At 70.4% G+C, this 54,234-nt stretch carries 58 protein-coding genes and 1 riboswitch (2 of these 59 only partly in view); of the genes, 38 read left to right on the top strand and 20 right to left on the bottom strand.

Annotation, left to right across the window (positions count from 1 at the left end; translation table 11 throughout):
• Positions 1-164, top strand: the final stretch of a protein-coding gene (locus tag F9C12_RS07435) for a GNAT family N-acetyltransferase (protein WP_409465298.1). Its footprint begins 775 nt before the window's first position; only the last 164 of its 939 coding nucleotides appear in the window; the start codon falls outside the window, past its left edge; its stop codon occupies positions 162-164.
• Here the strand turns inward: F9C12_RS07435 and F9C12_RS07430 are convergent.
• Positions 151-1,287: an FAD-dependent oxidoreductase gene (locus F9C12_RS07430; RefSeq protein WP_409465297.1), complete on the bottom strand. Its 1,137-nt coding sequence runs from the start codon at positions 1,285-1,287 to the stop codon at positions 151-153. The two genes, F9C12_RS07435 and F9C12_RS07430, sit on opposite strands and share 14 nt — an antisense overlap.
• 180 nt (positions 1,288-1,467) lie before the next feature.
• Here F9C12_RS07430 and F9C12_RS07425 point away from each other — a divergent pair, with 180 nt between their 5' ends.
• From F9C12_RS07425 to F9C12_RS07380, 10 genes are all read left to right on the top strand, one after another.
• Entirely contained in the window at positions 1,468-1,758 is a 291-nt protein-coding gene (locus F9C12_RS07425; protein WP_409465296.1) for an alkylmercury lyase, read from the top strand.
• A 105-nt stretch (positions 1,759-1,863) separates the two neighbouring features.
• A complete protein-coding gene (locus tag F9C12_RS07420; RefSeq protein WP_409181244.1) occupies positions 1,864-2,406 on the top strand; it encodes a TetR/AcrR family transcriptional regulator in 543 nt (180 codons plus the stop codon).
• 187 nt (positions 2,407-2,593) lie between these two features.
• Positions 2,594-4,033 carry an aldehyde dehydrogenase family protein gene (locus F9C12_RS07415; protein ID WP_409465295.1) on the top strand — a complete coding sequence of 480 codons (1,440 nt, stop codon included), beginning with the start codon at positions 2,594-2,596 and terminating at the stop codon, positions 4,031-4,033.
• A gap of 24 nt (positions 4,034-4,057) precedes the next feature.
• A complete protein-coding gene (locus F9C12_RS07410) occupies positions 4,058-5,335 on the top strand; it encodes an aspartate aminotransferase family protein (RefSeq protein WP_409465294.1) in 1,278 nt (425 codons plus the stop codon).
• 10 nt (positions 5,336-5,345) lie between these two features.
• On the top strand, positions 5,346-6,386 hold the full coding sequence (locus F9C12_RS07405) for an extracellular solute-binding protein (RefSeq protein WP_409465293.1): 1,041 nt from the start codon (positions 5,346-5,348) through the stop codon (positions 6,384-6,386).
• Positions 6,383-7,264: an ABC transporter permease gene (locus F9C12_RS07400; RefSeq protein ID WP_409187024.1), complete on the top strand. Its 882-nt coding sequence runs from the start codon at positions 6,383-6,385 to the stop codon at positions 7,262-7,264. The genes F9C12_RS07405 and F9C12_RS07400 overlap by 4 nt, the downstream gene beginning before the upstream one ends.
• Positions 7,257-8,069: an ABC transporter permease gene (locus F9C12_RS07395; protein WP_409465292.1), complete on the top strand. Its 813-nt coding sequence runs from the start codon at positions 7,257-7,259 to the stop codon at positions 8,067-8,069. Before F9C12_RS07400 ends, F9C12_RS07395 begins: the two co-directional genes overlap by 8 nt.
• Complete coding sequence (locus F9C12_RS07390) at positions 8,066-9,091, top strand: ABC transporter ATP-binding protein (protein ID WP_409181239.1); 1,026 nt, start codon at positions 8,066-8,068, stop codon at positions 9,089-9,091. The genes F9C12_RS07395 and F9C12_RS07390 overlap by 4 nt, the downstream gene beginning before the upstream one ends.
• The gene (locus tag F9C12_RS07385; protein ID WP_409465291.1) at positions 9,088-10,710 is read left to right on the top strand and encodes an amidohydrolase; all 1,623 of its coding nucleotides are present in this window, start codon (positions 9,088-9,090) and stop codon (positions 10,708-10,710) included. Before F9C12_RS07390 ends, F9C12_RS07385 begins: the two co-directional genes overlap by 4 nt.
• A gap of 6 nt (positions 10,711-10,716) precedes the next feature.
• Positions 10,717-11,346 (top strand): flavin reductase family protein, encoded by a 630-nt coding sequence (locus tag F9C12_RS07380; RefSeq protein WP_409465290.1) that lies wholly within the window; start codon positions 10,717-10,719, stop codon positions 11,344-11,346.
• A gap of 161 nt (positions 11,347-11,507) precedes the next feature.
• Here F9C12_RS07380 and F9C12_RS07375 read toward each other — a convergent pair whose 3' ends face one another.
• The gene (locus tag F9C12_RS07375) at positions 11,508-11,732 is read right to left on the bottom strand and encodes a hypothetical protein (protein ID WP_409465289.1); all 225 of its coding nucleotides are present in this window, start codon (positions 11,730-11,732) and stop codon (positions 11,508-11,510) included.
• An 85-nt stretch (positions 11,733-11,817) separates the two neighbouring features.
• Here F9C12_RS07375 and F9C12_RS07370 point away from each other — a divergent pair, with 85 nt between their 5' ends.
• The gene (locus F9C12_RS07370) at positions 11,818-12,483 is read left to right on the top strand and encodes a DNA alkylation repair protein (RefSeq protein WP_409465288.1); all 666 of its coding nucleotides are present in this window, start codon (positions 11,818-11,820) and stop codon (positions 12,481-12,483) included.
• Between the two features lie 309 nt (positions 12,484-12,792).
• Here the strand turns inward: F9C12_RS07370 and F9C12_RS07365 are convergent, their stop codons facing one another.
• Positions 12,793-13,266 carry a DUF5994 family protein gene (locus F9C12_RS07365; RefSeq protein WP_409465287.1) on the bottom strand — a complete coding sequence of 158 codons (474 nt, stop codon included), beginning with the start codon at positions 13,264-13,266 and terminating at the stop codon, positions 12,793-12,795.
• 970 nt (positions 13,267-14,236) lie between these two features.
• Here F9C12_RS07365 and F9C12_RS07360 point away from each other — a divergent pair.
• The 3 genes from F9C12_RS07360 to F9C12_RS07350 are packed head-to-tail and all read left to right on the top strand — an operon-like array spanning position 14,237 to position 16,135.
• The gene (locus F9C12_RS07360) at positions 14,237-15,295 is read left to right on the top strand and encodes a fatty acid desaturase family protein (protein ID WP_409465286.1); all 1,059 of its coding nucleotides are present in this window, start codon (positions 14,237-14,239) and stop codon (positions 15,293-15,295) included.
• Positions 15,292-15,726 carry a DUF5994 family protein gene (locus tag F9C12_RS07355; protein ID WP_409465285.1) on the top strand — a complete coding sequence of 145 codons (435 nt, stop codon included), beginning with the start codon at positions 15,292-15,294 and terminating at the stop codon, positions 15,724-15,726. Before F9C12_RS07360 ends, F9C12_RS07355 begins: the two co-directional genes overlap by 4 nt.
• A gap of 58 nt (positions 15,727-15,784) precedes the next feature.
• The gene (locus F9C12_RS07350; protein ID WP_409465284.1) at positions 15,785-16,135 is read left to right on the top strand and encodes an RGCVC family protein; all 351 of its coding nucleotides are present in this window, start codon (positions 15,785-15,787) and stop codon (positions 16,133-16,135) included.
• A gap of 904 nt (positions 16,136-17,039) precedes the next feature.
• On the opposite strand, the gene F9C12_RS07345 is transcribed toward F9C12_RS07350, so the two are convergent.
• Positions 17,040-17,618 (bottom strand): DUF305 domain-containing protein, encoded by a 579-nt coding sequence (locus F9C12_RS07345; protein ID WP_409465283.1) that lies wholly within the window; start codon positions 17,616-17,618, stop codon positions 17,040-17,042.
• A gap of 57 nt (positions 17,619-17,675) precedes the next feature.
• A complete protein-coding gene (locus F9C12_RS07340) occupies positions 17,676-18,047 on the bottom strand; it encodes a hypothetical protein (RefSeq protein ID WP_409465282.1) in 372 nt (123 codons plus the stop codon).
• Between the two features lie 213 nt (positions 18,048-18,260).
• On the opposite strand from F9C12_RS07340, the gene F9C12_RS07335 reads away from it, so the two are divergent.
• From F9C12_RS07335 to F9C12_RS07325, 3 genes are all read left to right on the top strand, one after another.
• Entirely contained in the window at positions 18,261-18,884 is a 624-nt protein-coding gene (locus F9C12_RS07335) for a superoxide dismutase (RefSeq protein ID WP_409465281.1), read from the top strand.
• A 390-nt stretch (positions 18,885-19,274) separates the two neighbouring features.
• Positions 19,275-20,207, top strand: coding sequence for a winged helix-turn-helix domain-containing protein (locus F9C12_RS07330; protein ID WP_409465280.1), 933 nt, complete (start codon positions 19,275-19,277; stop codon positions 20,205-20,207).
• Between the two features lie 226 nt (positions 20,208-20,433).
• Positions 20,434-20,913, top strand: coding sequence for a hypothetical protein (locus F9C12_RS07325; RefSeq protein WP_409465279.1), 480 nt, complete (start codon positions 20,434-20,436; stop codon positions 20,911-20,913).
• A 238-nt stretch (positions 20,914-21,151) separates the two neighbouring features.
• On the opposite strand, the gene F9C12_RS07320 is transcribed toward F9C12_RS07325, so the two are convergent.
• The 3 genes from F9C12_RS07320 to F9C12_RS07310 all read right to left on the bottom strand — a co-directional run bounded on the left by F9C12_RS07320 (position 21,152) and on the right by F9C12_RS07310 (position 22,887).
• Positions 21,152-21,433 (bottom strand): DUF3040 domain-containing protein, encoded by a 282-nt coding sequence (locus tag F9C12_RS07320; RefSeq protein WP_409181226.1) that lies wholly within the window; start codon positions 21,431-21,433, stop codon positions 21,152-21,154.
• A 154-nt stretch (positions 21,434-21,587) separates the two neighbouring features.
• The gene (locus F9C12_RS07315; protein ID WP_409181225.1) at positions 21,588-21,854 is read right to left on the bottom strand and encodes a GlsB/YeaQ/YmgE family stress response membrane protein; all 267 of its coding nucleotides are present in this window, start codon (positions 21,852-21,854) and stop codon (positions 21,588-21,590) included.
• 136 nt (positions 21,855-21,990) lie between these two features.
• Positions 21,991-22,887, bottom strand: coding sequence for an RNA polymerase sigma-70 factor (locus F9C12_RS07310; protein WP_409181224.1), 897 nt, complete (start codon positions 22,885-22,887; stop codon positions 21,991-21,993).
• Positions 22,888-23,029: 142 nt separating this feature from the next.
• On the opposite strand from F9C12_RS07310, the gene F9C12_RS07305 reads away from it, so the two are divergent.
• From F9C12_RS07305 to F9C12_RS07285, 5 genes are read left to right on the top strand one after another with little or no spacing between them, the layout of a single operon-like run.
• Positions 23,030-23,650: a class I SAM-dependent methyltransferase gene (locus F9C12_RS07305; protein WP_409465278.1), complete on the top strand. Its 621-nt coding sequence runs from the start codon at positions 23,030-23,032 to the stop codon at positions 23,648-23,650.
• Positions 23,651-23,694: 44 nt separating this feature from the next.
• Positions 23,695-23,889: a hypothetical protein gene (locus tag F9C12_RS07300; protein ID WP_409465277.1), complete on the top strand. Its 195-nt coding sequence runs from the start codon at positions 23,695-23,697 to the stop codon at positions 23,887-23,889.
• On the top strand, positions 23,886-24,401 hold the full coding sequence (locus tag F9C12_RS07295) for a TetR/AcrR family transcriptional regulator (RefSeq protein WP_409465276.1): 516 nt from the start codon (positions 23,886-23,888) through the stop codon (positions 24,399-24,401). Before F9C12_RS07300 ends, F9C12_RS07295 begins: the two co-directional genes overlap by 4 nt.
• 26 nt (positions 24,402-24,427) lie before the next feature.
• On the top strand, positions 24,428-24,958 hold the full coding sequence (locus tag F9C12_RS07290) for a Chromate resistance protein ChrB (protein WP_409181220.1): 531 nt from the start codon (positions 24,428-24,430) through the stop codon (positions 24,956-24,958).
• A gap of 45 nt (positions 24,959-25,003) precedes the next feature.
• On the top strand, positions 25,004-26,143 hold the full coding sequence (locus F9C12_RS07285) for an MFS transporter (RefSeq protein ID WP_409465275.1): 1,140 nt from the start codon (positions 25,004-25,006) through the stop codon (positions 26,141-26,143).
• Between the two features lie 173 nt (positions 26,144-26,316).
• Here F9C12_RS07285 and F9C12_RS07280 read toward each other — a convergent pair whose 3' ends face one another.
• Positions 26,317-28,380, bottom strand: coding sequence for a phosphocholine-specific phospholipase C (locus F9C12_RS07280; RefSeq protein WP_409465274.1), 2,064 nt, complete (start codon positions 28,378-28,380; stop codon positions 26,317-26,319).
• Between the two features lie 136 nt (positions 28,381-28,516).
• Entirely contained in the window at positions 28,517-29,482 is a 966-nt protein-coding gene (locus F9C12_RS07275; protein WP_409465273.1) for an Lrp/AsnC family transcriptional regulator, read from the bottom strand.
• 108 nt (positions 29,483-29,590) lie between these two features.
• Here F9C12_RS07275 and F9C12_RS07270 point away from each other — a divergent pair, with 108 nt between their 5' ends.
• Together F9C12_RS07270 and F9C12_RS07265 are read left to right on the top strand one after the other, a co-directional pair.
• Positions 29,591-30,988 (top strand): FAD-dependent monooxygenase, encoded by a 1,398-nt coding sequence (locus F9C12_RS07270; RefSeq protein ID WP_409465272.1) that lies wholly within the window; start codon positions 29,591-29,593, stop codon positions 30,986-30,988.
• 1 nt (position 30,989) lies between these two features.
• On the top strand, positions 30,990-31,631 hold the full coding sequence (locus F9C12_RS07265; protein WP_409465271.1) for a class I SAM-dependent methyltransferase: 642 nt from the start codon (positions 30,990-30,992) through the stop codon (positions 31,629-31,631).
• Between the two features lie 5 nt (positions 31,632-31,636).
• Here F9C12_RS07265 and F9C12_RS07260 read toward each other — a convergent pair whose 3' ends face one another.
• From F9C12_RS07260 to F9C12_RS07250, 3 genes are all read right to left on the bottom strand, one after another.
• Positions 31,637-32,041: an SRPBCC domain-containing protein gene (locus F9C12_RS07260; protein WP_409465270.1), complete on the bottom strand. Its 405-nt coding sequence runs from the start codon at positions 32,039-32,041 to the stop codon at positions 31,637-31,639.
• Positions 32,038-32,355 carry an ArsR/SmtB family transcription factor gene (locus F9C12_RS07255; protein ID WP_101439065.1) on the bottom strand — a complete coding sequence of 106 codons (318 nt, stop codon included), beginning with the start codon at positions 32,353-32,355 and terminating at the stop codon, positions 32,038-32,040. Before F9C12_RS07255 ends, F9C12_RS07260 begins: the two co-directional genes overlap by 4 nt.
• 88 nt (positions 32,356-32,443) lie before the next feature.
• The gene (locus F9C12_RS07250; RefSeq protein WP_409465269.1) at positions 32,444-33,532 is read right to left on the bottom strand and encodes an ROK family protein; all 1,089 of its coding nucleotides are present in this window, start codon (positions 33,530-33,532) and stop codon (positions 32,444-32,446) included.
• 100 nt (positions 33,533-33,632) lie between these two features.
• On the opposite strand from F9C12_RS07250, the gene F9C12_RS07245 reads away from it, so the two are divergent.
• Positions 33,633-33,824 (top strand): hypothetical protein, encoded by a 192-nt coding sequence (locus F9C12_RS07245; protein WP_409465268.1) that lies wholly within the window; start codon positions 33,633-33,635, stop codon positions 33,822-33,824.
• Between the two features lie 31 nt (positions 33,825-33,855).
• Here the strand turns inward: F9C12_RS07245 and F9C12_RS07240 are convergent, their stop codons facing one another.
• Entirely contained in the window at positions 33,856-34,350 is a 495-nt protein-coding gene (locus tag F9C12_RS07240) for a hypothetical protein (protein WP_409465267.1), read from the bottom strand.
• Positions 34,351-34,449: 99 nt separating this feature from the next.
• The gene (locus F9C12_RS07235) at positions 34,450-35,334 is read right to left on the bottom strand and encodes a hypothetical protein (protein WP_409465266.1); all 885 of its coding nucleotides are present in this window, start codon (positions 35,332-35,334) and stop codon (positions 34,450-34,452) included.
• 387 nt (positions 35,335-35,721) lie between these two features.
• Between F9C12_RS07235 and F9C12_RS07230 the strand changes: the two genes are divergently transcribed.
• The 6 genes from F9C12_RS07230 (at position 35,722) to F9C12_RS07205 (ending at position 39,964) form a co-directional block, all read left to right on the top strand.
• Positions 35,722-36,144 carry a hypothetical protein gene (locus F9C12_RS07230; RefSeq protein ID WP_409465265.1) on the top strand — a complete coding sequence of 141 codons (423 nt, stop codon included), beginning with the start codon at positions 35,722-35,724 and terminating at the stop codon, positions 36,142-36,144.
• Complete coding sequence (locus tag F9C12_RS07225) at positions 36,050-37,168, top strand: YbiU family protein (RefSeq protein WP_409465264.1); 1,119 nt, start codon at positions 36,050-36,052, stop codon at positions 37,166-37,168. Before F9C12_RS07230 ends, F9C12_RS07225 begins: the two co-directional genes overlap by 95 nt.
• A gap of 163 nt (positions 37,169-37,331) precedes the next feature.
• Positions 37,332-37,469 (top strand): lasso RiPP family leader peptide-containing protein, encoded by a 138-nt coding sequence (locus tag F9C12_RS07220; RefSeq protein ID WP_409181208.1) that lies wholly within the window; start codon positions 37,332-37,334, stop codon positions 37,467-37,469.
• A 20-nt stretch (positions 37,470-37,489) separates the two neighbouring features.
• Positions 37,490-39,295, top strand: coding sequence for an asparagine synthase-related protein (locus F9C12_RS07215; protein WP_409465263.1), 1,806 nt, complete (start codon positions 37,490-37,492; stop codon positions 39,293-39,295).
• Positions 39,279-39,530, top strand: coding sequence for a lasso peptide biosynthesis PqqD family chaperone (locus tag F9C12_RS07210; protein ID WP_409465262.1), 252 nt, complete (start codon positions 39,279-39,281; stop codon positions 39,528-39,530). Before F9C12_RS07215 ends, F9C12_RS07210 begins: the two co-directional genes overlap by 17 nt.
• Positions 39,527-39,964 carry a lasso peptide biosynthesis B2 protein gene (locus F9C12_RS07205; protein WP_409465261.1) on the top strand — a complete coding sequence of 146 codons (438 nt, stop codon included), beginning with the start codon at positions 39,527-39,529 and terminating at the stop codon, positions 39,962-39,964. The genes F9C12_RS07210 and F9C12_RS07205 overlap by 4 nt, the downstream gene beginning before the upstream one ends.
• On the opposite strand, the gene F9C12_RS07200 is transcribed toward F9C12_RS07205, so the two are convergent.
• The gene (locus tag F9C12_RS07200; protein WP_409181204.1) at positions 39,907-40,806 is read right to left on the bottom strand and encodes a LysR family transcriptional regulator; all 900 of its coding nucleotides are present in this window, start codon (positions 40,804-40,806) and stop codon (positions 39,907-39,909) included. The two genes, F9C12_RS07205 and F9C12_RS07200, sit on opposite strands and share 58 nt — an antisense overlap.
• A 71-nt stretch (positions 40,807-40,877) precedes the next feature.
• On the opposite strand from F9C12_RS07200, the gene F9C12_RS07195 reads away from it, so the two are divergent.
• Entirely contained in the window at positions 40,878-42,662 is a 1,785-nt protein-coding gene (locus F9C12_RS07195) for a gamma-glutamyltransferase family protein (protein ID WP_409465260.1), read from the top strand.
• A gap of 30 nt (positions 42,663-42,692) precedes the next feature.
• Here the strand turns inward: F9C12_RS07195 and F9C12_RS07190 are convergent, their stop codons facing one another.
• Positions 42,693-44,189, bottom strand: a complete 1,497-nt coding sequence (locus tag F9C12_RS07190) for an acyl-CoA synthetase (protein ID WP_409465259.1) — start codon at positions 44,187-44,189, stop codon at positions 42,693-42,695.
• Between the two features lie 83 nt (positions 44,190-44,272).
• Between F9C12_RS07190 and F9C12_RS07185 the strand changes: the two genes are divergently transcribed.
• A complete protein-coding gene (locus F9C12_RS07185; protein ID WP_409465258.1) occupies positions 44,273-44,935 on the top strand; it encodes a TetR/AcrR family transcriptional regulator in 663 nt (220 codons plus the stop codon).
• On the opposite strand, the gene F9C12_RS07180 is transcribed toward F9C12_RS07185, so the two are convergent.
• On the bottom strand, positions 44,922-46,496 hold the full coding sequence (locus tag F9C12_RS07180) for a succinic semialdehyde dehydrogenase (protein ID WP_409465257.1): 1,575 nt from the start codon (positions 46,494-46,496) through the stop codon (positions 44,922-44,924). The two genes, F9C12_RS07185 and F9C12_RS07180, sit on opposite strands and share 14 nt — an antisense overlap.
• Before the next feature lie 16 nt (positions 46,497-46,512).
• A complete protein-coding gene (locus F9C12_RS07175) occupies positions 46,513-48,141 on the bottom strand; it encodes a GMC family oxidoreductase (protein WP_409181199.1) in 1,629 nt (542 codons plus the stop codon).
• A 324-nt stretch (positions 48,142-48,465) separates the two neighbouring features.
• A riboswitch (cobalamin riboswitch) is annotated at positions 48,466-48,521 on the top strand.
• A gap of 56 nt (positions 48,522-48,577) precedes the next feature.
• Between F9C12_RS07175 and F9C12_RS07170 the strand changes: the two genes are divergently transcribed.
• The 4 genes from F9C12_RS07170 to F9C12_RS07155 all read left to right on the top strand — a co-directional run bounded on the left by F9C12_RS07170 (position 48,578) and on the right by F9C12_RS07155 (position 52,821).
• Entirely contained in the window at positions 48,578-48,787 is a 210-nt protein-coding gene (locus F9C12_RS07170; RefSeq protein WP_009077103.1) for a CbtB-domain containing protein, read from the top strand.
• A 27-nt stretch (positions 48,788-48,814) separates the two neighbouring features.
• Positions 48,815-49,654 carry a CbtA family protein gene (locus F9C12_RS07165; protein ID WP_409465256.1) on the top strand — a complete coding sequence of 280 codons (840 nt, stop codon included), beginning with the start codon at positions 48,815-48,817 and terminating at the stop codon, positions 49,652-49,654.
• Positions 49,651-50,316 carry a (2Fe-2S)-binding protein gene (locus F9C12_RS07160; protein WP_409465255.1) on the top strand — a complete coding sequence of 222 codons (666 nt, stop codon included), beginning with the start codon at positions 49,651-49,653 and terminating at the stop codon, positions 50,314-50,316. The genes F9C12_RS07165 and F9C12_RS07160 overlap by 4 nt, the downstream gene beginning before the upstream one ends.
• A gap of 132 nt (positions 50,317-50,448) precedes the next feature.
• Positions 50,449-52,821 carry an HAD-IC family P-type ATPase gene (locus F9C12_RS07155; protein ID WP_409465254.1) on the top strand — a complete coding sequence of 791 codons (2,373 nt, stop codon included), beginning with the start codon at positions 50,449-50,451 and terminating at the stop codon, positions 52,819-52,821.
• A gap of 1 nt (position 52,822) precedes the next feature.
• On the opposite strand, the gene F9C12_RS07150 is transcribed toward F9C12_RS07155, so the two are convergent.
• Positions 52,823-54,234: the 3' portion of a DUF4236 domain-containing protein gene (locus F9C12_RS07150; RefSeq protein ID WP_409465253.1), read on the bottom strand. The gene runs 430 nt beyond the window's last position; the window shows 1,412 of its 1,842 coding nt (coding positions 431-1,842); the start codon falls outside the window, past its right edge — the gene reads right to left on this strand; the stop codon is at positions 52,823-52,825.

The following is a 54,234-nucleotide window of genomic DNA, read 5'->3' as shown; positions in this document are numbered from 1 at the left end:
GCGCGATGCTGCTGCACGGCATGGACCGCGCGCGGGCGGCCGGAGCCACCCACGCGACGGTCGCTTGCCTCGGCGCGCCGGGACGTCCGGCGGCGCGCGGGTTGTACTACAGCGTCGGATTCCGGGAGATCTCGCGGGACGTGCCGCTGCTCAAGCCTGCGTGAGCGGCGGCTGGCCCATCCGCATCGCGCCGAACTTCGCGGACCTCCGGACCGCCTCGAAACCGTAGTCGATCATCGCTCGCTCGTACTCCCGCAGTGCCGGGAGCAGGTCGGCGCCAGGCTCGGTGAGTTTTCTGGTGAGCAGCTCGGCGTCCCGCAGCGCGATGTTCGCGCCGACGCCGACCGCGGGGCTCATCGCGTGGATCGCGTCGCCGAGCAGCGTCACCGGCGTCGTCGGCCACGGCTCGATCGGCACGCTGGTGCGCATGAAAATGGGGAACACCGTCCCGGGGTCCGCGAGGGCCAGCAGTTCGCTCGCCCGCGGATTCCACGTGCGGGCCAGCGAAACCGTCATCTCCCGCAACTCGAGCCCGGTGGCGGCGCGGAGTTCGTCGTCGGAGTACGGCAGCAGTTCGGTGCGGGCGGCGAGCAGGCACATCACGTAGTCGCCGGTGTCGGTCAGGCCCGGCAGCGAGGCCGGACGCCGGGAGTGGACCGGGGCGATGCCGATGTGCTGGTGGTCCGGGCCGAAGAGCCCGCGGTAGAGCCCGAACCATTCGTCGGGGATCAGCTCGGCGGTCTCGCGGGTGAGCGGAAAGCGGCCGTACAGGATGCGCACGCCGGTGTCGATCACGCGGGCGTGCGGGAGATAGTGCCGGCGTAGCACGGAATTCACGCCGTCGGCGGCGACCAGGACGTCGGCGGACGCGGCCGATCCGTCGGCGAAGGTCGCGGTGACGGCGCCGTCCAGGCGGTATCCGGTGCACTCGCGGCCGAACTGGACGACGTCGTCCAGGCCGTGCAGGAGGATCTCCCGCAGGGTGAGGCGGTTGATCGAGACATTGCGCTCGACGGGTTCCTCCGGCGGCGTCCCGGTGAGGTAGCTGGTACGCGACGGCGTCGAACTGGCATCCCAGATCGCCTGGCTGAGATGCGCGGGAAGCAGCCGGTCGAGGGCGTCGAGACCGTCGGGGTCGAGCCGCAGGCGATACCCCTGCCGCCGGCCGGCCGCTGAGATCTCCCGCTCGCAGACTGTCACGGCAACCCCGGCGCGGTGCAATCCCTGCGCGAGCGCGAGACCGCCGACGCCGGCTCCGATGATCAGGACGCGAAGTTTTCCGGGCACAGCGAATTCCCCTTCTGGATACGGGACACGGGGACGTGCTGGACGCACCGGAGAGGTGCGGGTACGAGCGCGACGCGCCGCCCGGACTACCCACCGGGCCGTGGCTTTCGACGTCCTGGGCCACCCTAGCTTTTTCCGGAAGCGGATTGTCAAGGACCGATTTCCGCATAGCCTGGAAGCATGTGCGCGACCGGTCCGGAGATCCGCGGGCCGCGGGTGGACCTGCTGACCGCCCCGGACTGCCCGAACGCCGAGGCGGCGCGGGCGCTGGTCGCCGAATGCCTCGCCGCGAGCGGCCTCGAGGCCGCGGTGGTCGAACGCGTCGGCCGGTACCGCTCTCCGACGATCCTGGTCGACGGGGTGGACGTGATGGGAACGGCCGAATCGGTCGCGGGAGCCGCGTGCCGGCTCGACGTGCCGACCCGGGAGCGGGTGCTCGCCGCGCTGTCCGCTGCCGCCGTGGAAGCCTGACCGGAAGCCGGCGCGGTCCGCGAGTTGTCTTCGCGGCACTCGTCGCTCTGGTCTACATTACAGATGTAATGTAGGGTCGGTACGACTTCGGCCGAGGAGGTGCGGATGAGCCGGTCCGGAACCCCGGACGACCCGGCCGGGACGAAGCTCGCCCTGCGCCGGGCGGCGGTCGGCGTGGTCGCTTCGGAAGGGCTGCGCGGTCTCACCTACCGGGCGGTCGCCCGGGCGGCGGGCTGCACCACCGGCGCGGTCCAGCACCATTTCTCCTCGATCGACGACCTCCTCCAGTCCTCTTTGGACCTGGTGCTGGAGGAAAGCGCGGAAAACGGCCTGATCGGCGCCCGCACCGGCGTCTACGCGGACGGTCCCGAGGTGCGCCAGCGGTTCCGGGACAGCGCGGACCTGCAAGTGTTCCAGTACCAGCTAGTCGTGGAGGCGGCGCGGCGGCCCGAATTGCGGCCGGTCGTGCGGCGGCTCTACGACGGCTATCTCGCCGCGGTCGGCAAGGAGCTGTCAGCCGGCGGCGGGCTGGCCCAGCTCGTGTTCTACGCCCTCGACGGAATGTTCCTGCACCAGGCGGCGGATCCGGACGTCGATCCGGGCCCGGCGCTCGAAGCCCTGCGCGGCCTGCTCGCGGCCGCGCGGTAACCGAACCTCGCCGCACCCCGGTCGCGCACGGCGCGGCCGGGGTCGAAGTGTTGCCGGATGCTGTTGCGCGGCAAGATCTTCCCACTGTCCTTTTCGGAATTTCCCGGCCGCTCAAGGTGTTGACTTAATCAACACCCGGGGGCACACTCGGCGCATCCCCGAACCCGCCGAACCGAAAGGCGCACCGATGCCCGACACCGCCGCCGCGACGTTGCTGATCGACGGCCGCTGGCAGTCCGCCCCGGCGACCTTCGACGTCGTCGACCCCGCGAGCCTCGCCGTCCTCGGCCAGGCCGCCGACGCGGGGCCCGGGCAGGCGCGGGACGCACTGGCCGCGGCCGCGCGCGCCGCCCGGGGCTGGGCGGACACCGATCCGGAGACCCGCAGCGGCCACCTGCGCGCCGCGGCCGCCGGAATCCGCGCGCGGCAAAGCGAACTGGCCGCGTTGCTGAGCCGCGAGAACGGGAAACCGCTCGCCGAGGCGAACGGCGAACTCGCCGGAGCCGCCCGGATGCTGGAGTGGGCGGCGGAGGAGGGCCGCCGCGCGTACGGGCGGGTCACCCCGGCGAACGCGGCCGGCCCGGGGCTCGTGCTGCGCGCGCCGGTCGGCCCGGTGCTCGCGATCACGCCGTGGAACTTCCCGGCCAGCATGCTGATCCGCAAGGTCGGCCTCGCGCTCGCGGCGGGCTGCCCGGTCCTCGCGAAACCGGCCGAGCAAACCCCGCTGATCGCCACCGCGCTGCTGGAAATCGTGCAGGACACCGGATTGCCGGACGGCGTGCTGCAGTCGCTGACCACCACGCGGCCCGCCGAACTCGTCGGGGAACTGCTGGCCGACCGGCGGCTGCGCAAGGTCAGTTTCACCGGTTCCACCGAGGTCGGGCTGGGCCTGCTGCGCCAGACCGGCGACATTCTCCGCCGCACGTCGCTCGAAATGGGCGGGCATTCCCCGGCGATCGTGTTCGAGGACGCCGATCTCGAAGCGGCCGCGGCGGGCGTCGTCGCCGGGAAGTTCTTCAACGCCGGGCAGAGCTGCACGGCGGTGAACCGGTTGTACGTTCACGAAAGCGTCCGCGACGACCTGCTTTCCTTGATCGAAAAGAAAACCGCCGCGCTGAAGGTCGGCCGGGGCGACTCCGAGGGCACCGATGTCGGGCCGTTGATCGACGAGGCCGGGCTGGCGAAGGTGGAGAACCAGGTCGCGGACGCGGTCGGCAAGGGCGCGCGCGTGCTCGTCGGCGGCCGCCGATGGTCGGATTCCGCGCTGCCGGGCCATTTCTTCGAGCCCACGGTGCTGGCCGACGTCACGCCGGACATGCTCATCAGCCATGAGGAAACGTTCGGCCCGGTGCTCGCGGTATCGGACTTCCGCACCGACGACGAAGCCGTCGAATTGGCCAATTCCACCGATTACGGCCTCGCCGCCTACGTGTTCGGCACCGATCTGCGCCGCATCTGGCGCACGCTCGACCGGCTCGATTTCGGCGTGTTCGGTGTCAACGACCCGGCACCCGTGCGTCCGGAACTTCCGTTCGGCGGCCAGAAGAACTCCGGCCAGGAACGCGAAGGCGGGGCCGAAGGCATCGAGGCCTACACCGAGACCAAAGCCGTCGCTCTGCGGTTCTGAACCGCTCCCCGAAAGGAATCCGCATTGACCACCGCCGAACTCGCCGCCGCCGACCGGCGCGCCCTCATCCATCCGCACACCGTCATCGGCGACCCGGCCGAACCACTCGTCCTCGACCGCGGCGAAGGCGCGCTGCTGTGGGACACCGACGGCAAGCAATACCTCGACGGCACCTGCGGCCTCTGGCAATGCCCGGTCGGCCACGGCCGCACCGAACTCGCCGAGGTCGCCGCCGAACAGATCCGCAAACTGGAGTTCTACTCGTCCTTCGGCGACTACTCCAACGCGCCGTCGATCCGCCTCGCCGAACGCCTGCTGTCGCTCGCCCCGGCCGGGCTGGAGCGCGTTTTCCTCACCAACGGCGGTTCGGAGGGCAACGAAACCGCGATCAAACTCGCCCGGCTCGCCTTCCACCACGCGGGCTCGCCGGAACGCACCGTGGTGCTGGCCCGGCACGGCGGCTACCACGGCATGGGAGGCGCGTCGCTGGCCGCGACCGGGATCGAGGGCCTGCGTGCCGGATACGGTCCGCTGCTGCCGGACGTCGAATGGCTCGGCAAACCGCACGGCCTCGAGCACGGTCCCAACGCGACCGAACTGCTGGTGGCAGAATTGGAAAAGCGCATCGAGGAGATCGGTCCACATCGGATCGCCGCGTTCATCGGGGAGCCGGTGCTCGGCGTCGGCGGAATGGTGCCGCCGCCCGAGGGTTACTGGCCACGCGTGCAGGAAGTGCTGCGCCGGTACGGGATTCTGCTCATCGTGGACGAGATCGTGACCGCGTTCGGCCGCACCGGGCATTGGTTCGGCAGCGAGCATTTCGGCGTCGAACCGGACATGATCGTCACCGCTAAGGGGCTCACCAGCGGGTACATTCCGATGGGTGCGGTCCTCATTGGACGGAGGGTGCTCGAACTCGCCGAAGGCGCGACGTTCCTGCACGGCTTCACCTACAACGGCCACCCGGTCGGCGCGGCGGTCGCGCTGGCGAATCTCGACCTGATCGAAAAGGAGAACCTGCTCGAACGCGCCACCGTCCTCGGCGCCCGGCTGCGCGCGCGGCTCGATCCGCTCGCCGAACTGCCGCACGTGCGCGAGGTCCGCGGCGTCGGCCTGATGCTCGGCATCGAGTTCGCGGACCGGCCCACCGCGCCGGTGCAGGCGGGCTGCCGCGCGGACGGCGTGGTGGTCCGCGCGTCCGGGACCAGCATCGTGCTGTCCCCGCCGCTGGTGATCACCGAGGACCAGATCGACACGCTGGCCGACGTGCTGGGCAAGCACGTCGCGGCCGCGGCGAGCTGACGGAGGAGCCATGAGACGCCGGATGCCGACGCTGTTGTCCGCCGCGCTTCTGCTCGCCACCGCCGGCTGCGCGATTTCCGAGGGCGGCCCGAACTCGCTCGTGTTCGTTTCCTACGGCCAAGGCGCGTACCAGGCGGGCCAGCGCGCGGCGTGGCTCGACCCGTACGAGCAGAGGACCGGGACCACGGTCACCCTCGACGGCCCGTCGAGCAACGCCAAGCTCAAGGCCATGGTCGAGGCGGGGAAGGTGACCTGGGACGTCGTCGACACCGACGCGTCCGCGGCCGCCGCGGTGTGCGGGAGCCTCCTGGAGCCCATCGACATGGGGGCGCAGGCCGCCGGGTTCCCGGAAGGCTCGCTCACCGACTGCGGAGTGCCGGACGCCTTCTTCGGCATGATGCTGATGTACGACTCCAAGGTCTACGGCCAGCATCCGCCGACGAAACTCGCGGATTTCTTCGACCCCGAGCAGTTCCCCGGCCGCCGCATCATCTACGGCGGCGATCCGAGCGTCGGCACCATCGAGGCCGCGCTGCTGGCCGACGGCGTGCCGCGAGACCGGCTGTATCCGCTGGACCTGCGCCGAGCGCTGCGGATGTACGACCGGATCCGGCCGCAGCTGTCCATCAGCAGCACGTACGGCGACCAGCAGCAGCGCATGGCCGGCGGGCAGGCGGATCTGGCGCTGATTGTCAGCGCCCGGGCGTTCTCGCTGCTCAAGGCGGGGGCGACGAACTGGAAGGTGGTGCCTGACATCCCAGTGCCAGTGACCTGGGATGTCTTGGTGGTGCCGAAGGGGACGGCACGCGCCGAGGAGGCGAAGAAACTCATCCGCTTCGCCTCGCAACCGGCGCAAGCGGCGGACTTCGCCGCGCGGGCGGGCGTCGGGCCGGCCAACACGGCCGCCCCCGCCGCCCGTTCGGAGATCGGCCGCCAGCTCGACATCTGGGGCGAGGGCAAGGAGGACTTGCGAGTGCTCAGCAACGTGCGTTATTGGGCGGCGAACCGGCCCGCGCTGGTGAAGGCGTGGTCGGATTGGACGACCGGATGACCGCCGCGGCGACGAGACCCCCGGCCGTGCCGCGGGCCGGGTCCGGAAAACGGCGGACCTCGTGGCTGCTGCTGCCCGCCGCGGCGGTGGTGCTGGTGTTCTTCTTCTACCCGCTGGCCGTGATCCTGTGGCGCAGCTTCACCGAACCGTCGTTCGGGATCGGCAACTACCTGGCGGTGCTGGGCGACGAGGTGCAGCTCCGGGTGCTGCTGCGGACGTTGCGGACCGCGCTGATCATCACCGCGGCCACGCTTGTCATCGGCTACCCCTACGCGTACGCGATGACGCTCGTCGGCCGCCGCGCGCGGTCGGTGCTGACGCTGCTGGTGCTGATGCCGTTCTGGACCAGCCTGATGGCACGCAACTTCGCCTGGTACGTGCTCGAACAGCGCGGTGGCGTCCTCGACAAGGCGCTGTCGGCGATCGGCTTCGACGGCGTGGTGCTGCTGGGTTCGGTAGCCGGCGTGACGGTCGCGATGGTGCAGGTGATGCTGCCGTTCATGGTGCTGCCGCTGCAAAGTTCGATGCTGAGCATCGACCGCAGCCTGCTGCACGCGGCGGGCAGTCTCGGCGCACGGCGGCCGGTGGCGTTCCTGCGGGTGTACCTGCCGCTGTCGATGCCGGGCGTGCTGGCCGGGGTGTCGGTGGTGTTCATCATGTCGCTGGGCTTCTACATCACCCCGGCGCTGCTCGGCACGCCGCAGCAGGCGCTGGTCGCGCAAGTGATCGGCACCCAGGTCAACGACCTGCTGGACTTCGCGGGCGCCGGTGCGCTCGGGACGATCCTGCTGGTCGTCACGCTCGTGGTGCTCGCCGTGCTCAGCCGCGTGGCCGCGCCGCTGGGCACCAGTGCGGCCGGAGGTGCCGGCCGTGGCTGACAAGCCGTCCATCAGCAGGGCCGCCGCGGTGCGGCAGCGCAGCCTCGGCTGGGGCTTGCGGGTGTGGGTCGTCCTCGTCGCGTTCGTGCTCGTCGCGCCGACGCTCGTGGTGATCCCGATGAGCTTCGGCGCGGGCTCGACGTTCGAGTTCCCGCCGAAGGACTGGTCGTGGCACTGGTACGCGGAGTTCTTCACCAGCAAGCAATGGCTGGCCGCGCTGGCGAATTCCGTGCAAGTCGGCCTGCTCGCGGCGGCGCTGGCGACGGTGCTCGGCGTGGCGGCCGCGCTGGCGCTCGACCGGATGCGCGGGGGCGTCGTGAGGCAGCTGCTGATGGCTCCGATGATCCTGCCCGGCATCGTGGTGGCGGTCGCGATCTACGGGGTTTTCCTGCGCTGGCAGCTGAACGGCACGATGCTCGGTTTCGTGCTGGCGCACGCGGTGCTGGGGCTGCCGTTCGTGCTCACGTCCGTGCGGACGAGCCTGGCCGGGTACGACCCGACCATGGAGAAAGCCGCGGCCAGCCTCGGCGCGCCCCGGCTCACGACGCTGCGCAAGGTCGTGCTCCCGATCATCGCGCCCGGCGTGCTGTCCGGATTCGTGTTCGCCTTCGCCACGTCGTTCGACGAGGTCGTGGTCGCGCTGTTCCTGCAGACGCCCGCGATCAAGACGCTGCCGGTGAAAATGTACGAATCGATCGTGCTGGAAATCGACCCGACGATCGCCGCCGCGTCGAGCCTGATCGTCGTGTTCACCACCCTTCTGCTGTTCGTCCCCGCTGTTCTGCGCCGAAAAGAGCACTCATGACTGACGGAATCGCGACCGCACACGTGACGAAGGCCTATCCCGGCGTCGACCGGCCCGCCGTGGACGACGTTTCGCTGCACATCGCCGACGGCGAGTTCATGACCTTCCTCGGCCCGTCCGGTTCGGGCAAGACGACCATGCTGTCGATGATCGCCGGGTTCACCCCGCTCACGTCCGGATCGATCACTGTGGACGGTCAGGAGATCTCCCGGCTCAAACCGCACCGGCGGAATCTCGGCGTGGTTTTCCAGCAGTACGCGCTGTTTCCGCACCTGTCGGTGGCGCGCAATGTCGCTTTTGGACTGACCCAGCGCAAGGTGCCGAAACCGGAGATCGCGCGGCGGGTGGACGAGGTGCTGGAACTGGTCGGGCTCACCGCGGTGCGGGACCGGTTGCCGCGTCAGCTTTCCGGCGGTCAGCAGCAACGGGTCGCCTTGGCGCGGGCGGTGGTGTACGAACCGCGCGCGCTGCTGATGGACGAGCCGCTGGGCGCGCTGGACAAGAAACTGCGCGACCAGCTGCAGCGCGAAATCGCCCGGATGCACCGGGAATTGGGAATGACGTTCCTCTTCGTGACGCACGATCAGCAGGAGGCGCTTACCTTGTCGGACCGGATCGCGGTGTTCAACGACGGCCGGATCGAACAGGTCGGTACGCCGGAGGAATTGTACGAGCGGCCGAAAACGTTGTTCGTCGCGCAATTCGTAGGGGAGTCCAACGCGTTGTCGCTCACGCCGGGGGAGGTGACGATCGTGCGGCCGGAACGATTGACCCTGCACACTTCCGCGGATCCAGTCCCGAGTGGACACCAGCGGGCGAGCGCGCGGGTGACCGACATCGTGTACGTCGGGGATCACACGCGGATCTGGTTGCGGTACTCCGACGGTGCCCGCGGTTGCGCGGTGCTGTCGGCCGGGGTCGCGCACGACCATCGGCCGGGGGACGAGGTGATCGTCGCGTGGCATCCGGAGCATCAGGCCGTGGTGCCGAGCGGCGACGTTCCGGAATTGGCGGCGGTATGACTGAGGATCTGCTGCTGCGCGGCGGGGTAGTCCGGACTTTCGACCCCGTGGTCGGAACGGTTTCCGCGGTGCTGGTCTCGGACGGCCGCGTCGCCGCGGTCGGCGACGACCAGACAGTTTCCGCCGCCGCGGCGCCGGACGCACGGGTCGTCGAGCTGGCCGGCCGGACTGTCCTGCCTGGACTGAACGACGCGCATCTGCACCTGGCCTTCCACGCGGCCGCCGGTCCGGAGTTCTGCGTGGACCTTTCCGCCGTCTCGGACCTGGCTTCGCTAGCCCGTGCGCTGGCGGACGCGCCGCCGGGGGAGTGGATCGTCGGCCGCGGCTGGCGGGAAACGACGATCGCCGAGTTCGCCGACGGTCGAGCGGCGCCGACCCGCGCCTGGCTCGACGGGGTGACCGGCTCGAAACCGACGGTGCTGCATCACGCGTCGTCCCACGAGGTGTGGGCGAACAGCGCGGCGCTCGCCGGTGCCGGAATCACTGCCGCGACCCCGGATCCGGAAGCCGGGGAGATCGTCCGGGACGCCGCCGGGGAGCCGACCGGCGTGCTCGTGGAGAGCGCGCAGGAACTGGTCGCTTCGCTGGTGCCGCAGCCGAGCCGGTCCGTCCGGCTGGATTCGATCGTGCGCGGCATGGAACGGCTGAACGCGCTCGGGATGACGAGCGTGACCGACCCGATCGTCCCGCCGGACCTGTGGCAGGACTACCGCGACCTGCACGCCGCCGGCCGGCTGCGGATGCGGATCACCGCGCTGCTGCACTGGAACTGGCCGTCGCCGGCGACTTCGGCCGCTTCGCTGGCGCAGCTGCTGGACGAGACGGACTTTTCCGTCGGCGACGACCTGCTGCGGATCGGCGGCATCAAGCTGTTCGCCGACGGGGTGCCGACGCACTGCACCGCGTGGATGCACTCGGCGTACCCGTCCGGCGGGCACGGAAGCCTGGTGACCTTCGGCCCGGACGACGAGGCGCGGGTCCGTGAGCTGCACGAACTGATCCGGGTCGCGCACGTGCGCCGGGTGCGGGTGCAGGTCCACGTGACCGGCGACCGAGCCGCGGACGCGGTAGTCGACGCGATCGAGGCGGCCCAGGCGGCCGACCCTTGGCCAGCCGCCCGGCACGCGCTGATTCACGGCACCTTCCTGTCCGCCGCGGTGCTCTCCCGCCTGGCGCGGTCCGGGATCGGAGTCATCACCAGCTCGCTGATGCGGACCTACAGCGGCCCGTCGATGGTCCGGGTGCTGGGCGAGGCTCGCTGGGCCGACGCGTTCCCCGCGCGAGCCCTGCTGGACCACGGCGTGGTGGTCGCCGACAGCTCGGACGCCCCGGTGACCGTGCCGGACTGGCGCCGCGGCGTGGCCACCTTCACCGGTTCGCCCGGGCCGAACGCCTACGCCGCGGTGGCCAGCCCGCTCACCAGGGAGGAAGCGCTGCGGTTGTGGACCACCGGCCCGGCGTGGCTGGAACACGCGGAGGACGCCAAGGGCACTCTCCGCGTCGGCTCCCTCGCCGACCTGGCGGTTTTTGCCCACGATCCGGTCACCGCGGCGGAGGCGGAGTTGCTGAGCGTACGGTCGGATCTGACTGTGCTCGGGGGACGGATCGTGACAGAGTGAGGTTTCGTGTACAGCAGCAATACGGACGCCGACCGCGGCGCTTTCGTGTGGATGGTGAAGAACGCCGTCGTGCCGCGGCCGATCGCGTGGGTCAGCACGGTGGACGGCGAGGGCGTGCGGAATCTCGCGCCGTTCAGCTACTTCGCGCCGCTGACGATGGACCCGCCGACGGTGGTCTTCTCGATTTCGGAAGCGACAAAGGACACTCTGGCCAACGTTGAGGCGCGGGGCGAGTTCGCGATCACGATAGCGCTGAGCGGCCAGGAGGAGTTGGTCGCGCGCACTGCGTCCACAGTGGACTCCTCAGTGGACGAAGCGGAACAGGTCGGGTTGTCGTGGACGCCCGGGGTGCGGATCGCCGTGCCGCATCCCGCGGGGGCGGGCCCGACCCTGGAGTGCACGCTGGTGAAGATCGAGGAATTCCGCGGCGCGCACCTGGTGTTCGGCGAGGTGGTCGGAGTAGCGGTGGACGACCGCCTGCTGCGCCCGGACGGCAGGCTGGACCAGGACGTGTACCACCCGGTGGGCCGCATGGGCGGCGCGACGTTCACCCGGGTGGACAACTGGGTGCGGGTGCCGATTCCCGCTCCGGAGGAGTTCCTGGCCCGAGGTCAGCACTCGGACGCGGGCAGCTGACCCTGCCGGCAGGCCGATTCGCGCTGGACTTCGCCGGAGGTCCTCGGCCGGCCGGGGCCGCCGGGGTCGAGGTAGCCCTGGTATTCCTTGCAGCGCGGGTTGAACTTGCCCGCGGTGACCGCGCGGAGGCCGCAACCGGGACTGGTCGCGGGATCGCGCCGTTAGGTTTTCGGCGTGGTGGTCTTGGGCGCGCGGGTCGCTTTGGCCGGGGTTGAGGCAGCCGGCGGTGCGGTGGCCGGGACTGCCGCGGCGGACAAAGCTGGTTCCGGAGTGAGCTGGCTCGTCGGAGGTGCTCCGGCGACGGCGTGCTGGGCAGGCGGATGTCCGGTGCACCCGGCCAGCGCCAAGACCAGCGCGACGGCGGCCGCGAGGCGGGTCCGGGTCATGCCAGGAAGACGGTCCCCGGTCCGTGATCGTTACCGCGCTTTCGCGTAGCCTCGACCCGGTCCGCACCTGAGCAGGGAGGTTCCCGTGGCCGACGCAACCCTCTCCGGGGTCCTCGACCGGCTCGCGGAGCTGCACGACCCCAAGATCCGGGCCGTCAACGAGAACCACGGCGACGACCACAGCGTCAACCTCGGCAAGCTCCGCGCCCTCGCCAAAGAACTCAAAGCCCAGCCCGACCTCGCCCGCGAGCTGTGGCGGACCGGCGACACCAACGCCCGTCTGCTGGCTCTCCTCGTCGCGCGGCCGAAGCAGTTCGACCGTGCCGACCTCGACACGATGCTGCGCGAGGCGGGCACCCCCAAGGTCCACGACTGGCTCCTCGCGAACATCGTCAAGAAGAGCCGCCACGCCGAGGACCTCCGCGTGGCCTGGCTCGACGATCCCGATCCGGTCGTGGCGAGCGCGGGCTGGGCGCTGACCGCTGATCGCGTCGCCAAGAAACCCGGCGGGGTGGACCTTTCCGGGCTGCTCGACGTCATCGAAGCCGAGATGAAAACCGCCCCGGACCGGTTGCAGTGGGCGATGAACCACTGCCTCGCCCAGATCGGCATCGAAAACCCCGGCCTGCGCGACCGCGCGATCGGCATCGGGGAGCGGCTGGGAGTGCTCAAGGACTACCCGACGCCGCCGAACTGCACCTCGCCCTACGCGCCGGTGTGGATCGCGGAGATGGTCAAGCGGAAGGCTTGACGAAACCCTGACGAACACCGTAGTCGCCGCAATCCTTCCAGTCGCACGAGCGTGCCCTGCGAGATGATCGTCGGTTCCGCGGGCAGCCAGGCCGGCTCCGCGAAGGCCACGCGCCACACCGGGGCCGATCCGGTCGGCGAGGACCGGGACTACGGCCGTCAGGTCCGCCGAAGCGGGCCGCCAGCCGCCGTCCACGAAACCGGCGGGAGGCAGCGGCGGCTTGAGCCGAAGCCTCGGTTCGGCGGGCGGGTGGCGTCGGCATGGCGGGCTCCGATCCCGGCCGCGGGACCGGCGAGCGGCTCGGGCGAGCTAGGCGAGCTGGCGCGAGAGGAGGATGCCGCTGCCGAGGAGGATCTCCAGCGCGGCATCGGTGCTGTCGGCGGCGGAAGCGGCGCTCAGCGCGCGTTCCGCGGCGTCCGGCGAGGCTTCCGGCGGAATCGCCAAGAGCGTCAAGTGGTGGAGGCGCGGCCCGACCACCACGACGGTGTGCTGCTGGAGGCCGAAGAATCCGGCCAGCCGCACCAGATTCGGGCCGTGCGCCAGACGGGCGGGCGCGAGATCCCAGGCGGTCGGGTTGAAGCCGATCCGGTCCACTCGTCCGGAGCGGTCGGCGAGCGCGGCGACGAGGGCGCTGAACTCCGTGACCGGTTCTCGCGAACGAGGCCACCAGGCACCGTCGAAACAGCCTTTCGCGGCACCAGGTTCCTTGAGCCGCAACCGGTTTCCGGTCGCGAGGGATTCGATCACCGGGCCGGCGGCACGGTGCTGGGGGACTGGCATCATCGGGGCGCTCTCTCCGGCGTGCGGGTGGCCCGGCGGCGGATGCCGTCGGCGCTGCGCGGCGGAAACAGGGTGCGCGCCGAAGAAGAGGGCAGGGCGTCAGCGGCGACGGTGCCGCGCTCGGCTTTCGTGCGGCTGCGGGTCGTTCCGTTCGCTGGAGGGGGCGGCGGGCTGGCGGAACAGGCCGCCGTAGCGGTCGTCCTGCGGCCGCACGAGCGCGCCGGGACGGGGCGTCTCGTCGACGGGATGGCTGAAAACGAGGGTGCTGACGAAAGTGGTGATCGGGTTTTCCTTTCCGGGTAAAGCAAGATCCGCCGGACACTGGGAATCAGGAGGCGGATGAGCCACGTCGCACCACCGCCATTCCCTGGTGGGCGCCACCGGCCGGCGCCGCGAAGCGGTTGCGGCGAGGGCGGCTCGGCGGCCTATCGGCCGCTTGGGGTGACGGTGGTGTGCCGTGGGCCCGGCTACACGCCGCGCTTTCGTCCCCGCCACGAGGGGGCTGGGCTGCCGGCACGGGATGTTCCCGGACACCACCGACGGTACACCCCTGCGTCCCGGCCGCGGGGACCGCCGAGTGCCCCGGCCGGTGCGGTGCGCCGCCGCACGAGTGCCGTTCCGGGCTTTCACCAGGGCGGGAAGCCGCAATCGGGTGAACCGGAGTTCGCCGTGCCCAGCCGTGCTGAACCCGCGCCGGGCGCCTGCTCGGTGTAGGGTTCGGGGCAAGGACCCCAGACCTCGGTCGCGCCGATCGAGCCGCGTCACGGCTGCCGACGACCGAGGAGGTTCCGCGCATGGCGGAAATCCGCGAGAACGGGCCTTTTCGCCGGGCGGGTGCGTCCAGGGAGCGTTTCCGTCCCGCCAGGGCCGGCAGTTCCCGGACGGCTTCCGGCCCGCTTCCGCGGCCGGCCGGTCCTTCTCACGGCATCGGGTGGCGTCCTCCCGCCGCCCGCACTCGACTTGGAGTTCCACAATGGACGAAATGAAATCGGCGGCCCCGCGAGGGCCGGGCCCTCCGCACGGAAGCGATTACGCCGAGCTGTCGGCACTGGTGAAGTCGGCGGGATTGTTCCGCCGCCGTCCGGTGCACTACCTGATCCGCGGCAGCGCGGCCTTGCTGGCTTTCGGCGGGGCCTGGGTGCTGCTCGCGCTCGCCGGCGACGGCTGGTGGCAGCTGGGCACCGCTCTGCTGCTGGCGGTCGCCTACACGCAGCTTTCGTTCCTCGGCCACGACGCCGGGCACAAGCAGATCTTCCGGGGCCGCCGCGCGAACGACGCGGTCGGCACGGGACTGGCCGGACTGGTCGGCCTGAGCTACGGCTGGTGGGTGGGCAAGCACAACCGGCATCACGCGAACCCGAATCTCGAGGACTCCGATCCGGACATCGACATTCCCGCGCTGGCGTTCAGCACCGGCCAGGGCCGCGCGAAGGCGGGTTTCCTGCGCTGGATGGCGAAATACCAGGCGTTCCTGTTCTTTCCCTTGCTGCTGCTGGAAGGCCTCGACCTGCACTGGTCGGGGATCAAGGCGGTGTGGCACGGCGGGATCAAGTCGCGGAGACTGGACGCGGTGCTGCTGACCGGTCATCTGGCCGCGTATCTCGCGGCGGTGTTCCTGCTGCTGCCGCCGGGGATCGCGGTCGTGTTCATCGCGGTGCACCACGCCGCGTGGGGCGTCTACATGGGATGCTCGTTCGCGCCCAACCACAAGGCGATGCCGCACCTGGAGCAGGGCCACCGGCTGGACTTCCTCCGCCGCCAGGTGCTGACCTCGCACAACGTCCGCGGCGGCCACTGGATGACGTACGCGCTCGGCGGGCTGAACTACCAGATCGAGCACCACCTCTTCCCGAACATCCCGATGGCGACCTTGCGGCGGGCGCAGCCGCTGGTGCGGGACTTCTGCCGCGCCCGCGAGATCAGCTACAGCCAAGGCGGGCTGCTGCGCACCTACGCGGACGTCCTGCGGCATTTGCACCAGGTCGGTTCCCCGCTGCGGGCGGCGCCGGCCGGCGGGGGCGGTTCCCGATGACGGCTGGGCGGAGCCGGGAAACCGCGGCCCGGGTGACGATGAAGCGGGCCGGCGCCGAACGCGGGCACGTCGACGGCGGCTGGTGGCCGCGTTCGGCTGACCTGGCCGCCGAACTGCCCGCACTGGCCGCCGCGCTCGAAGAGTGGGTGGGCCCGGTGGCCCGCGTGTCGTATCACCTGGACACCTGGGGCCCGGCCGCGCGCAAAGTCCGCCTCGGCGACCGGACCGTGCGGCTGGAAGGGTTCCGGGAGACGGATCCGGACACCGTCATAGTGCTCGGGACGGACTCCCGCCGGGTGAGCCTGCTGGTGGTGCCGGAGGAAGTCCCCGGCGGGGCGGCCCGCGCGGTGCTGCGCTCGGCCGCGGACGGCGATTCCACCGCCACCGCGGCGGAAATCCTGTCCGCCAACGGCGCGGCCGGAACACGGTGACTGCTATGTCCATTGTGGACTTCGAACGGCCGCGGGCCGGCCAGCGCGGAGACCGGAGATGAACGGCCTGCGCGCCGCGCCGCCGCCCGCGGCCCGGCCCGCCGGCACCTGCCCGGTGTGCCGGCACGAGAAGACCGGGCACGACGCGATCGCGGAACGCTTCTGCGCCGCGACCGCGGCGGCCGGACACCACCGCGGCTGCGCTTGCGCCGCGGGAAGCACGGAAACCGCTGAAGAGGACGGGAACATGGCCCGCGAGCTCGACTACGTTTCACGGTACGACCAGCGGCTCGCGGCGGTACGGGACGTGCTCAAACAAGACACCGGCCTGACCGACGCCGCCTGTCAGGCTTTGGCGGCGCGGTTGCTGCACCTTCTCGACGAGGCGCCGGAACAACTGCGACGCTGACGGCCTTCGCGCGTCCGGGCCGTCCCGCGTCGGTGAGGGGTGCGGGAGTCCGGCCTCGGCCAGGGGCTGGCCGGAACCCTTGCCGATCGCTGTTGCGCGGGCTCCCCGGCCGTGAACACGGTGGTGAGCGGAGACGGCTCGAACGGTGTGGTGAGCGGAGGAGGCTCGAACGAGGCGGCTCTCGTCGAAGCGGGCCACATCGGAAGCCCGGCCACAGCGCCCGCGGCCGAAAGCGAACGCGATTCCGGCCGGGACTCGTGGGCAGCAGCGCACTCCTCGACCACGCACCCTCGCTGGACTACGCCCGCCGCCATGCCACGGAACTGCCGCGCGAACGAGCCGCAGTGCTAGTGCAGGACTGGCTGCGCACCAGGTAGCAAAAACGCCCCCGCGATCAACCGCGGGAGCGCTTCCGCGCCACTACGCAGCCACCATTCGTCTGGATCCTCCACCGGCAGTGCTGCCGGGAAACGGAGCCCGCGCACGGCTGGACACCAGTTCCGCCCGCTCGGCAGGCAATTTCCGGCGCGCTCCCTGGTCTCCGCCGAGGTCCGTGGGGAACTCTGACGGAATCAGATTCCTTCAGAGGGTGTTCCGAAACCCGGGCAGCTAGTCGTTGAGCCTTGTGCTATGTGGCGGCTTGCCCGCCTCCACGCAATGGCCTCCACGCAATGGCCTCCGCGCCACGCCCTTATCGCAGCCGACGCCTGGCCACGCCACTGGGTTTCGAAACACAAGCTCAGGGATCCTCTCACGGACCTTCGCATCCCCGGCCGGGGGAGCAGCGCACTCGGAGGCGGGTCCGGCGGGATGACCGGGCATTGCGGCGGCACTGGAGCCCGGCCGGAGCGGCGGTCGTTCGAAGGAGTCGGAGCCATGCGCGCGGCTCCGGCTCCGCACGGGATCAGCCTCGCTTCAGCAGACCCTGCATCTCGGCGATCTCCGCCTGCTGCGCGTCGACGATCCGCTGCGCCAGGGCCTTGGCCCCGGCATCCGCCCCCTGGGCCAGCTCGGTCTTCGCCATCTCGACCGCGCCCTGGTGGTGCTTGATCATCATCTCCAGCCACGACCGGTCGAAGTCCGCGCCCTTGGCGGCGTCCAGGCTTTTCATGTCGGCGTCGGACATCATGCCGGTCATCTGGTGGTCGCCGGACATTTCGTGGCCGCCGGGCATGGAGTGGCTCGCGGCCGGGGCGCCCCAGGCCGTCAGCCAGCCTTGCATCTGCCGGATTTCCGGGTCCTGCGCCTTGTCGATCCGGCCCGCCAGGCCCACCACCTTCGGATTGCTGCTGCGCGACGGCACCATTTTCGCCATCTCCAGCGCCTGCTGGTGGTGCGGGATCATCTGCTGGGCGAACGCGACATCAGCGGCGTTGTGCCCCGCCTGCGCACTGGGCGCGGGAGCCGGGGCGTCCGGGCCACCGCACGCGCCGAGCAGGAGCGCGGCGGCCAGCACGGCGCCGCCGAAAAAGATTTTGCGCATGAAAAAACCTTCTCTCAAAAGGAAAATTGCGAAGCAAGACCGGAACGGGAATGCCGATCAGGTTCGCAGCACGCAGAGAGAAGTCAGGACGACCCGGCCCCGTCTGTCGGGCGGGCGGTCGGTCGCGGGGGAGCCGCGCGTGCCGTCGAAGGCTGCGGTCACGGCGGTGTACCGGCGGAACGCCAGCAGGCCGAGGACGAGCGCGCTGGCGGCGTACAGGACCGCCAGGCATAGATGCAGCATCGAGTGTTCGCCGGCGGGCATGCCGGAGTCGGCGGCCGGGGCGGTCGAATGCGTCTCGACGGACACCTGGTTCGTCATGGCGTGCCCGGCGGCGGGGGAGGGCGCGTGGTGCATCACGGCAACGCCCAGCGCCAGCGCGAACAGCAGCAGCACCCGCTGCACGCTGCCGAGCCGGGACGTCGCCATGGGGCCAACCGTACCCGGCACCAGGGAGTCCGCGCGGGGCGGACAAACCGGTCACGCTCAGTGGTCGGCGAACGCGTCCCGTATCGGAAGTTGAACATTCACTCAACCGGGTTCCAGCCCGTGGCGCCGAGGCTGCCCCCGCTCGCCCGGGGCCGGGGTGTGCTACTAGGTTCGAGGGGGCAAGACTTGATGTCGAAGACAGAAGGAGGGCCCATGGCCCGGTACGAGCTGCCCGAACTCGATTACGACTACGGTGCTCTCGCGCCGCACATCTCCGGTGAGATCAACGAGCTGCACCACAGCAAGCACCACGCGACCTACGTGAAGGGCGCGAACGACACGCTGGACAAGCTCGCCGCCGCGCGGGAGGCGGGCGACTTCGGCTCGATCGTGGGGCTGGAGACGACGCTGGCGTTCAACCTGGCCGGGCACGCCAACCACGTCGTGTGGTGGAAGATCCTCTCGCCGGAGGGCGGGGACAAGCCGACCGGCGAGCTGGCCGCGGCGATCGACGAGGCGTTCGGCTCGTTCGACAAGTTCAAGGCCCAGTTCACCGCGGTGTCCACCACGATCCAGGGCAACGGCTGGGGCGCGCTGTCGTGGGACCCGATCGGCAAGACGCTGATCACCCAGCAGCTGCGCGACCACCACAACAACCTGATCCTGCCGACCGTGCCGATCCTGCTGGTCGACGTCTGGGAGCACGCGTTCTACCTCGACTACAAGAACGTGAAGCCGGACTACGTCAACGCCCTGTGGAACGTGTTCAACTGGGCCGAAATCGGCAAGCGCTTCGACAACGCCGTCGCCGGCGGCAACGGCCTGCTGCTCAGCTGAGTCCGACGCACTGAAGGCACCGGAAACGGGGTCCGGCCCACGCGGCCGGGCCCCGTTTCGCACGTTCGGCGCACTCCTCGCCCGGGTGGGGGAAAAGCGCTGCGGCAAATGTCGGGAACTGCTGCTCCGCCGCGTCCGGCAACGCTTGCACGGCCTGGTTCCCGGTGCATCCGGGCGTGCACGCCGCACGCCCGCCGAATGCGCCGATCCGGCGGGACGATTTGCCCGCGTTCGCGGTTCCGCTTAACCGTGGGTGGAAGCGCCACCTGATTCAGCGAGATTCGCTGGCATTCGGTGGGTTCTTTCCACAACCGGAAAAAGCGCCTGGACAGCGGCGGATCGGCGCGGCACTCTGGAAGCGCAACCATGTCGGGGGGCAGGGGGAGCCACATGGCGTTGCGCATTCATTTCACCGACGACGATTTCGGCCGGACGAGGCGGCGCACCGGCCCCGATCCGCTGTGGGAACTGGTGCTGAGCCTGACCGCGCTGCAGAGCCGCCGCCCGGCGGGCGGGCCGCGGGTCTGGTCCGCGCGCGCCCGCAAGCAGCTGCGCCGGGAAGGGCTGCTGCCGCACCCCCGTCCGGTGCCCGCGCTGGAACTGCGCACCCGGGCGGTGAAGGCGCTGCCGCCGGGAGGACAGTCCGGCGCCGGCGAGGCGGCGGTCCGCCGCACGGGTGCGCTGAGACCGGCGGACCGGCGGCGGGAGATCGGCCCGGTCGCCGGGGACGGCGTCGTGCACGTGGAGAAAACGAAGCTGCGTGCCGGTCTTCAAACGTTTTTCGTGCACGGGACCGCGCCGTCGTGGGCCGGGGAGCTGGCCGAGCGGGCGCTGCTCGGGGCGGTGCCCGCGTCGTACCCCGCTGCGCGGGCCGCGGTCCGGCCGTCCGCCGGAGACGAACGCGTCGCGCCGATCCGCTGGGAGCGCCCGGAAACCTCCGGCGAACCTTCCGCGGACCGCAGTGTCTACTTCGGAGGCTTGCTCGTGATCCCGGCGTATTTCCGGGTCGTGGAACCGGATCCGGCGACCGGACCACCGCCGCCGGTGGTACTGGCCCGGCGCGCGCTCGAGGCCGCCCCGGACCCGCTGCCGGACCTGCTCGGCTCGACCCGGGCCCGTGCGCTGCACGCGCTGGCGGTCCCGCGGTCCACGGCGGAACTGGCCGGGGAGATCGGCGTGACCCCGGACGCGGCGGGCAAACACGCGGGAGTCCTGCGCCGCGCCGGATTGGTGGAGAGCCGGCGGGACGGGAATACCGTCCGGCACGCGGTGACGGCCACCGGACAGGCGTTGCTGAGCGCGTCCGGCGGACGGCGGGAATGATGGTGCGGCCCGGAAAAACCTCACGTACTGGCGGAAGACAGCGGCAATAAACGACGGGCCGGGCACCTGCTCTGTGTGGCGTTACCCACGAATGAGTGAAAAGAATGGGTGAAATCGGGCGGCGGCCGCGACGTCGCTTGCCCGTGCCGGACGCCTTTTCCTGCGACTTGGGCACATTTGTTCCCCAACCCTGCCGCGTTCCGGGTTTTCCCGGCATTCTCGGTGCATGGCTTCTGCAGGTTTCCGCGCGTCCGCGGTGCGCGGTCGCGCGGTCCTCCTCCCGGTACTGGCCGCGGCCGTCGCGGTCTCGGCGCTGGCCGGGGTCTGGCTGGGCCTGTGGATCCACCGGGAGGGCTCGGCGGCGATCGACCGCGCGCCCGGCCGGACGATAGTCGCCGCCGTCGAACCCGGATCCGGTGCGCTGCGCGGAACCGAGGGCGCCGCGATGCCCGACACCCGGCGCGTCCGGTGGACCGCCCCGGACGGCGGTGCGGAGGAGGCGAACATTCCGTTGCGTTCCGATCCGGCGGCGCGTGGTTTGACGCGGGTGCGGGTGGATGCGCGGGGTCAGTTGCGGTCGTCGTCGCCGGATCGGGCGGATGTGTGGTCGGTTTCGGTGCTGACGACGGTGGCGTGGGAGATGGTGACGGCGATCGCGGGGTTCGCGGTGTTCCGTCGTTTCGCGCGGGGGCGCGCCGTCGCTTGAGGGGTCGGCGCGGGCGGTGCGGAGGAGGCGAACATTCCGCTGCGTTCCGATCCGGCGGCGCGTGGTTTGACGCGGGTGCGGGTGGATGCGCGGGGTCAGTTGCGGTCGTCGTCGCCGGATCGGGCGGATGTGTGGTCGGTTTCGGTGGTGACGACGGTGGCGTGGGAGATGGTGACGGCGATCGCGGGGTTCGCGGTGTTCCGTCGTTTCGCGCGGGGGCCCGCCGTCGCTTGAGGGGTCAGCGCCAGCGGCAGCGGTAGAACCAGACGATCGCGAGCGGGATGGCGGTCGTGAGCACCGCGCCCGCCGCGATCGGCGGGGCCGAGCCCATGCCGAAGCCGACCACCAGGGTGACCAGGCCGGTCAGGAACACGCTCAGCACGCCGAGCGCGGCCGCGGCGAAGGCGAACGCCGGCATCGGGCGGAACTTCTCGAACCGGCGGGCGAGACGGGGATTTTCCCGGGCGAGGCAGCGCTCGATCTCGTCCAGCTGGTGTTGTTCGTGGTCGCGCAGCGCCATCGTCCGCTCCGCCCGTCGACCTGGCCGGGACTTCTCCGCTGATTCTGCCACGAAACGCGGCCGGAATCCGGGGCCGAATCCGATTCGGCGCCCCGGGCGGGCGAGTCCGCGAGCGACGGCGCGGGGCGGCCCGCCGCGCCGTCGCCCGCGCGGGTCAGTCGCGGCGGCGGCCGCCCGCGATGAGCCGGTAGCCGGTCAGGATGACCAGCGCGCCGAGCACCGCGAGACCCCACGTGCGCAGGTCGAAGAACGTCCCGAGCTGGGTGTGGAACAGCATTTTGCCGATCCACCCGCCCACGAACGCGCCTCCGATCCCGAGCAGGATGGTGATGATGCAGCCGCCAGGGTCCTTGCCCGGCATGAGGGCCTTCGCGATCAATCCCGCGATCAGGCCCAGCACGATCCAGCCGACAACGCCCACGTCGGTCCTCTCCTCGGTACGGCGGCGGCCCGGCGGGCCGCCCCTGGCCGGACCAGGATGGCATGGTCCGGCCGGGTGGCGCGCGCCAGCGCCGGGGCCCACGGTCGGGCCCACGGTCGGCAGCGCCCGCCGGGAATCAGCGGCGAAGGGCGGTTTCCTTCTCCATGTGCGACAGCTTCGCCGGATTCCGCACCGCGTACAGGCCGGTGATCTTGCCCTCGTCGATCCGCAGCGTGAGGACCGTGTCGACCTCTCCGTCGAGCTTCAGCACCAGCGCCGGGTGGCCGTTGACCTGCGTCGGGCGCAGCGGCGCCGGAATCTGGGCGCTCCCGGCGGCCAGCAGCCGCGCGACCTTGTCCGCGCCGACGATCGGCCGCAGGACCGCCTGCTTCACGCCGCCGCCGTCGCCGAGGAAGACGACGTCCGGGGCGAGCAGGTCGAGCAGTCCCTGCAGGTCGCCGGTCTCGACGGCCTTCTGGAACGCGGCGAGCGCGCCCCGGGTTTCGGCGGGGCTGACGTCGCCGCGCGGACGGCGGGCCGCGACGTGCGACCGCGCCCGGTGCCCGATCTGCCGCACCGCGGCCGGGCTTTTGCCCACCGCTTCGGCGATTTCCTCATAGGGCAGGTCGAAGACCTCGCGCAGCACGAACACCGCGCGCTCGGTCGGCCGCAGCGTTTCGAGCACCAGCAGCATCGCCATCGAGACGTGGTCGGCGAGTTCGACGTCCTCGGCGACGTCCGGCGCGGTGAGCAGCGGTTCGGGCAGCCAGGTGCCGACGTAGGACTCCTTGCGCCGGTCGAGCGCGCGCAGCCGGGTCAGCGCCTGGCGGGTGGTGATCCGGACCAGGTAGGCGCGGTGCTCGCGGATCTCGTCGAGGTCGACGCCCGCCCACTTCAGCCAGGTTTCCTGCAGCACGTCCTCGGCGTCGGCGGCCGAGCCGAGCATCTCGTAGGCCACGGTGAACAGCAGGTTCCGGTGGGCGAGGAAGGTCTCGGTGGCGCGGTCCGGGCTCGCTTCGCCGGGTGCTGTCATGGGTGGCTCCTTCGCGTTCTGGGGGTCGATCGCCCATAGGACGCCGGCCGCCGGGGGTTTGTGACAGCGCGTCCGGTGCTGACTTCCCCTGCGGGATGCGAGGGTAGCCGGAGAGGACCACGGCGGAGAGGAGTTCGCGACGATGGCGGAGCGGGGACCGGACTGGCTGCGGCGGACGTGGGACGAGGCCGCGCCGCGGTACGACCGCGACATCGCGTGGTTCGAGCGGGCGCTGCTCGCCGACGGCCGCGAATGGGTGTGCGGGCAGGCCTCCGGGGAGGTGCTGGAGGTCGCGGTCGGGACCGGCCGGAACCTGCCGCGGTATCCGCCGGACGTGCGGGTGACCGGGATCGACCTCAGCCCGTCGATGCTGGAGCTCGCGCGCCGCCGGGCCGCCGGGAGCGGCCGCGAGGTGACGCTGGCCGAGGCCGACGCGCAGTCGCTTCCGTTCCCGGACCGCACGTTCGACACCGTGGTCTGCACGCTGGGCCTGTGCGGCGTCCCGGACGAACGCGGCGCGCTCGCCGAGATGCACCGGGTGCTGCGGCCGGGCGGGCGGCTGTTGCTGCTGGACCACGTCGGCAGCGACCGCCGGGCGGTTCTCGCGGTGCAACGGCTCTTGGAGAAGCTGACCGTGTGGCGGCTGGGGGATTACCTGACCCGCCGGCCGCTGCCGTTGCTCGTCGCGGCCGGGTTCGAGGTGGAGCGGGCGGAACGCAGCAAGGCCGGGATCGTCGAGCGGGTGGCGGCGCGGAAGAGGTGACCAGTCCTGTACAGTCGTACTGTACGTTCGTATGGGAGGGTGCGATGAACGGAAACGGGAAGCACGTCGCCGTGGGCGTGCTGATGGTGGTCGTCGGCGCGGTGCTGTACTTCGTGTTCCACGACGTCGAGACGCCGGTGATCGGGCTGCGGCAGGTCGGCGTGGTGGTCGGGGTGATCGGGATTCTTGAACTGCTGGCGGTCGCGTGGCGGGCGCGCACGGGGGCGTCTCGGCGGTGAAGCGCGCCACCCATGTGCTCGACGCGGTGCTGAAGGTGCTGGCAGATCAGGGAATCGGCGCGCTGAGCGTGCGGACCGTCGCCGCGGCGGCGGGGGTATCCCCGGCTCAGGTGCAGTACTACTACCGGACGAAGAGCGACCTCGTGCGCGCCGGTTTCGAGTACGCGGGTGAGCAGTTCCTGGCCGAAATCGAAGCGGTGCGACCGGAAACAATCGCTGGTTTCGTCGAACTCTGGCTGCCGCTGGACGAACCGCGCGCCCGGCGGGCCCGGGTGTGGCTCGCGTACGCGGCGGCGGCCGTGGTGGATCCCGTGCTGCGGAAGGAAAACGCGAAGCTCGATCGCGAGCTGCGGCAGTGGTACGTCGACGCCGGGCTGTCCGAGGACCTGGCGGCGCAGGTGTTCGCGATGATCGACGGCGTGACGCTCCAGTGTCTCTCGCTGCCGATGGCGGAACGCCGGGCGCTGGCCGATCGGACGGTCGGCGCGTTCCTCGCCGCGCTGCCCGGGTAGATGTAACACGTGATACATTCGCCGCTGTGGCAGAGAGCAAATGGCTGGTGCTGGTGGTGCGGGTGCCGTCCGCGCCGTCGCGGCACCGGGTCGCCGTGTGGCGTGAGCTGCGGCGGGTGGGTGCGTTGTCGCTCGGGCAGGGCGCCTGGGCGGTGCCGGACGTGCCCGGGTTCGCCGGCGGCGTCGCGCGGGTCGCCGAGCTGGCGCGGCGCGGCGAGGGCGAGGTCATCACGCTCGACGCCGCGGAACGGGACGGTTCCCGGCTGGTCGAGTTGTTCACTGCCGAGCGGGAAGAGGAGTGGGCGGAGTTCGTCGCCGACTGCGGGAAGTTCGACGCCGAGATCGACAAGGAAATCCGGATCGGCAAGTTCACGATGGCCGAACTGGAGGAGGAAGAGCAGAGCCTCGAGCGGTTGCGGCGCTGGCATCGGGACCTGAAGGCGCGGGACGTGTTCGGCGCGCCCTCGGCGGCCGAGGCCGAACAGCGGCTGAAGCGGTGCGCGGAGCGGCTCGCCGACTACACCGAGCGGGTTTTCCAAGCCCTGCACCAGATGTGAGGTTCCGTCGAGTCGCGGGGTTCGCCGCGGAGGTGAGGGTTCGCGATGCGTTCCGCTGAGCTGCGTCCGCTGTACGCCGCCGGTTTCGTCACCGCGTTCGGCGCGCACAGCATCGCCGCCAGCCTCGGCGCGTACACCCACGGCGATTCGTTGCTGACCTTGGGCTTGCTGCTCGCGGTCTACGACGGCGCCGAGGTCGTGCTGAAGCCGGTGTTCGGGTCGCTGGCCGACCGGATCGGTCCGCGCCCGGTCCTGCTCGGCGGGCTGCTGGCGTTCGCGCTCGCGTCGGCGGCCTTCGTCGTCGCGGGAAATCCGGCCGCGGTCGGGCTGGCGCGGTTCGGCCAGGGCGCGGCCGCGGCGGCCTTCTCGCCCGCGGCCGGGGCGTTGGTCGCCCGGCTGTCGCCGGCGAAACGGCAGGGGCGAGCGTTCGGCGGTTACGGGGCGTGGAAGAGCGTCGGCTACACGGCTGGTCCGTTGCTCGGCGGCGTGCTGATCATGCTGGGCGGGTTTTCCTTGCTGTTCGGCACTCTCGCGGTGCTGGCCTTCGCGGTCGCCGGGTGGGCCGCGTCGGCGGTGCCCGCGCCGGAGCCGTTGCCGCGGCAGCGCCAGACCGTCCTCGACTTGGCCCGGCGGCTCGTCGAACCCGGGTTCCTGCGGCCGGCCGCGGTGCTGGCCGGCACGACGGGGGCGCTGGCGGTCGGGATCGGATTCCTGCCGGTGGCCGGGGCGGCGAGCGGGCTCGGCACGGTGGCGACGGGCGCGGTGGTGTCGGTGCTGGCGCTGTGTTCCGCGCTGGTGCAGCCGTGGGCAGGCAGGCTCCGGGACGCCGGGCGGATCCCGGACGGATGGGGGATGGCCGGCGGACTGCTGCTGACCGCGGCCGGACTGGCGCTGGGCGGCTTGGCGCCGGGCATCGCGGGCGTGGCGGCCGCGGCGGTGGCGATCGGCGTCGGGGTCGGGGTGGCTACGCCGATCGGGTTCGCGCACCTGGCGGGTTCCGCGCCGAAGGAACGGCTGGGACAGACGATGGGAGCGGCCGAGGTCGGCCGGGAACTGGGCGACGCGGGCGGACCGCTGCTGGTCGGAGCGCTCGCGTCGGCGGCGACGTTGGGGGCGGGATTCGGCGGGCTGGCTGTGGTGCTGGCGGTGGTCGGCTTGGTGGTGGCTGGCTTTCGGAAATCGTGAGGGAACCCTGGGGAGACTGATTCCCTGCGAGGGTGTGGCGGGACCTGGTGTTCGGTGCGGCGTCGCGTGATCTCGCGCCGTGGAGCACGGCGTAGTGGGTGTTCGCGGCCTGAGCGGCGGACGGGGCAACGCGTCCACGATGTGCTGCGCGAGCAGGCCCGCGAACGCGACGGTCAGCCGGTAGCGATGGCCGGGTCGCTGAGGGAGGCCTGGCCGGTTTCCGCATGCCCCGCGAAGCGGCGGACGAACCGCCCGTCGTGGTCGGCTTTCACCGTGATGTCGTACCAGCCGTGGGCCACTCCCCATTTCGGCACCGCGCGGGTAGTGCCCGGGGCGAGGGTGTACTGGTATGTCTCGGCGGGCGCGTAAGCATCCACCCCGGTGAAGGTGACCGTACGGCTGGTCGGGTTCTTGAACGTCACCGTCACGTACCCGGCGGCATGCCGGGCGGTGACCTCCGGGCCCAGCCCGCCGATCGTTCCGGCCTGTTCGCGGAGCCAGCCGTTCGGGCCGAAAACCGAGTACTGGTACCAGTCTCCCGCGCCGCTGGGCAGCCGCCAGCTGTCGGTGACCGACTTGCGGGCTTCCACCGTGTAGGGCCACGGGCCGTCGGAGCGCATCCGGGACGTCACGTGGAATCCGGCCCCGGCGGTGCCCAGGTTGGTGAAGGTGAAGTGCATCCGGCCGTCGCGGGCCTCGGTGTCCGCGGCCAGGTCGTACGGCAGCGGGCGCGCTTTGCGGGCGCCCGGTTCCTGTTTGGGCAGCGAGCCTTTCGACGGGGGCACCGGGTGGTAGGTCGGCGGGGTGCTGTGGTCGGCGGGCGGCTGGTAGTCGCCGGTGCCGGGCAGGGGCGGGACGGCGCTGGCGGCCCCGGTGAAGTCGAACGCCGACGTCAGGTCTCCGCACACCGCGCGCCGCCACGGCGAGATGTTCGGGTTGTGCACGCCGAAACGCTTTTCCACGAACTGGATCAGCGAGGTGTGGTCGAAAGTCTGCGAGCAGACCCAGCCGCCGGTGCTCCACGGCGAGATCGCCAGCAGCGGCACGCGCGGGCCGAGTCCGTAAGGCATTCCGGTGGCGTACGACGCGGCCGCGCCGCCTTCGTACCATTCCCCGGCGACGCTCGCCGTCGACTTGCCCCAATTGGCGTCGCGCGGCGGGTACGGCGGGACGACGTGGTCGAAGAAACCGTCGTTCTCGTCGTAGGTGATGAGCAGGACGGTTTTGCTCCACACGTCCGGATTGGACGTGAGCGCGTCGAGTACGCCGGAGACATACCAGGCGCCGTAATTGGCAGGCCACGCCGGATGTTCGCAGTACGCCTCCGGCGCGACGATCCAGGAAACCTGCGGAAGGCGGTTCGCTTTGACGTCCGCGGCGAGGTGGTCGAAAAAGCCGTCGCCCGCGGCGGCGCGGGTGCCGGTGCGCGCTTTGTCGTACAGCGGCGTGCCGGGAGCCGATTTCTGGTATTGGGTCAGGTAAAGCAGCGAATTGTCGCCGTAGTTGCCGAGGTAGGGGTCCTTGGTCCAGCCCCAGCCGTGGTCCTTGTCGAGACCGTCGCCGACGTCCTGGTAGATCTTCCACGAAATCCCGGCCTTTTCCAGGATCTCCGGGAAACTGGTCCAGCCGTAGCCGGATTCTTCGTTGCCCAGCACCGGACCGTTTCCCGAACCGTCGTTTCCGGTCCAGCCGGTGTACATGTAGTACCGGTTCGGGTCCGTCGAGGACAGCATCGAGCAGTGGTAGGCGTCGCAGATGGTGAACGCGTCGGCGAGCGCGTAGTGGAACGGGATGTCCTTGCGCGTCAGATACGCCATCGTGGTGCGGGTTTTCGCCGGGATCCACTTGTCCCACCGGCCGGTGCTCCACGCCGTGTGCGTGCCGTTCCAGTCGTGGTTGAGGTCCTCGATGAAGGTGAGGCCGAGGTTGTCCTCGGCGGGCCGGAACGGCAGCGTCTCGGTGCCGCTGGCGTCGGCCTGGTGCCACACCGGTTTTCCGTTCGGCAGCGAAACCGGGCGCGGGTCGCCGAAGCCGCGGACGCCGTTGAGGGTCCCGAAATAGTGGTCGAACGACCGGTTTTCCTGCATCAGCACGACCACGTGCTCGACGTCCGCGAGAGTGCCGGTGCGCACGGCGGCGGGCACCGAGGCCGCCCGCGCGATGCTCGCGGGCAGCGCCGTGCCCGCGGCGGTGGCCGCGGCCAGGTGCATGAATCTGCGGCGGCTGACCGATGACATCGGTGTCTCCTCGAAAACTCGGGGACAGTTCGCGGACGCGTTCGGGAATTTCCCACCCGGGAAAGCCGAACGAATCATCGACGGATCGTCCGCGCGCTGTCAACCGCTGACCGGGAGGGCGCCCGTTTTTACTGCGTCACAGCCGGTTCGCTGCCTGTTTCACCGTCTTGATCACCGGCGCCGTTTCCACGTGGGCGACCGCCGGGAGCGCGGCGACGCTCGTGGTGAGGTAGCGGTACAGCTCGTGCTGGCTGCCGCACACCACTGTCGCGTACAGGTTGGTCGGGCCGGTGGTCGCGGCGGCGAAGGCGACTTCCGGGTGCGCGGCGAGTGCGGCGCCCGCTTCCTCCAGCGCCGCCGGGGCGACCGAAAGCCACAGCAGGGTCCGGATTCCCTTGCCGTGCAACCGCCAGTCGAGGTCGAGATCGAAGTACAGCACGTCCCGTTCGCGCAGTTCCGCCATCCGGCGGCGGACGGTGGTGGGGGACCAGCCGGTCGCGGCGGCGAGCTGTTCGAATCCGGCGCGGCCGTCGGCGGCGAGTTCGGCGAGCAGCTTGCGGTCGGCGTCGTCGAGCACTGCCGGGCCGGGCCGGCGGGGGAGCGGCGGCGGGCGCAGCCGGGCGACGGTGGCGTCGTCCAGCACGCCGAGTTTGGCGACCAGGCTGTCCGACCCGCCGTAGAACGCGTGCAGCACCGAATGCGCGGTGACGCCTTCGACCCGTGGCGTGCGCGGAAGTTTGGCCAGCAGCAACGCTTCGCTGTCGGCCTCGCTTTCGAGGCGGACTGTGCAGGTGATTTCGGTGCCGCCGGAGGTCAGGCTCACCCAGGCGGTGTCCGGGCGGCGCGCGAGCGCTTCGGCGACCGCGCTCGCGGCGGCGGGGGCGCATCGGATGCGCAGGAACCAGCGCACCGCACCGAAAGCGTTCTCGTTGACGCCGCCGATGACCCGGACCGCGCCGGTCGACCGGAGCCGGGTGTAGCGCCGGGCGACGGTGCGATCCGACACGCCGAGCGCTTCGGCAATCGCGCTGAACGGAGCCCTGGGATCGATCTGCAGGGCGTGGACGAGCTGGCGGTCCAGGTCGTCGTAGTCGGAATCCACCGTGTCGATCTTACTGATGTCGGAATCCGCCGCTCAAGGGTCGTTTTCTGGCGGGTTGGCCACGGGCGGGCCGAGGGTCGGTTCTGACCGCCAATCGAAGGAGAGATCATGACTACCGAGGTGCTCGTCGTCGGCGCCGGCCCGACCGGGATGACGACCGCGAACGAACTGCGGCTCGCCGGAGTGTCCTGCGTGCTGGTGGACCGATTGCCGCGGGCCAGCGAACTGTCCAAGGCGGGCGGGCTGCAGTCCCGCACGCAGGAGGCGCTCGACCAGCGCGGCCTGCTCGAACCGTTGCTGGCCACCGGCGACTATCCGGTCACCACCGCGCATTTCGCCGGAAACCTGCTGCCGCTGGTCCGGGGGCGGCACCGGTTTCCGTGGCGGTCGCTCCCGCAGGTGGCGCTCGAGGGATTCCTGGAGAAACACCTTGCCGCGGAAGGAATTCCGGTCCGCCGCGACCACGAACTGGTCGGGCTGGAGCAGGACGCGGACGGCGTGACCGCGACCTTCGCCGACGGCACCGCGATCCGCTCTCGCTACCTGGTCGCCGCGGACGGCGGACGCAGCACGGTCCGGAAACTGCTGGGCGCGGAGTTCTCGGGCCGTCCCGGAACGGAGACCACAGTGGCCGCCGACGTGCGGCTGAGCGCCGAGGTCCCGATGCACACGATCACCCCGGAGGGTTACCGCGCACAGGTGTTCCCGCTCGGCGTCGACTCCGAAGGGCGACCGCTGCGCCGCCTCACGCTCGGCGGACCCGGCTGGTCGCTGGACCGGGAGGTCCCGGTCACCGAGGACGAGATCCGCACCGGGCTGAAGACGGTTTTCGGCGACCGGGTGGAACTGGTCGAACTCCGCTACGCGCGCCGGATCACCAACGCCGCGCTGCAGGCCGCGCAGTACCGGCACGGCCGCGTTTTCCTGGCCGGTGACGCCGCGCACGTGCATCTTCCCCTTGGCGCACAAGGCATGAACAGCGGGATCCAAGACGCGATGAACCTCGGCTGGAAGCTCGGCGCGGCCGTCCGCGGCACCGCGCCGGAGGGACTGCTGGACAGCTACCACGCGGAACGGCATCCGGTCGGCGCGGCGGTGCTGCGCAACGTCCAGGCGCAGTCGCTCCTCCTGGACGCCGGTCCCGATTCGGCCGCGGCCCGGTCGCTGTTCGCGGAGCTGGTGCAGCTGCCCGAGGTGCAATACCAGCTGAACGACCTGCTGTCCGGCATGGGCTTCCGTTACGCCTTTCCGGGCAGCGAGGAGCATCCGCTGATCGGGCTTCCCGCGCACGATCTCGGTCCGGAGTTGCGTACCGGACGCGGGGTTCTCGTGGATCCGGAAAAGCGTTTCGGCGCTCTCGCGGGGCGGTGGGCGGACCGGGTCACCCGCGTCGAGACGGGGGCGGCGGCGATGCTGGTCCGTCCGGACGGATACGTGGCGTGGGCCGGTGCTCCGGAGGGTTTGGAACCCGCGATTCGCCAGTGGTTCGGTGCGCCGGTGAGCTAGCGTGGCCGTCGTGCGAACGTGGCTGACCGACACCCGGATCTCGTACGACACCGTCGCCGCCAGCTATGCCGACCGGTTGCGCGATTCGATCGCCGGAAGTCCTTCGCTGCGCATGACCCTGGGGTTGTTCGCCTCGCTGGTGCGCGAAACCGGCCCGGTGGCCGACGTCGGCTGCGGCACCGGGCACGTCACCGCGCACCTGAACGGCCTCGGCTTGGACGCGTTCGGTCTCGACCTCTCGCCCGGCATGATCGAGGTGGCCCGGCGAGACCACCCGGGACTGCGGTTCGCGGTCGGCTCGATGACCGCGCTCCCGCTGCCCGACGCTTCGGCGGCCGGGTTGCTGTCGTGGTGGTCGCTGATCCACGTCCCGGACGCGGAGGTGCCCACGGCGCTCGCGGAATTCCACCGCGTGCTGCGGCCGGGAGCACCGGTTGCGATCGGCTTCCACGTCGGTGACGTGGCTCGGTTGAAGACGCAGGGTTACGGCGGGCATCCAATGCAGGTGCACGTTTATCGCCGCCGCCCCGCGCAGCTGTCGGAGTGGTTGCGCCAGGCCGGGTTCACCGTCGAGGCCGAGTGGGTGGAGCAGCTGGACAGCGAGGTGCCGCAAGCGGTCGTCTACGCTCGCCGTCCAGCCTGAGGGATTCAGCCGAGGTCGAGCTTCGCCAGCCGCGGCAGCACGCCGTCGCGCCAGCCCGGGCCCATCCGCTCGCACGCGTCGGCCTGGCGCTTGTCGTCGAGGTCGAAGCCGGAGTGGTTCAGCAGGAGCCGGGTGCCCTGGCCTTCGGGGACAAGCGTCCAAGTCAGGGTCCAGTCGCCGTTGAAGGTGTAGACGAACTTCGCCGGCGGCTCGGATTCGATGACGCGGCAAGGGATCGAGCCGAATCCGGGCATTTCGAGATGGAATTCGTGGCCGACGTCCGGCCCGACGTCGCCGGGCGCCCACCACTTCGCGTGCAGTTCGGGATCGGTGAGCGCGCGCCAGACCTTTTCCGGTGTGGCGGCGATGAACTGGTCGACCGAGATGCTTCCGGTCCGGGCGTACGTCACGGGGTTTCCTCCTCGTTTTCCAGCAGGTCGGCCATGCTCCGCAGGCGGCCGCGCCAGAACCGCTCGAACGGGTGCAGCCATGCGCCGACCTGCTCCAGCGGGTCGCTTTCCAAGTGGTAAAAGCGTTGTCGCCCAACGGGTTCGTCGCGGACCAGCGCGGCGTCCCGCAGCACCTTGAGATGCTCGGCCACCGCCGGACGGCTCAGCTCGAACCGCGCCGCGAGGTCGCCCGCCGTGCGCGGGCCGTCCGCCAGGATCTCCAGCAGACGCCGCCGGACGGGACTGGCGAGAGCGAGGAAGACGTCGTCGGGCATGACGCTACGTTACGTCGGAAGTTTCCGACATGTCAACCGGCGGGGTGGAGGGCGGCGATTCCGAAGCTGGAGCGGGGCAAGAAGATCGTCAAGGGCTGAGTGTCAGGACGGCGCTCCGGAGGGCGCGGACGGCTTCGTCGCGGGCACCGGTCAGGGCGGGGGCGTCCGTGGCGTGCGGGGCACGAAGCGGGACGTGGCGGGGGAGTTGCGCGAATCGGTCTGACACCGCGTCGAGCACGTCGGGGCCCCAGGGGCCGCCCAGCACGATGAGTTCCGGGTCGGACACGGTCACCAAAGCCAGGAGCACGCCGCAGATCGCGTCGGCGAGGGTGGTGCGGACGGGGTCGGATTCGAGCGCGGTTCGCAGGGCGGCGACGTCGATCGTGGTCGAATCCGGTTGGCGCACGCCGAGATCCGCGAAGACGTCGACGAACGCCATTGCCCTGCCGTCCGGGCCGCGGGTGAGGACGTGCGCGATTTCCCCGGCGAAACCGGCGTGTCCGCGCCGCACTTCGCCGTCCGCGACGACCGCGCAGCCGAGTCCTTCGCCGAGGAACAGGTACGCGAAATCGTCGGCGGCCTGTTCGGTGCGGGCGGCCCAGTTCACGTCATTGTCCACTGTGACCGGTCCCGCGACGAGCGGCGCGAGGACGTCGGCGGGGGAGAGTTCCCCGAGCAGGAAGGGGGAATCGGGCAGGTGGACCAGTTTTCCGGTGGCCCGGTCGACCGGATCGGCGGCGCTGACGACCGCGAGCCGGAGCGGGCCCGCGTCGGCGGCGACCCGGGCGGCGGCCTTGCGCAGTGCCCGCGCGACCTTTCGTGGACGCACCGGGCGGCCGAGGTCTTCGACGTGCCGGGCGCGCACCTCGCCGAAAACGTCGACGGCTTCGGCGACGGTGCCGTCGTGGGCGATGCTCACCACCAGTGCCGTGCCGAGGTCGTCGGCCAGCGCGTAATAGGTGCCGACGCGGCCGCGGCCGGTGGTGCGTTCGCCGGTGTCGCGCAGCAGGCCGGCCTCGGCGAGCCGGGCCACGCTGTCGCCGACCGCGGGCTTGGAAATGCCGGTGCGGACGGCGATCTGCGCGCGCGTCAGCTGCCGTTCGGCGAGCAGCGCCCGCAGGACGTGCTGGTCGGTCAGCGACCGGAGCAGGTCGAGAGAGGGCTTGGCCGGGGTCACCGGCGGGAGTGTAGCCGATTTGGTCAGGAGTGTTGCCTGAATCGGCGCGGGGTCTTACCGTCGGTTCAGTAAGGAGCCCTTCCTGAATGGAGCGCGCGCCATGCCCCTTCCCCCGTTGCCGCATTGGGAGACGACCCCGGACGACCTCCCGGCCGCGATTGGCGAGACCAAAACCGCGCTGCGGGCGCGGATCGAGGCGTCCGGGCGCACCGTGGAGGAGGTATTCGCGGTGGTCGAGGCTCGCGTCGCGGCCGCGGTCGAGGAGATCGAAGCGGCGAAAGCACGGATATAGCGGGATGTGTGGCGCATGCCGTGAAGCGTGGTCAGGCTGACGGCATCTGGAAGCTGCTGAACCAATACACGGCGTTCTGGCTTCGAATCAGTCCATCTGTCGTCCGAACTGCGGAGAAGTTGCTGGCGTAGGAACTGCCATCGGCATGAGTGCCGCGGATGCGCAGTACTTCGGCCCCCTGCACACTGCCCGTGTCTGGGTGTTCGATGGCCTCTTCCACGAAAGGTGCTGCGGAGGACGGCATCGCGTGGGCGACATTTGCCCGCTCAAGGACTACCTTGCATGCGGCCCAGTCTTGCGCTATTGCGCGGCACAGCCCGTCGTAATCATGAGTTCGTGCGAAGCTGACAGCTTTGTTCAGCAGGGATTCGGCTTCGGCGCGAGTTGGAAGCGGAAGGATCTTTGTACTGGCGACTTGCTGACCGCCCCACACCACTGGAGTACTGCTGAGAACCAGGAGGCCAGCAGCCGCCGCGAGGCCCGCGCCGGTCAACACAAGCAGCGCTCGACGTGGATGTTTGGCCACAGCTGACCCCCTGGCTCACTTAGCTCTACCGGTGAAGCATGTGCGCGTCACGCGACGACTGCATCGTACCGCAGCCACCCGTAGTAGACCGCACGTTGATCACAAGCTGATCGAAATTCCGCCGTAAAGTGCCTGAATGCCAATTCCGCTAGTGAGCGTATTGTGCACGGCGACGATTCCACCCGTATCCCTGGATTGACCATTAGGAGCATTTCCCGACCAGTTGGTTAGAAAGTCCAGCGGTTTTTCCCCTTTGACGGGGTTCAAGGTGTCGCAAAAGTTTCCCAGAACAAGGGATCCGCCGATTCCGGCGACTGAAACTGAAAGCGTCAAGTTGGTGCACGGGCTCTGATTGATCGTCCCCTTGGGGCTCCAGTCATCCCAATCGAGAAGCTGCTCTCCGGGCGGAGGTGCTATTCCCGCATTGCAAGCAGTCAAGTCGTACGCAAGTCCGTCGGCATTGGTGGTCGCGCAAGTTTGCCATTCTTTTACTGCGTAGTCCGTGCCGTTCTGATTCGGGTATTTAATCTCCCCGGCCTGCGCGCAATAGTCCGCCCAGGCATCGATCTTGTTGGGATCGAGCTTGCTCGGCACATTTTTCCGCGCGAAGCACATCGGCCTGTTCCAGACGGTTCCGTCGTCAAGCACTGATGCGTCAGATTTGTCGCGATGGGGCACGGTCAAGCTGCTTGCCAGCATGTCCACGCCGTTGATTTCGACATGCTTCGGGGCGGGTAGGCCTTTTGGAACGATCAAAATGTCGCCAGGCTCGGTAATCACCTGGTAGTCGTCGGGATTTATGTCGAGATTCCATCTCTGGCGCACATTGCCGGCGAGCTGGCCTACCAGCTGCCTTTGCTGTGCCGCTGACATCGGAGCTGCCTGCATTCCGTCAGATGCGGCGGCGACATGGGCATATCCGAGCCCTGCTGTGAGCATTAGGCTCGCAAAAAATGCCGAAAATAGTTGCCTCTTCTTTCGCACGTCGATTCCTTCGATTTCCGTTGATACCTTTAATGGACCTCAATCCGGAGGCAGGGGGAAATCAATTTCGATAACGCAGAGTGATTGACGCAAGACTTCAATGGATGATTTCCTCCCCCTCGAAGCACGCTACCGGAGGCAAGATCATGTCGTACATCTGCCATTTGAGTGAACTCGCAGTAGCCAAAGGCTTCGGTCGCAAGCAAGTGTGCATAAGGGACAAATGCTCCCCTTAAAGTTCGGGCAAGACGAGACGGCAGAACTGGCCGAGGATGCGGTTTTCGTCTCAAAAGGTCGGTAGATGTGCGAATATCGTTCCGCTAAAGATTATTTCTTCGGCACTCTCGCGAACGCGCCGGCCGTTCGGACACCACGCTCTCGGCCGCCGTGTTTGCCGACATCGACACTGACTACAGCCCCGCCACCCCCGGCAAGTACCTGCCGATCGAGCTGCACGACTCCTCGCAAGGGATCTTCGAGGTCGTGTGGGTCGTCGGGCACTTGGCCGGTTCCCGGACGGTCACCGTCGTGCGCGGCCGGGAAGGAACCCCGGCGCGGGCGTGGAACGCGGGCACGCGGCTGGTGTGCGCGCCGACCGCCGGGCGCGACACGTTGTCCGTGCTGGCCTCGGCCGACCTGCCGATCGATCCGCACCTCGGGATGCGCGTGGCGCGCACGAACAAGCAGGACGTCGTGGAACGCGCCGAGCACCGGCGTGGCGACGGCCGCCGCGCCAGGGAGGCGGTGCGGCGAGGAAATCTGGCCGGTGCTGGACTACGCCGACATCGAGGCGGGCCGAGTCTCCGATGAAGACCTCGCCCGGCTCCGGAAGCGCGGCTGCCTCGTCGTGCGCGGGCACTTCCCGCGTGAGCAGGCGCTGGCTTGGGACCAGGGGATCGTCGACTACGTGGAGGGCAACCGGTTCTTCGAGCACTATCGCGGTCCCGGGGACGATTTCTTCGGCACCGTCGGTTCGCGGCCGGAGATCTATCCGATCTACTGGTCCCCGCCGCAAATGGAGGCGCGGCAAAGCGACCGGATGGCGCGCGTGCAGGCGTTCCTCAACGCGCGGTGGCGCTCGGAATCCGACGGCGTCCAGTGGTTCGACCCCGGCCGGGATTCGCTGTACCCGGACCGCATCCGCCGCCGTCCGCCGGGCGCGGATTCCGGCGGTCTCGGCGCCCACCTCGACCCGGGCACGCTGGACCTCTGGATGACCGAGGCGTACCAGCGGGCGTTCCGGCATCTGTTCGACGGCACCGTCGAGTCCTACGATCCGTGGGACGCCGCGCACCGCACCGCCGGGCCACAGTTCGAGGGCTCGACGATGTGCTCGGTGTTCCGCACTTTCCAGGGCTGGACCGCGCTTTCCGACATGAAACACGACCAGGGCGTGCTGCACACGGTGCCGATTCCGGAGGCGATGGGCTACCTGATGCTGCGCCCGCTGCTGGCCGACGTGCCGGAGGACGACATGTGCGGCGTCACGGTGAACCAGGTGTTCCCGGCCAGCGAGAAATGGCATTCCTTGCTGCTGCGTGCTTCCAGCGGCATCCCGGACGTGCGGGCCGGGGATTCCGTGTGGTGGCACTGCGATCTGATCCACAGCGTCGCGCCGGTGAAGGACCAGCAGGGCTGGGGCAATGTCATGTACATCCCGGCCGCGCCGTGGTGTCCGCGCAACGAGGCGTACGCCGGGTCGGTGCGGGAAGCGTTCGAGTCGGGTTCCAGCCCCGCGGATTTCCCGCCCGAGCATTACGAGCGGTCGTGGCCGGACCGGTTCGCTCCCGCGCGGTTGAACGCGACCGGACGGCGCGGGCTCGGCATGGGATGACAGTGGTCTAGTCCATTCGGGCCAGTGGTACGGCCGGGTCCGGTACTGCGAGGTAAAGCTGGTGGTACGCGGGGGAAATCCCGGATGCCGCGGCCGGCCGGTGCGTGCCAGTGTCGGGAGACGGCGGTCGCAGCGGCCGCCGGAGCCGAACAACGGAGGCATCATGGACGTTCAGGACGAGCAGGTTCGCGAACTGCCCGAGTACACGCCGCCCGCGCTGGTCGAGGTCGGCGAATTCAGCGACGACACCCTCGGCTTCGGGGGCCGCCTGTCGGACACGATGGGCTTCTTCGGCTCCTGAGCCGGGCAGGAGCGCAGCCGATGAGCGGGCCGGGATTTCTGGTGCTGCCCGATCTTCCCGCCGCGGCGGGGATCCGGCGGCCGTGGGCGGACGCCCAGGTGCACGCCCACGCGTCCGGGAGGCCTTGGCTCGTCGGCCGTTGGCGTCGCGCCGAGGTGGCGGTGGGGACAGCCGGGCCGGTGCGGCTGGCGGTGATCGGGCATTGCCCGGTCGCCGCTGCCCGGCTCGGAAAGCTCGCGGCCCGGGTGTGCGCGCCGGCCGACCTCGACCGGATCGCCGCCGCCCTGCCCGGTTCGTTCCACCTGGTGGCCACTGTGGACGGTGCGGTGCGGTTCCAGGGCAGCGCGACCGGATTGCGCCGGGTGTTTCATTGCCGGGTGGACGGGGTTCCGGTCGCCGCCGACCGGGCTGATCTGCTCGCCGGCCTGGTGGGGTCCTCAGTGGACGAAGAGCTGCTCGCCGCGCGGATGGCGTGCGGACTGCAGCTTCCGCCGCCGCTGAACGAACGGCCGTTGTATACCGGAGTGTCCGCGGTGGAGCCCGGAAGCTGTCTCTTGTGGACGGACGGGCGGACGCGGGTGCGGCAGTGGTGGCGGCCGCCGCCCGCCCGCGAGCCATTGGCCCGCGGCGCCGAGGGAGTACGGGCCGCGCTGGCCGAGACAGTCCGCTCGGGACGCGTTTCGTCGGACCTGTCCGGAGGCATGGATTCGACCTCGCTGTGTTTCCTCGCCGCCCGGGAAAATCCGGAGCTGCTGACCTTCCGCTGGGCCGAGGCGGAGGCGGGCAACGACGACGCGGAGTACGCCGCCCGGTCCATCGCCGCGCTGGACCGGGCCGAACACGTGATCGTCCCGCAGCGCGAACTGCCCGCCGTCTTCGCCGATCCGGACCGGCCGGTCGACGCGGACGAGCCCTACGCGTTCACCCGTTCCGCGGCCAGAATCCGGTACAGCGCCGAAATCGTGGCCGCACGCGGATCCGAACTGCATTTCGCCGGGCACGGCGGGGACGAACTGTTCAGCCCGCTGCCCGGATACCTGCACTCGCTGCTGCGCCGTCGCCCGGTCGCCGCGATGCGGCAGGTCCGCGCACACGCGGCGCTCCGGCGCTGGCCGCTGTTCGGGACGATGGCGGAGCTTCTCCGGCCGGGAACCGTCGCCGGCTGGTGGCGGCAGCAGGCCGCGCACCTCGCCGATCCGGTCGGCCCGGCCCGCCGCCCGGTGCTCGGCTGGGGCGTCGCGCCGCTGCGGGCCCAGCCGGGGCTCACCGCCGACGGCCTGGCCTTGGCGCGGAAAGTCCTGCACCGCACCGCGAACGAGGCCCGGCCGCTCGGCCGGGATCCCGGCGAACACCAGGCGTTGCTCGTCCTGCGCTCGGCCGCCGCGCAGTACCGTTTGACCGCCGGGCTGTTCGCCGGCGCCGGGGTGGAACTGCGGTTGCCGTTCTTCGACGACCGGGTGGTGGAGGCCGTCCTGCGCGTCCGGCGGCACGAGCAGGCGGACCCCGGCCGCTACAAACCGTTGCTGGCTGAGGCGATGCGCGGGATCGTGCCGGACGCCGTGCTCGGCCGGGCGACGAAAGGCGAGTTCGGCGCGGACATCCGGGAGGGCTTGCGCCGCAACCAGACCGCCATCCTGCGCCTGTTCGAGGATTCCGCTCTGGCCGCGCGCGGTCTCCTCGACCCGGACCGGCTGCGGGCCGCCGTGCTCGCGCCGCAACGGGACTACCGCGTGGTCGCCGCCCTGGAACCGCTCATCGGATGCGAGACGTGGCTTCGCGCCGCCGATCGCCCGTCCCCGAGGAGGCTCGATGCGCTTGCCCCCTGAGGTGACCGCCGCCGAAACTCCGGACGGCACGGTCCTGCTGGACCTGACGTCCGGTCGGTATTGGCAGCTCAACTCCACCGGAAGCGCGGTGTTGCAAGGACTTCTCGACGGCAGCGATCCGGAGGTCGTCGCGGCGGAACTGGCGGCTCGGCACGGGATAGACGAGGCGGTGGCGCAGAAGGACGTGGCTGCGGTGGTCGACCATCTGCGGTCCGCCGGGCTGGTGACGCCATGACCGCCCCAGTCGCGCTCGCCACCCGTACCCGCCTGCCGCTGCGCCGTCGCCCGATGCCGCTGCTCGCCGTCGCGCTGGCCCGTCCGCTGGCGAAGCTGCGTCCCGCCCGCCTGCGCCGAGTCCTGGAATTCGCCCGCCGCGGAGCGCGACCGGCCACCACGGGCGAGGCTTCCGCGGCCCGGTCAGACGTCGTTTCGGTCAGCCTCCGCTGCGCCGGGCAAGGCTGCCTGCAACGCTCGATCGCCGCCGCGCTCCTGTGCCGGATGCGGGGTTCCTGGCCGACCTGGTGCACTGGCGTCCGCACGAGCCCGTTCGCCGCGCACGCCTGGATCGAGGCCGACGGCCACGCGGTCGGGGAGCCTTATCCGGACGGCCACTACGCGCCGATGCTGTCAGTTCCTCCTGCGGCGAGGGTGATGTCCACAAACGCCTGAGTTGCCGCGGTAATGGGCCCCGACCGATATATCAGCCACTGCGGGAGCGTTTCCGGCGGCGAGAACCGCAGCACCTCCGCCCCGGCCCGGCGGGCCAGGTCCGCCCAGCCGTCCGGCATCAGGCTCGCGCCGATCCCGCGCAGCACCATCGGCAGCACCACGCTCCGGTCGCCTGCTTCGGCGGCGATCGACAGGTCCGGCACCGTCGCCGCGAGGCGGTCGAAGAACCCGCGCACCGCGGTCGGCGACGTGGTCACGACGAACCGCATGCCGCGGAGCGCAGACCGCTCCACCGCCCCGTCCGAACCGATCTCCGTGCCCGGCGGGGCGACCAGCAGCAGCTCTTCGTCCCGCAGGTGATGCGCGACCAGCCCCGGCCCGACCGGGCGTTCCGCGCTCCCGCACACCCCGGCCTCGCAGCGGCCCTGCACCACCATCGCCACTACCTCGGCCGCCGACAACGCCGCCGACGTGCTCACCAGGACGCCCGGATACCGCGTGCGCATCTCGGCGACGATGCTGATCACCGGCTCCAGCGCGGACGACGACGTGGCCGCGACGTCGATCCGCCCGGCCGGTCCGTCGCCCGCCATCCGCGCGGCGGCGCGCAGTGCGTCGAGGTCGCGCAGCACCAGCCGGGCGCGCTCGGCCAGCAGTTCGCCGGCGTTCGACAGGACCGCGTTGCGCCCGACCCGGTGGAACAGCTCGACGCCCAAGTCCTGTTCCAGTTTCGCGATCGCGCGCGACAACGACGGCTGCGCCACCCGCAACGCCCGCGCCGCGTGCGTGAACCCGCCGTGCTCGGCGATCGCGACGAAGTACTCCAGCTGGCGGCGTTCCATAGCGATACGCTATCGGACTGGTGCCTCAGATGTCTTTGACGTACCGCCAGCGCACGCGCGACGATAGGGCCATGGTCCAGACGCGCCCGACGTTGCAGGGCACCTTCGGCATGGTGTCGTCCACCCACTGGCTCGCCTCGGCCGCCGCGATGGCGGTTCTCGAGGACGGCGGCAACGCCTACGACGCCGCGGTCGCCGGCGCGTTCGTGCTCCACGTCGTGGAACCGCATCTCAACGGGCCCGGCGGCGAGGTGCCGATGATCCTCGCGCCGGCGGGCGGCGCGCCGAAGGTGCTGTGCGGGCAAGGGCCCGCGCCCGCCGGGGCGACGATCGAGCACTACACCTCGCTCGGCCTCGACCTCGTCCCCGGCACCGGCCCGCTCGCCGCCGCGGTGCCCGGCGCGGTGGAGGCGTGGCTGCTCCTGCTGCACGACCACGGCACGAAGTCGCTGCGCGAGGTCCTCAAGTACGCCATTCACTACGCGGCGGACGGCCATCCCGCGGTCGAGCGCGTCGGCGCGACGGTGGAGACCGTCCGCGAGCTGTTCGAGAACGAATGGACGACGTCGGCCGAGCTGTACTTGCCCGGCGGGGTCGCGCCGAAACCCGGTGGGCTGCTGAAGAATCCCGCGCTCGCGCAGACCTGGCGCCGGCTGATCGCGGAAGCGGAGGCGGCCGGAAGCGACCGGGAAGCGCAGATCGAGGCGGCGCGGAAGGCGTGGCGGGAAGGATTCGTCGCCGAAGCGCTCGCCGCCTTCGCCGCGAAACCGGCCATGGACTCGTCCGGCGAACGGCACGCGGGCACCCTCACCGCCGACGACATCGCCGCGTTCCGGCCGACGTATGAGGACCCGGTCACCTACCCCTGGAACGGCTGGACCGTCGCGAAACCCGGGCTGTGGAGCCAAGGTCCGGCGTTCCTGCAGCAGCTCGCGCTCCTGCCGGACGAGCTGGAGTACGCGACGCCGGAGTACTACCACCGGCTCATCGAGGGCACGAAGCTCGCGATGGCCGACCGCGAAGCCTGGTACGGCGACAGCACGGACGTGTCCGTCGAGGCTCTGCTTTCCCCGGAGTACAACGAAACCCGGCGCGCGCTGATCGGCGAGCGCGCGTCGTTCGAGCTGCGTCCGGGCAGTCCCGGAGGCCGCACGCCCCGGCTGAGCCGGCACGCGCACTACGTCGCGGGCGGCGGGGTCCCCGCGTCGGCGATCGGGGCGGGGGAGCCAACCGTCGCGAAGGACGGCCTGACCCGCGGCGACACGTGCCATCTGGACGTCGTCGACCGCTGGGGCAACATGATCGCCGCGACGCCGAGCGGGGGCTGGCTGCAGTCCAATCCCGTGGTGCCGGAGCTGGGTTTCCCGCTGGGCACCCGGCTGCAGATGGCGTGGCTCGACCCGGGCCTGCCCAACTCGCTCGCCCCGGGCAAACGGCCGCGCACCACGCTTTCGCCGTCGCTCGCGCTGCGCGACGGCGTGCCGGTGCTGGCGTTCGGCACCCCCGGCGGCGACCAGCAGGACCAGTGGAACTTCCACTTCTTCCTCGGCACGGCGCTGCGCGAAAAGGTCCGCGGCGGGCTCGATCTGCAGGGCGCGATCGACGCGCCGAACTGGCACACCGACAGCTTCCCGGGCTCGTTCTACCCGCGCGGCATGGCGGCGGGGAGCGTGACGGTGGAATCGCGGATCGGCGCGGACGTCATCGCCGCGCTGGAAAGCCGGGGCCATGCCGTGACGGTCGGCGAGCCCTGGTCGGAGGGGCGGTTGTGCGCGGTGGCGAAGGATCCGGAGACCGGGGTGTTGTCGGCGGCGGCGAACTCGCGTGGCGCGCAGGGGTATGCCGCGGGGCGGTGACCCCTCACGGACGGTCGCCAGGCCGCACCTCTACCGGGAAACTGCGGCGGCGGAATCCGTGTAACGGGCCCGGAGTTCGCGTTTGAGCAGTTTCCCGGTGGCATTGCGCGGAAGCTCGTCCACCATTTCGACTCGGCGGGGACATTTGAAAGCGGCGATCCGTTCCCGGCAATAGGCGATCACCGTGTCGCCGTCGAGCGAATCGTTCTCGGGCACCACCACTGCCACCACGGTTTCGCCCCACTGCGGATCCGGCGCGCCGATCACCGCGACGTCGGCGATGTCCGGATGCCGGTGCAGCACCTGCTCGACCTCGATCGGATAGACGTTCTCGCCGCCGGAAATGATCATGTCTTTCTTGCGGTCCACCAAAGTCACGAATCCGTCGGCGTCGGCGCGGGCTAAGTCGCCGGAATGGAACCAGCCGCCGCGCAGGGCTTCGGCGCTCGCTTCGGGCAGGCCCCAGTACCCGGCGAAGACATTGGGGCCGCGCAGCACCAGTTCGCCGACTGTCCCGGTGGGAACGTCGTCGTCGCGTTCGTCCACGATCCGGGCCTCGACGTGCAGGAAGGGCCGTCCGACGGAGCCCGCGCGCGAGCGGACGAACGCCGATTCCAGCACCAGCGCGGCGGGGGAGAGCTCGGTCATCCCGAAACCCTCCACAAAGGTCAGTCCCTTGCTCTCGTAGAACTCGATCACCGGCAGCGGGCACGGCGCGCCGCCGCACAGCAGATAGCGCAGCCGCGACAGATCGTAGGAATCGAAGTCCGGGACCTGCGTCATCGCCGCCCACATCGCGGGAACCATGAAGTGGACGGTGATCTTTTCCCGCTGGAGCAGCGCGAGTGTCTCTTGTGGATCGAATTTGCCCGCGACCACTACTGTTCCGCCCGCGTAGAGCAAAGGCAAGGTGAACAATGCCAGCCCGCCGATGTGGAAAAGCGGCGCCACGGTGAGCGTGCGGTCCGACGGGAGGATGCCTTCCCCGGAGGTGAGCACGTTGATCGCGTTCGCCTCCAGGTTGCCGTGGGTGAGCATGGCTCCCTTGGGCCGGCCGGTGGTGCCGGAGGTGTACATCAGCACCGCGACCTCGTCCGGCCCGGTCGGTTCGGGCTCGACGCGGTCCTCGCGGGGAAGTTCGCTGTTGTCGACCAGAGTCCGGCCTCCGGAGGCTTCTCGCGCGAGCGCGGCGAAAGTGCCGTCGTGCACCACGACCACCGGCCGGGCGTCGTCGAGGAGGTACTCGATTTCGGCCGCGGTGAGCCGGAAATTGATCGGCAGCGTGATCGCGCCGAGCCAGGCGACGGCGAAGAGCGTTTCGAGGTAACCGGTGGAATTCAAGCCCAGCAACGCCACCCGGTCGCCCTTGCGCACGCCCAGTTCGCGCAGCCCCGCCGCCCGGCGCGCGACCCGGCTTTCGAGGTCGGCGTACGTGATCCGCTCGCCGGTCTCCGCGGCGACGAGCGCGACCGACTCGGGGGTGACGGTGCCGCGCCGGGAAATCCACTGCGCCAAGCTCGATGCCATGCCGAGACTCCTTCGTCGCCGGGGACCCCGACGAAGGTAACCGTACGGACGGTCAGTGGTCAAACTTCGGTTACAGTGGGCCGATGCCACCGAAAGGCCGCGCCGCGGAGATCCTGGCGACGTTCACCCGCCGCGTCGCCGAACGCGGCTACGACGCCACGAACTTCTCCGACATCGCCGGCGAGCTGGGGCTGTCGAAGGGCACCATCGTGCACCACTTCGGCACGAAGGACCGGCTGTTCGCCGCGCTGCACGAGTCGTACCTGCGCCGGAGGCTCGCCGAGGCCAAGCTGATCCGCGACCGCCTCGCGACGCCGACGCAGCGCCTGGCCGGGCTGCTGTACGCGTTCGTGCTGTACCAGGTGGTGGACCGGGAGGCGACCGTCGCCTTCCAGCGCGAGGTCGTCCGGCTCGCCGACCACGAAGCGATGGCCGAGGGCCGCCGGTTGCGCGCGGAATACCTTCAGCTGGTGCGCGCGACACTGTCCGAAGGGGTCGCGTCGGGGGAGTTCCGGCCGTGTGATGTGGAGGTGCAGAGCCTGCTGATCTTCGGGTCGGCGCACTGGGCGTGGACGTGGTTCGACCCGGCCGGCCCGGCGCCGGCGGAGCAGGTGGGTGCGCAGCTGGTCGACCTGGTCCTCGGCGGGTTGCTGACGCGTCGCACCCGGCTCGGGGGGTTGACCGGAGTGGACGGAAAGATCGCCGAGGTCGTGCATCAGTCCATTGCGGACACTACCGGATCCTGAGCCGCCGCATCATCTTCAGCCCGGACAGCATTCCCTCCACGTACTTCTCGTACTTCTGCCCCGGCCGCGGGCTCATCACCGGCTTCTTCAGCACTGCCAGGTTCTGCACGTCGGTGTATTTCAGCAGACCCTGGTCCCCATGCCGGGCGCCCACCCCGGAGGTCTTGACCCCGCCGGACGGGGTTCCCTTGGCGGCGTACGCGGTCGCCAGGCTGTCGTTCACGTTGACGTTTCCCGTCTCCAGCCGGGCCGCTACCGCGGAGGCCGCGCGGATGTCCTTGCCCCATACCGAAGCGTTCAGGCCGTAGTCGGTGTCGTTGGCCAGCTCGACGGCCTCGTCCACCGTCCGGTACCGGTGCAGCGCCACGACCGGGCCGAAGGTTTCGGTGACCCCGCACAGCATGTCCTTCGTGACGCCTTCGAGGATGGTCGGCTCGAAGAACGCCGGGCCGAGGTCCGGCCGGGGGCGTCCGCCGCACAGGACGGTCGCTCCCTTAGAGACCGCATCGTCCACATGGGACTTGACGCGGTGCATGTGGTCCACCGAGACCAGCGAACCCATTTCCGGCCCGAAATCGTAAGCCGCTCGCACGTCCAGCGCGGAAGCCTTGGCGACAAAGGCTTCCTTGAATTCCTCGTAACGCGACTCCGGCAGGTAGATCCGCTCGATGTGCATGCAGATCTGCCCGGTGTTGCCGAACGCGCCGAACACCGCGCCCGGCACCACGTCGGCGAAATCGGCGTCCGGCAGCACGATCATCGGGTTCTTGCCGCCGAGCTCGAGACAGCAGCCGATCAGGTTCCGGCCCGCCCGTTCGCCGATCACCTTTCCGGTGGCGGTGGAGCCGGTGAACATCACGTAGTCGGCCTGGTCGATCAGCGTCGGGCCGACATCTGGGCCTTCGCCGCACACGACCTGGAACAGGCCGTGCGGCAGCCCGGCTTCTTCGAGCAACTGCACGCCGTACAGCGGGGACAGCGCGGTTTTGTTGTCCGGCTTCAACACCACCGCGTTGCCCGCCAGCAATGCCGGAATGGCGTCGGAAATGCCGGTCGCGAACGGGAAATTCCACGGCGCGATGATTCCGACCACGCCCTTGGGCACCCGGATCTCGGTCGACGAAGACACCAGCGGAACCGGCCCGCCGCGTCGAGCCGGGGCGAGCAGTTTGGGCGCCCGTCGCAGATAGTGGCTCATGACCATCGGCGGATCGCACGTTTCCTCGATCGCCATCCGCCGGTTCTTTCCGCTTTCGACCTGGATCAGGTCGGCGATCGTGCGCGCCCGGTCGAGGAACAGCGAATGCGCCCGCCGGAATACCGCGAGCCGCTGCTTGAGCGGCGTCGCGGCCCATTTCGCCTGCGCCGCCCGCGCGGTGGCGAAGGCCTGCTCGATGTCGGACGGCGTCGACTGCGGCAGGTCCACCAGGACGTCGCCGGTGTAGACCTCGGTGAGCGGCCACACCGCACCGCCCGAGCCGGGCACGCGCGCGACGAGCCGGCGGAGGAAGTCGTCGGTCGCCGAAGCCGGGAGGGTGGGCCGGACCGGGCTGAGGGTCATGGTCTTCCGCTCCTGTTCAATTGCCGGAAAGGACCAGCTGCGCGCCCATTTCGCCGATCATGATGCAGGGCGCGTTGGTGTTGCCGCCGGTGATCGACGGCATGATCGAGGCGTCGCAGACCCGCAGCCCGTCGATCCCGCGGACCTTGAGGTCGGGCCCGACGACAGCCAGGTCGTCCACGCCCATCCGGCAGGTGCCGACGCCGTGGTACACCGAGGTCGCGCGGTTGAGGATCGCGTCGCGCAGCTCCTGGCCGCGCAGGTGCCGGCCCGGGTGGATCTCCTCGTTGACCGAGCCCTTGAACGCCTTCGACGCGAAGATCTCGCGCACCATCTCCGATCCCTCGCCGAGCACCTCGAGGTCGGACGGGTCGGAGAGGTACTGCGGGTCGATCAGCGGAGCCGCGGCCGGATCCGCCGAGGCGAGCCGGATCGTGCCGCGGCTCTTCGGGTAGATCAGCGTGGTGAGCACGGTCAGCGCCGGGCGCTTGTCGACCGGATGCCGGACCGGCGCGTCCTGGTTCGGCGACACGTACGCCCACGGCAGCAGGTGCAGCTGCAGGTCCGGCACGTCCCCGGCCTGCGACGTCTTGAGGAACGCGAGCGCCTCGAACACCGAGTTCGCCAGGAACGTCGAACCCGGCTTGAGCAGTTCCCGGGCCATCCCGCGGGCGAAGTACGGCGCGGTGCCCTTGTTCTTGCACGACGACACCTGGAACGTCAGCGCGTGGAACATGTGGTCGTGCAGGTTGTCGCCGACCGGCAGATCGGCGAGCACCTCGATGCCGTGCTCCCTGAGGTGCTCGGCGTGCCCGATCCCGGACAGCATCAGCAGCTGCGGCGAACCGACGAACCCGGCGGAGAGGATGACCTCCTTGCCGGCCCGGACGGTGCGGCGCTTGCCGTTGGCGTCGGTCACCTCGACGCCGGTCGCGCGGCCGTTCTCGATCACGACTTTCCGCACGAACACGCGGGATTGGATCTCGAGCGTCCGGGGCGCGAGGTGGTGCAGGTAGCCGCGCGAGGCGCTGTAGCGGAGGCCGTCGGCAGCGTTCTGCTGCATCCGGCTGACGCCTTCCTGCGATGCGCCGTTGTAGTCGTCGATGATCTCGCAGCCGATCGCGTCGGCCGTCGCGTCGAGGAACTGCAGCGTGCCTTCCTGCGGGATCTTGTTGCGGGTGATCTTGATCGGCCCGCCCGCGCCGCGGAAGGCGTTCTCGCCGTCCTCGAAGTCCTCCATGCGCTTGTACGCGGCGTTGACGCTGTCGGCGTCCCAGCCGGTGTTGCCTTCCGCCGCCCAGGAGTCGAAATTCGCCCGGTTGCCGCGGACGTAGACCATTCCGTTGACCGAACTGGAGCCGCCGAGCACCTTCCCCCGCGGCACCGGCATGCGCCGATCGAGAACATGTTTCTGCGGGACCGAGTAGTACCCCCAGTCGCTCATTTTCTTCAGCTGGGGCACCGCGTGCAACGGCGCGACCAACCCCGGCTTGCGCAGCAGCAGCTGGTTGTCGCTCTTGCCCGCTTCGAGCACGATCACGCTGGCCCCGGACTCCGCGAGCCGCCCCGCGACGGCAGCCCCCGAGCTGCCCGACCCGACGACCACGTAGTCGGCTTCGCTCTTTCGGGCCACCCTGGCTGCCATGTCCGCTCCTCGTCCCGCGCCCCGCCGAAACTGTAACCTGTTCTAGTTCAGGCACGGTATAGCTTTCCCGTCGCACGCGCAACGCCTCGCGGGCTCGCGCGCAAACCGGATCGACTCGCCTTGGGGACCGAGGAAGCGCACCGCCTGTGCCCGGAGCGCCTGGCGTTCCGCCGCGACCCCGCGTGAGCGGCCTTGCTCCGTTCGGTGCGACCCCGCGCACGTCGGCCGCGCAAACCGGGCCATAGCGGACACCTCGGACCCGCGGGCGATTGACGGCGGGCCGGGCGCCGCCGTACCGTGCTGCTCGCGCGACGGCTTCCCGAAGCCGGTGAGATTCCGGCACGGTCGCGCCACTGTGTGCCCATCGCGGGCGAGTCAGGTCGAGGAGCCGTCGTCAGGTCCACCCGCAAGGGACGCGTCATCCCGAAGGAGAGCCATGGCCACCATTCCGGCCGACCGGTCCACCCCGGTCGTTCTGCCCGTCTCGAAAGCCGCTTTGCTGCTCGGCGCGACGATCGTCGGCGCGCTGCTGCTGTACTACTTCATCGGCGTCGACCAGGGCGCGGTCTCGATCTTCGGCAGCGACACCCACGTGCACGAGTTCGTCCACGACGCGCGGCACTTCCTCGGCTTCCCCTGCCACTGACGCGCGCGCGGAACGGACAACCGAACAATGCAGAACAAGCTGATTCTGCGCGGCCTCCTCGCCGGAGCGCTGGGCGGACTGCTGGCGTTCGTCTTCGCCCGGATCTTCGCCGAACCGGTGACCCAGGCGGCGATCGACTACGAATCCGGCCGCGACGACGCGCGAATGGCGCTCGACAAGGCCGCCGGGATGCCCAGCGAACACGAAGGCCACGAGATTTTCAGCCGTGCCGTGCAAGGGAATCTCGGCCTCGGGCTCGGAATGGTGCTCTTCGGGGTCGCGATGGGCCTGCTGTTCGCGGTGACCTACACCGTGCTGCTGGGCCGGGTCGGCAAAATCCGGGCGCGGGTGCTGGCGGTGCTGGTGGCCGGGGCCGGATTCCTGACGCTGTACCTGGTGCCGTTCCTGAAATACCCGGCCAACCCGCCGGCGGTCGGGCACGAAGCCACCATCGGTGCGCGCACTGGGCTGTACTTGACGATGGTCGTCGCGTCAGTGCTCTTCCTGGTCGCTGCCGTCGTGGCGGGCAAACGGCTCGCGCCGCGGCTGGGCAACTGGAACGCGACGCTCGTCGCGGGTGCCGGGTTCGTCGTGCTGTCCGCGCTCCTGATGGCGGTGCTGCCGTCGCTGGGTTCGCTGGCCGTCAACGTCGCCGAATACGGCCCCCAGGCCAGCGAAATCCCGCTGCCGCTCAAGGGGCCCGACGGCCAGCTCGTGTACCCCGGATTCCCCGCCGACACCCTCGTCGAATTCCGGCTCTATTCGGTGCTGGCACAGGCCATTTTGTGGACGACCATCGCGCTCGTCTTCGGCCCGCTCGCCGAACGCGTGCTGGACCGCGGCCGCGCGGCTACCGTCGAGGCGTGAACCCGCTGACCGGACTGGGCCCGTTCTTCGCCGTCGACACGCATTCGGCGGGGGAACCGGCCGGGCCGTGGCGTCTTCTGTCCGAGGTGCTGGACGACGGCCCGGTGCTGCGCGACCGCGTCGCACAGAACCGGGCCGCGCTCGGCGGCGATTTCGTGGAACTGCGGGTCGCGGCGTCGATCGCCCATCTCGGGCTGGCGGCCCGGATCATCTCGCCCGCACTGGGTCTCGCGGTCGGCGCGGGAGCGGTGCCGGACTACTCGACGGCGTGGTGGCAGCCGAAGCTGGGCGGTGCGTTTCCGTTGTCGTTGGCGGAAAACCCGCCGGTCGAGTCCGAGGTGGCCGGTGCGTTCGCCGCCCGGGTCCTGCGCGGGCCGCTGGCGCGGCTGGACCAGGCGATGGCGCGGTTCTCGCTGGCCCGGAACGTCCGGCGGGGAAATGTGGCGTCGGCGTTGAACGGCGCGGTGACGGTCTTGCGGTCCGAGCGTCCGGAATGGACTGAACGGGTCGCCGGGATTGTTTCCGCGCTGGAGGAAACGCCGGAACTGGCCGGTACCGCGACCCGGGAGAACGGGCGGTTCCGGCGGCGCAGCTGCTGCTTGTTCTATCGCGCGGCGCCGGATCGGGACGGCCCGAAATGCGGGGACTGCGTGCTGGTGTGACGGACCTTCGCGCCGGTCGCGTCGGCGAGCGGGCGCGAAAACCGGCCGCCAGCGCCGAGTCACCCGAACGGGCGGACCCGACAGGGGCGGGGGCGTGCCGGGTTTGCCCGGAAACTGCGTAAGGTCGAACCTATGCCAGGGGATGACGGCCTGCTCACGCAGGACAGCACGCGCGGGCTCACCGCGGCCGAGGTGGCCGAGCGGGTCGCCGCGGGACGGACCAACGACGTGCCTTCGCGGACGAGCCGCAGCGCGTGGGAGATCGTCCGGTCGAACGTCTTCACCCGGATCAACGCGATCTTCGCGGTGCTCGCGGTCATCATCTTCTCCACCGGCTACCTGCTGGACGGCCTGTTCGCCGGGGTGATCGTCGCCAACAGCGTCGTCGGCATCGTGCAGGAGCTGCGGGCCAAGCGGACGCTGGACCGGCTCGCGATCGTCGGTCAGGTGCGCCCGCGCGTGCGCCGCGACGGGGTCAGCGGCGAGCTGGCCCCGGAGGAGGTCGTGGCCGACGACGTGATCGAGATCGGCGCGGGCGACCAGGTGGTGGTCGACGGCGAGGTGCTGGCCGCGGACGCGCTGGAGGTCGACGAATCGCTGCTCACCGGCGAATCGGACCCGGTGGTGAAGCGCGTCGGCGACCCGGTCATGTCCGGAAGTTTCGTGGTCGCAGGCAACGGCGCGTACCGGGCGACGAAGGTCGGCTCGGAGGCCTACGCGGCGAAGCTGGCCGAGGAGGCGGGCCGGTTCACGCTGGTCGATTCGGAGCTGCGGAACGGGATCAACAAGATCCTCAAGGTCATCACGTACCTGCTGATCCCGGCCGGCGCGCTGTCGGTCTACAACCAGCTTTCCGGTTCGCAGGAGCTTCCCGCCGCGCTGCGCGGGATGGTCGCGGCGCTCGTCCCGATGGTCCCCGAGGGCCTGATCCTGCTGACGTCGGTCGCGTTCGCGGTCGGCGTGATCCGGCTGGGCCGGCGGCAATGCCTGGTCAACGAGCTGCCCGCGATCGAAGGCCTGGCCCGGGTCGACGTCGTCTGCGCGGACAAGACCGGCACGCTCACCGAGAACACGATGCGGCTGTCCGAGCTGCGGCGGCTGCACGAGGTGGGCGAGGAGCCGGAAACCGTGCTGGCCGCGCTCGCCGCCGCCGACCCGCGGCCGAACGCCAGCCTGGCCGCGATCGCCGAGGGCTGCCCGGCCGCGCCGGACTGGACGCCGACCGCCGTCGTGCCGTTCTCGTCGGCGCGGAAGTGGAGCGGCGCGGCGTTCGGCGAGCACGGCGACTGGGTGCTCGGCGCGCCGGACGTGCTGCTGCCCGCCGAGTCGCAGGAGCGCGCGGAGGCGGAACGGATCGGCGCGCAGGGCCTGCGGGTGCTGCTGCTCGGCCGCGCGGCGAACGCGGTCGACGCGCCGGACGGGCCGGGCAAGGTCACGCCGGTGGCGCTGGCCGTGCTGGAGCAGAAGATCCGCGGCGACGCCCGCGAGACGCTGGACTACTTCGCCGCCCAAGGCGTCGCGGTGAAACTGATTTCGGGCGACAACGCGGTGTCGGTCGGCGGCGTGGCCCGCGCGCTGGCGCTGCCCGGCGGCGACGCCCCGGTCGACGCGCGGACGCTGTCGGACGAGCCCGGCAAGCTGGCCGACCAGCTGGAGGGCACCGCCGTGTTCGGCCGCGCGACGCCCGCGCAGAAGCGGGCGATGGTCGCGGCGCTGCAGGCGCGCGGCCACACGGTCGCGATGACCGGCGACGGCGTCAACGACGTCCTCGCGCTGAAGGACGCGGACGTCGGCGTCGCGATGGGCGCGGGCAGCCCGGCGACCCGGTCCGTCGCGCAGCTCGTATTGCTGGACAACGCTTTCGCCACCCTGCCGCACGTCGTCGGCGAGGGCCGCCGGGTGATCGGCAACATCGAACGCGTCGCGAACCTGTTCCTCACCAAGACGGTCTACTCGGTGCTGCTGGCGCTCATCGTCGGCGTGCCCGGGCTCATCGGCCTGGACGCGATGCCGTACCCGTTCCTGCCGAGGCACGTGACGATCGTCGGCTGGTTCACGATCGGCCTGCCCGCGTTCGTGCTCTCGCTGGCCCCCAACAACGACCGTGCGCGCCCCGGATTCGTCGGCCGCGTGCTGCGGATGGCCGTTCCGGCCGGGGTGGTGATCGGAGCCGCGTCGTTCGCCGCCTACCTCGTGGTCCACCCCGGCACCGCGACCACCGAGGCCGAGCAGGTGCAGGCGAGCACCACGGCGTTGATGACGTTGATGGCGCTGGCGCTGTGGGTGCTGGCGGTCGTCGCGCGGCCCTGCACCTGGTGGAAGGCCGCGCTGGTCGCGACGATGGCGGTCGTTTCGGCGCTGATGTTCCTGCTGCCGTGGACGCGCGAGATCTTCCAGCTGGACCCGAGCAACGCCAGGTACACCCTCACCGCGGTGTGCTGTGCCGCGGCGGGGGTGGTGCTGATCGAGATCGGGCGGTGGATCGGGAACCGGATCGGGAAGTAGCTCACCGGGGGACGCGATCGGCCTTCGGGAGCCGGAGGTCGATCTGGAATCCGCGCTCGCCGTGGGTGATGAACGCTTCGCAGCGCGGGACGCCGGTGACGAGATGCCGGTAGCGGGCGCTCATCGCGGCGGTCAGTTCGCCGACGCGCTGGCCGTCGAGCCGGACCTCGATCGCGTAGGACCCCTTGTGCTTGCCACTGGACACAGTGGACGGTGCGAGGTCGGCGGCGACGATCGTGCGCGGCGCGCCGGAGTGGTAGCGCCGCAAGGTTTCCTGATGGTTTTCCTCTTTGGTGACGGTGACCGTCCGCTCCGGCTCCAGGAGATCGGCCTCGGCGGCGAGATTGGCGATCTCCAGCGCGTCCGGGCCCGCGAGATGCAGATACATTCCGTAGTGGCGGCCGTTCCCGCCGCCGGTGATCCGTGCCGGGCAGGTTCCGGCGTATCCGCTTTGGGCGAGCGCGCGGAGAACGGGCTGATAGCGGCGAGCGTCCGCGCGGGACAGATAGCCGACCGTTTCCGTGCCGGCGGGGTTGACCGCGTCCACGCGGACCGCGTGGAGATCATGGGGATTCTGCGGTTCCGGGACGAGGAGAGCGACGGCCGGGAGATGCTGGTCGAAGCCTTCGCCGGCGGCGATTCCGCGGGCCGCCCGCTGCAGTGCGGGCTGGTAGTGCGCTTCGCCGACGATCGCGACTCGTCCATCCGCCGACAGCCGCCGCCGGGTCAGCGGGGCGGCCGGGACCTGGGTCCGGGCGGGCGCGGCCGGTACGGCGGCTGGCTTGGCCACCGCCACCGGCGGCGCGTCGGTCCTGGTCATCGCTCGCAGCGCGTCCGCGAGCGCCCAACTCGCTCGCGGGGTCGAGAAGGCGAAGGTCGCGCGGTAGCCGTTCGGCCCGGACAGCCGCAGCGAACCGTATTCCACGACCGGGAGCCGCCGGTTGTTCTTGTACCGCCGGTCCGGCCCGCCCTTGACGTTCACGTACTGCCAGGTCTCGTCGACAACGCGGGAATCGCTGGGCACCGAGCCGTCCTCGATGAACCGTTGCACGTCCGCCTCGATCCGCAGCTCGCGGTACTCGACGTCGGCGTACTGCTTGCCCTCGCGCAGCAGGATCCGGTCGGGCAGGAAGTAGGCCGCCCGGTGGCTCGTGGCGAGCGACGGGACTGCGATGTTCGCCGAGAGGTGCGGCGGCCCGCCGATGCCCCGGTCCAGCGAATGCCGTTTGACCAGCGCGGACGCTCCGGCGTTGAGCTTGTGCTGCCGCGTGGTCGACAACGCCGCCGACGCGACGACGTGCCAGGCCCGGCGTGCCTCCCGCACCGGTCCGAAGGCGTCGACCAGTCCCTGGAACCGTCGCGCGTCCCCGGCGTCCTGCACGTCGTAGAAGCCCACGACCGTCCGGCGGATCC

It is taken from the genome of Amycolatopsis sp. GA6-003, assembly GCF_046267895.1.
Classification (GTDB): Bacteria; Actinomycetota; Actinomycetes; order Mycobacteriales; family Pseudonocardiaceae; genus Amycolatopsis.
Note: the sequence above shows the minus strand (reverse complement) of the source record. Positions and strands in the feature narration are given on the sequence as shown.

What these genes read in the sequence shown, in the direction of transcription:
- F9C12_RS07325 (WP_409465279.1), top strand. Translation starts at nt 20,434, where the DNA reads ATGGCTTCTGCAGGTTTCCGCGCGTCCGCGGTGCGCGGTCGCGCGGTC.
- F9C12_RS07175 (WP_409181199.1), bottom strand. Translation starts at nt 48,141, where the DNA reads ATGGCAGCCAGGGTGGCCCGAAAGAGCGAAGCCGACTACGTGGTCGTC.
- F9C12_RS07210 (WP_409465262.1), top strand. Translation starts at nt 39,279, where the DNA reads ATGCGCTTGCCCCCTGAGGTGACCGCCGCCGAAACTCCGGACGGCACG.
- F9C12_RS07355 (WP_409465285.1), top strand. Translation starts at nt 15,292, where the DNA reads ATGACGGCTGGGCGGAGCCGGGAAACCGCGGCCCGGGTGACGATGAAG.
- F9C12_RS07420 (WP_409181244.1), top strand. Translation starts at nt 1,864, where the DNA reads ATGAGCCGGTCCGGAACCCCGGACGACCCGGCCGGGACGAAGCTCGCC.
- F9C12_RS07205 (WP_409465261.1), top strand. Translation starts at nt 39,527, where the DNA reads ATGACCGCCCCAGTCGCGCTCGCCACCCGTACCCGCCTGCCGCTGCGC.
- F9C12_RS07200 (WP_409181204.1), bottom strand. Translation starts at nt 40,806, where the DNA reads ATGGAACGCCGCCAGCTGGAGTACTTCGTCGCGATCGCCGAGCACGGC.
- F9C12_RS07220 (WP_409181208.1), top strand. Translation starts at nt 37,332, where the DNA reads ATGGACGTTCAGGACGAGCAGGTTCGCGAACTGCCCGAGTACACGCCG.
- F9C12_RS07360 (WP_409465286.1), top strand. Translation starts at nt 14,237, where the DNA reads ATGGACGAAATGAAATCGGCGGCCCCGCGAGGGCCGGGCCCTCCGCAC.
- F9C12_RS07190 (WP_409465259.1), bottom strand. Translation starts at nt 44,189, where the DNA reads ATGGCATCGAGCTTGGCGCAGTGGATTTCCCGGCGCGGCACCGTCACC.
- F9C12_RS07365 (WP_409465287.1), bottom strand. Translation starts at nt 13,266, where the DNA reads ATGATGCCAGTCCCCCAGCACCGTGCCGCCGGCCCGGTGATCGAATCC.
- F9C12_RS07385 (WP_409465291.1), top strand. Translation starts at nt 9,088, where the DNA reads ATGACTGAGGATCTGCTGCTGCGCGGCGGGGTAGTCCGGACTTTCGAC.
- F9C12_RS07335 (WP_409465281.1), top strand. Translation starts at nt 18,261, where the DNA reads ATGGCCCGGTACGAGCTGCCCGAACTCGATTACGACTACGGTGCTCTC.
- F9C12_RS07375 (WP_409465289.1), bottom strand. Translation starts at nt 11,732, where the DNA reads ATGACCCGGACCCGCCTCGCGGCCGCCGTCGCGCTGGTCTTGGCGCTG.
- F9C12_RS07180 (WP_409465257.1), bottom strand. Translation starts at nt 46,496, where the DNA reads ATGACCCTCAGCCCGGTCCGGCCCACCCTCCCGGCTTCGGCGACCGAC.
- F9C12_RS07345 (WP_409465283.1), bottom strand. Translation starts at nt 17,618, where the DNA reads ATGCGCAAAATCTTTTTCGGCGGCGCCGTGCTGGCCGCCGCGCTCCTG.
- F9C12_RS07350 (WP_409465284.1), top strand. Translation starts at nt 15,785, where the DNA reads ATGAACGGCCTGCGCGCCGCGCCGCCGCCCGCGGCCCGGCCCGCCGGC.
- F9C12_RS07340 (WP_409465282.1), bottom strand. Translation starts at nt 18,047, where the DNA reads ATGGCGACGTCCCGGCTCGGCAGCGTGCAGCGGGTGCTGCTGCTGTTC.
- F9C12_RS07305 (WP_409465278.1), top strand. Translation starts at nt 23,030, where the DNA reads ATGGCGGAGCGGGGACCGGACTGGCTGCGGCGGACGTGGGACGAGGCC.
- F9C12_RS07245 (WP_409465268.1), top strand. Translation starts at nt 33,633, where the DNA reads ATGCCCCTTCCCCCGTTGCCGCATTGGGAGACGACCCCGGACGACCTC.
- F9C12_RS07330 (WP_409465280.1), top strand. Translation starts at nt 19,275, where the DNA reads ATGGCGTTGCGCATTCATTTCACCGACGACGATTTCGGCCGGACGAGG.
- F9C12_RS07310 (WP_409181224.1), bottom strand. Translation starts at nt 22,887, where the DNA reads ATGACAGCACCCGGCGAAGCGAGCCCGGACCGCGCCACCGAGACCTTC.
- F9C12_RS07285 (WP_409465275.1), top strand. Translation starts at nt 25,004, where the DNA reads ATGCGTTCCGCTGAGCTGCGTCCGCTGTACGCCGCCGGTTTCGTCACC.
- F9C12_RS07425 (WP_409465296.1), top strand. Translation starts at nt 1,468, where the DNA reads ATGTGCGCGACCGGTCCGGAGATCCGCGGGCCGCGGGTGGACCTGCTG.
- F9C12_RS07155 (WP_409465254.1), top strand. Translation starts at nt 50,449, where the DNA reads ATGCCAGGGGATGACGGCCTGCTCACGCAGGACAGCACGCGCGGGCTC.
- F9C12_RS07320 (WP_409181226.1), bottom strand. Translation starts at nt 21,433, where the DNA reads ATGGCGCTGCGCGACCACGAACAACACCAGCTGGACGAGATCGAGCGC.
- F9C12_RS07215 (WP_409465263.1), top strand. Translation starts at nt 37,490, where the DNA reads ATGAGCGGGCCGGGATTTCTGGTGCTGCCCGATCTTCCCGCCGCGGCG.
- F9C12_RS07415 (WP_409465295.1), top strand. Translation starts at nt 2,594, where the DNA reads ATGCCCGACACCGCCGCCGCGACGTTGCTGATCGACGGCCGCTGGCAG.
- F9C12_RS07390 (WP_409181239.1), top strand. Translation starts at nt 8,066, where the DNA reads ATGACTGACGGAATCGCGACCGCACACGTGACGAAGGCCTATCCCGGC.
- F9C12_RS07405 (WP_409465293.1), top strand. Translation starts at nt 5,346, where the DNA reads ATGAGACGCCGGATGCCGACGCTGTTGTCCGCCGCGCTTCTGCTCGCC.
- F9C12_RS07170 (WP_009077103.1), top strand. Translation starts at nt 48,578, where the DNA reads ATGGCCACCATTCCGGCCGACCGGTCCACCCCGGTCGTTCTGCCCGTC.
- F9C12_RS07165 (WP_409465256.1), top strand. Translation starts at nt 48,815, where the DNA reads ATGCAGAACAAGCTGATTCTGCGCGGCCTCCTCGCCGGAGCGCTGGGC.
- F9C12_RS07255 (WP_101439065.1), bottom strand. Translation starts at nt 32,355, where the DNA reads ATGCCCGACGACGTCTTCCTCGCTCTCGCCAGTCCCGTCCGGCGGCGT.
- F9C12_RS07195 (WP_409465260.1), top strand. Translation starts at nt 40,878, where the DNA reads ATGGTCCAGACGCGCCCGACGTTGCAGGGCACCTTCGGCATGGTGTCG.
- F9C12_RS07185 (WP_409465258.1), top strand. Translation starts at nt 44,273, where the DNA reads ATGCCACCGAAAGGCCGCGCCGCGGAGATCCTGGCGACGTTCACCCGC.
- F9C12_RS07300 (WP_409465277.1), top strand. Translation starts at nt 23,695, where the DNA reads ATGAACGGAAACGGGAAGCACGTCGCCGTGGGCGTGCTGATGGTGGTC.
- F9C12_RS07400 (WP_409187024.1), top strand. Translation starts at nt 6,383, where the DNA reads ATGACCGCCGCGGCGACGAGACCCCCGGCCGTGCCGCGGGCCGGGTCC.
- F9C12_RS07270 (WP_409465272.1), top strand. Translation starts at nt 29,591, where the DNA reads ATGACTACCGAGGTGCTCGTCGTCGGCGCCGGCCCGACCGGGATGACG.
- F9C12_RS07280 (WP_409465274.1), bottom strand. Translation starts at nt 28,380, where the DNA reads ATGTCATCGGTCAGCCGCCGCAGATTCATGCACCTGGCCGCGGCCACC.